Source organism: Komagataeibacter xylinus (assembly GCF_031081985.1).
GTDB lineage: Bacteria > Pseudomonadota > Alphaproteobacteria > Acetobacterales > Acetobacteraceae > Komagataeibacter > Komagataeibacter xylinus_E.
The window spans coordinates 1-57,671 of sequence record NZ_JARWSK010000010.1 but is presented as its reverse complement, the minus strand read 5'-3'; the positions used below and the strand labels follow the sequence as shown (position 1 = coordinate 57,671).

46 protein-coding genes and 3 pseudogenes (1 of these 49 running past the window's edge) are annotated in these 57,671 nt (G+C 59.0%); 12 read left to right on the top strand and 37 right to left on the bottom strand.

Annotated elements, in window-relative coordinates; translation table 11 throughout:
• The 19 genes and pseudogenes from QEG70_RS16030 to QEG70_RS15940 all read right to left on the bottom strand — a co-directional run.
• Positions 1–259: the 5' portion of a hypothetical protein gene (locus tag QEG70_RS16030; protein ID WP_308721588.1), read on the bottom strand. It extends 56 nt beyond the left edge of the window; 259 of the gene's 315 nt are visible here — the first part of the coding sequence; its start codon is at positions 257–259; its stop codon lies off the left edge, out of view.
• Entirely contained in the window at positions 259–891 is a 633-nt protein-coding gene (locus tag QEG70_RS16025) for a cytochrome c oxidase subunit 3 (protein WP_308721534.1), read from the bottom strand. Before QEG70_RS16025 ends, QEG70_RS16030 begins: the two co-directional genes overlap by 1 nt.
• Positions 884–2,533, bottom strand: a complete 1,650-nt coding sequence (locus QEG70_RS16020; protein WP_475704685.1) for a cytochrome c oxidase subunit I — start codon at positions 2,531–2,533, stop codon at positions 884–886. Before QEG70_RS16020 ends, QEG70_RS16025 begins: the two co-directional genes overlap by 8 nt.
• 4 nt (positions 2,534–2,537) lie before the next feature.
• The gene (gene coxB / locus QEG70_RS16015; RefSeq protein WP_308721533.1) at positions 2,538–3,536 is read right to left on the bottom strand and encodes a cytochrome c oxidase subunit II; all 999 of its coding nucleotides are present in this window, start codon (positions 3,534–3,536) and stop codon (positions 2,538–2,540) included.
• Positions 3,533–4,342 carry an SCO family protein gene (locus QEG70_RS16010; protein ID WP_308721532.1) on the bottom strand — a complete coding sequence of 270 codons (810 nt, stop codon included), beginning with the start codon at positions 4,340–4,342 and terminating at the stop codon, positions 3,533–3,535. Before QEG70_RS16010 ends, coxB begins: the two co-directional genes overlap by 4 nt.
• Positions 4,339–4,716, bottom strand: coding sequence for a hypothetical protein (locus QEG70_RS16005; protein WP_308721531.1), 378 nt, complete (start codon positions 4,714–4,716; stop codon positions 4,339–4,341). Before QEG70_RS16005 ends, QEG70_RS16010 begins: the two co-directional genes overlap by 4 nt.
• Complete coding sequence (locus tag QEG70_RS16000) at positions 4,709–5,740, bottom strand: hypothetical protein (protein ID WP_308721530.1); 1,032 nt, start codon at positions 5,738–5,740, stop codon at positions 4,709–4,711. The genes QEG70_RS16005 and QEG70_RS16000 overlap by 8 nt, the downstream gene beginning before the upstream one ends.
• 14 nt (positions 5,741–5,754) lie before the next feature.
• Positions 5,755–6,258, bottom strand: a complete 504-nt coding sequence (locus tag QEG70_RS15995; protein ID WP_308721529.1) for a c-type cytochrome — start codon at positions 6,256–6,258, stop codon at positions 5,755–5,757.
• Positions 6,255–6,743, bottom strand: coding sequence for a DUF3341 domain-containing protein (locus QEG70_RS15990; RefSeq protein WP_308721528.1), 489 nt, complete (start codon positions 6,741–6,743; stop codon positions 6,255–6,257). Before QEG70_RS15990 ends, QEG70_RS15995 begins: the two co-directional genes overlap by 4 nt.
• Positions 6,740–8,110, bottom strand: a complete 1,371-nt coding sequence (gene nrfD / locus QEG70_RS15985; RefSeq protein WP_308721527.1) for an NrfD/PsrC family molybdoenzyme membrane anchor subunit — start codon at positions 8,108–8,110, stop codon at positions 6,740–6,742. The genes QEG70_RS15990 and nrfD overlap by 4 nt, the downstream gene beginning before the upstream one ends.
• Positions 8,107–10,980: a 4Fe-4S dicluster domain-containing protein gene (locus QEG70_RS15980; RefSeq protein WP_308721526.1), complete on the bottom strand. Its 2,874-nt coding sequence runs from the start codon at positions 10,978–10,980 to the stop codon at positions 8,107–8,109. The genes nrfD and QEG70_RS15980 overlap by 4 nt, the downstream gene beginning before the upstream one ends.
• Complete coding sequence (locus tag QEG70_RS15975) at positions 10,968–11,636, bottom strand: cytochrome c3 family protein (protein WP_308721525.1); 669 nt, start codon at positions 11,634–11,636, stop codon at positions 10,968–10,970. Before QEG70_RS15975 ends, QEG70_RS15980 begins: the two co-directional genes overlap by 13 nt.
• 472 nt (positions 11,637–12,108) lie before the next feature.
• Positions 12,109–12,877: pseudogene (locus tag QEG70_RS15970) on the bottom strand (IS5 family transposase).
• A 134-nt stretch (positions 12,878–13,011) separates the two neighbouring features.
• Positions 13,012–13,581, bottom strand: a complete 570-nt coding sequence (locus tag QEG70_RS15965; protein WP_308721524.1) for a gluconokinase — start codon at positions 13,579–13,581, stop codon at positions 13,012–13,014.
• A 373-nt stretch (positions 13,582–13,954) separates the two neighbouring features.
• Positions 13,955–15,448: a carbohydrate porin gene (locus tag QEG70_RS15960; protein ID WP_308721523.1), complete on the bottom strand. Its 1,494-nt coding sequence runs from the start codon at positions 15,446–15,448 to the stop codon at positions 13,955–13,957.
• A 174-nt stretch (positions 15,449–15,622) separates the two neighbouring features.
• On the bottom strand, positions 15,623–16,552 hold the full coding sequence (locus QEG70_RS15955) for a 2-hydroxyacid dehydrogenase (RefSeq protein ID WP_308721522.1): 930 nt from the start codon (positions 16,550–16,552) through the stop codon (positions 15,623–15,625).
• Between the two features lie 107 nt (positions 16,553–16,659).
• Positions 16,660–18,009 carry an MFS transporter gene (locus QEG70_RS15950; protein ID WP_039794864.1) on the bottom strand — a complete coding sequence of 450 codons (1,350 nt, stop codon included), beginning with the start codon at positions 18,007–18,009 and terminating at the stop codon, positions 16,660–16,662.
• 41 nt (positions 18,010–18,050) lie between these two features.
• A complete protein-coding gene (locus QEG70_RS15945; RefSeq protein WP_308721521.1) occupies positions 18,051–19,058 on the bottom strand; it encodes a Gfo/Idh/MocA family protein in 1,008 nt (335 codons plus the stop codon).
• Positions 19,059–19,279: 221 nt separating this feature from the next.
• The gene (locus QEG70_RS15940) at positions 19,280–20,209 is read right to left on the bottom strand and encodes an AMP-binding protein (protein ID WP_308721520.1); all 930 of its coding nucleotides are present in this window, start codon (positions 20,207–20,209) and stop codon (positions 19,280–19,282) included.
• 357 nt (positions 20,210–20,566) lie between these two features.
• Between QEG70_RS15940 and QEG70_RS15935 the strand changes: the two genes are divergently transcribed.
• The gene (locus QEG70_RS15935; RefSeq protein ID WP_308721519.1) at positions 20,567–22,012 is read left to right on the top strand and encodes a short-chain fatty acyl-CoA regulator family protein; all 1,446 of its coding nucleotides are present in this window, start codon (positions 20,567–20,569) and stop codon (positions 22,010–22,012) included.
• A gap of 194 nt (positions 22,013–22,206) precedes the next feature.
• A complete protein-coding gene (locus QEG70_RS15930; RefSeq protein ID WP_308721518.1) occupies positions 22,207–23,268 on the top strand; it encodes an L-idonate 5-dehydrogenase in 1,062 nt (353 codons plus the stop codon).
• A 63-nt stretch (positions 23,269–23,331) separates the two neighbouring features.
• Here the strand turns inward: QEG70_RS15930 and QEG70_RS15925 are convergent, their stop codons facing one another.
• From QEG70_RS15925 to tkt, 13 genes and pseudogenes are all read right to left on the bottom strand, one after another.
• The gene (locus QEG70_RS15925) at positions 23,332–24,138 is read right to left on the bottom strand and encodes an SDR family oxidoreductase (RefSeq protein ID WP_308721517.1); all 807 of its coding nucleotides are present in this window, start codon (positions 24,136–24,138) and stop codon (positions 23,332–23,334) included.
• Positions 24,139–24,339: 201 nt separating this feature from the next.
• Positions 24,340–24,624: a hypothetical protein gene (locus QEG70_RS15920; RefSeq protein WP_308721516.1), complete on the bottom strand. Its 285-nt coding sequence runs from the start codon at positions 24,622–24,624 to the stop codon at positions 24,340–24,342.
• A complete protein-coding gene (locus QEG70_RS15915) occupies positions 24,621–26,072 on the bottom strand; it encodes a PepSY-associated TM helix domain-containing protein (protein ID WP_308721515.1) in 1,452 nt (483 codons plus the stop codon). The genes QEG70_RS15920 and QEG70_RS15915 overlap by 4 nt, the downstream gene beginning before the upstream one ends.
• Positions 26,069–26,371: a hypothetical protein gene (locus tag QEG70_RS15910; RefSeq protein ID WP_308721514.1), complete on the bottom strand. Its 303-nt coding sequence runs from the start codon at positions 26,369–26,371 to the stop codon at positions 26,069–26,071. Before QEG70_RS15910 ends, QEG70_RS15915 begins: the two co-directional genes overlap by 4 nt.
• Positions 26,355–28,553, bottom strand: coding sequence for a TonB-dependent siderophore receptor (locus QEG70_RS15905; protein WP_308721513.1), 2,199 nt, complete (start codon positions 28,551–28,553; stop codon positions 26,355–26,357). Before QEG70_RS15905 ends, QEG70_RS15910 begins: the two co-directional genes overlap by 17 nt.
• A 147-nt stretch (positions 28,554–28,700) precedes the next feature.
• Positions 28,701–29,102, bottom strand: a pseudogene (locus QEG70_RS15900) (FGGY family carbohydrate kinase); the annotation flags it as partial.
• Positions 29,103–29,212: 110 nt separating this feature from the next.
• Complete coding sequence (gene rpiA, locus QEG70_RS15895) at positions 29,213–29,917, bottom strand: ribose-5-phosphate isomerase RpiA (RefSeq protein WP_308721512.1); 705 nt, start codon at positions 29,915–29,917, stop codon at positions 29,213–29,215.
• Positions 29,918–29,943: 26 nt separating this feature from the next.
• Positions 29,944–30,693 (bottom strand): 6-phosphogluconolactonase, encoded by a 750-nt coding sequence (gene pgl / locus QEG70_RS15890; protein ID WP_308721586.1) that lies wholly within the window; start codon positions 30,691–30,693, stop codon positions 29,944–29,946.
• A complete protein-coding gene (locus QEG70_RS15885) occupies positions 30,686–31,495 on the bottom strand; it encodes a Cof-type HAD-IIB family hydrolase (protein WP_308721511.1) in 810 nt (269 codons plus the stop codon). Before QEG70_RS15885 ends, pgl begins: the two co-directional genes overlap by 8 nt.
• Positions 31,496–31,550: 55 nt before the next feature.
• Positions 31,551–33,083, bottom strand: coding sequence for a glucose-6-phosphate dehydrogenase (gene zwf, locus QEG70_RS15880; RefSeq protein WP_308721510.1), 1,533 nt, complete (start codon positions 33,081–33,083; stop codon positions 31,551–31,553).
• Positions 33,084–33,191: 108 nt separating this feature from the next.
• Positions 33,192–34,193: a phosphogluconate dehydrogenase (NAD(+)-dependent, decarboxylating) gene (gnd, locus tag QEG70_RS15875; protein WP_308721509.1), complete on the bottom strand. Its 1,002-nt coding sequence runs from the start codon at positions 34,191–34,193 to the stop codon at positions 33,192–33,194.
• Positions 34,194–34,306: 113 nt separating this feature from the next.
• Positions 34,307–37,171, bottom strand: coding sequence for a bifunctional transaldolase/phosoglucose isomerase (locus tag QEG70_RS15870; protein WP_308721508.1), 2,865 nt, complete (start codon positions 37,169–37,171; stop codon positions 34,307–34,309).
• An 86-nt stretch (positions 37,172–37,257) separates the two neighbouring features.
• Positions 37,258–39,378 (bottom strand): transketolase, encoded by a 2,121-nt coding sequence (gene tkt / locus QEG70_RS15865; RefSeq protein WP_308721507.1) that lies wholly within the window; start codon positions 39,376–39,378, stop codon positions 37,258–37,260.
• Between the two features lie 1,018 nt (positions 39,379–40,396).
• On the opposite strand from tkt, the gene QEG70_RS15860 reads away from it, so the two are divergent.
• Positions 40,397–41,878: a sugar porter family MFS transporter gene (locus QEG70_RS15860; RefSeq protein WP_308721506.1), complete on the top strand. Its 1,482-nt coding sequence runs from the start codon at positions 40,397–40,399 to the stop codon at positions 41,876–41,878.
• Positions 41,879–41,959: 81 nt separating this feature from the next.
• Here the strand turns inward: QEG70_RS15860 and QEG70_RS15855 are convergent, their stop codons facing one another.
• The gene (locus QEG70_RS15855; RefSeq protein WP_308721505.1) at positions 41,960–42,856 is read right to left on the bottom strand and encodes a fructose bisphosphate aldolase; all 897 of its coding nucleotides are present in this window, start codon (positions 42,854–42,856) and stop codon (positions 41,960–41,962) included.
• Positions 42,857–43,147: 291 nt separating this feature from the next.
• On the opposite strand from QEG70_RS15855, the gene QEG70_RS15850 reads away from it, so the two are divergent.
• Positions 43,148–44,125, top strand: a complete 978-nt coding sequence (locus QEG70_RS15850) for an alpha/beta hydrolase (RefSeq protein WP_308721504.1) — start codon at positions 43,148–43,150, stop codon at positions 44,123–44,125.
• A 116-nt stretch (positions 44,126–44,241) separates the two neighbouring features.
• On the opposite strand, the gene QEG70_RS17000 is transcribed toward QEG70_RS15850, so the two are convergent.
• Positions 44,242–44,679, bottom strand: a complete 438-nt coding sequence (locus QEG70_RS17000) for a transposase (RefSeq protein WP_374762622.1) — start codon at positions 44,677–44,679, stop codon at positions 44,242–44,244.
• 439 nt (positions 44,680–45,118) lie between these two features.
• Here QEG70_RS17000 and QEG70_RS15845 point away from each other — a divergent pair, with 439 nt between their 5' ends.
• From QEG70_RS15845 to tnpC, 6 genes and pseudogenes are all read left to right on the top strand, one after another.
• On the top strand, positions 45,119–48,310 hold the full coding sequence (locus QEG70_RS15845) for an efflux RND transporter permease subunit (RefSeq protein WP_308721503.1): 3,192 nt from the start codon (positions 45,119–45,121) through the stop codon (positions 48,308–48,310).
• Positions 48,310–49,497: an efflux RND transporter periplasmic adaptor subunit gene (locus tag QEG70_RS15840; RefSeq protein ID WP_308721502.1), complete on the top strand. Its 1,188-nt coding sequence runs from the start codon at positions 48,310–48,312 to the stop codon at positions 49,495–49,497. Before QEG70_RS15845 ends, QEG70_RS15840 begins: the two co-directional genes overlap by 1 nt.
• The gene (locus QEG70_RS15835) at positions 49,494–51,080 is read left to right on the top strand and encodes an efflux transporter outer membrane subunit (RefSeq protein WP_308721501.1); all 1,587 of its coding nucleotides are present in this window, start codon (positions 49,494–49,496) and stop codon (positions 51,078–51,080) included. The genes QEG70_RS15840 and QEG70_RS15835 overlap by 4 nt, the downstream gene beginning before the upstream one ends.
• A 193-nt stretch (positions 51,081–51,273) precedes the next feature.
• Positions 51,274–51,678 carry an IS66-like element accessory protein TnpA gene (gene tnpA, locus QEG70_RS15830; RefSeq protein WP_308721500.1) on the top strand — a complete coding sequence of 135 codons (405 nt, stop codon included), beginning with the start codon at positions 51,274–51,276 and terminating at the stop codon, positions 51,676–51,678.
• A complete protein-coding gene (tnpB, locus tag QEG70_RS15825) occupies positions 51,675–52,010 on the top strand; it encodes an IS66 family insertion sequence element accessory protein TnpB (protein WP_308721499.1) in 336 nt (111 codons plus the stop codon). Before tnpA ends, tnpB begins: the two co-directional genes overlap by 4 nt.
• Before the next feature lie 68 nt (positions 52,011–52,078).
• Positions 52,079–53,415: pseudogene (tnpC, locus tag QEG70_RS15820) on the top strand (IS66 family transposase).
• On the opposite strand, the gene QEG70_RS15815 reads toward tnpC, so the two are convergent.
• Complete coding sequence (locus QEG70_RS15815) at positions 53,412–53,843, bottom strand: DMT family transporter (protein ID WP_308721498.1); 432 nt, start codon at positions 53,841–53,843, stop codon at positions 53,412–53,414. The pseudogene tnpC and the gene QEG70_RS15815 overlap by 4 nt on opposite strands.
• 224 nt (positions 53,844–54,067) lie before the next feature.
• Here QEG70_RS15815 and QEG70_RS15810 point away from each other — a divergent pair, with 224 nt between their 5' ends.
• A complete protein-coding gene (locus tag QEG70_RS15810; protein ID WP_308721497.1) occupies positions 54,068–54,562 on the top strand; it encodes an Lrp/AsnC family transcriptional regulator in 495 nt (164 codons plus the stop codon).
• Positions 54,563–54,715: 153 nt separating this feature from the next.
• Here the strand turns inward: QEG70_RS15810 and QEG70_RS15805 are convergent, their stop codons facing one another.
• On the bottom strand, positions 54,716–55,732 hold the full coding sequence (locus QEG70_RS15805; protein WP_308721496.1) for a 1-aminocyclopropane-1-carboxylate deaminase: 1,017 nt from the start codon (positions 55,730–55,732) through the stop codon (positions 54,716–54,718).
• 189 nt (positions 55,733–55,921) lie between these two features.
• On the opposite strand from QEG70_RS15805, the gene QEG70_RS15800 reads away from it, so the two are divergent.
• Positions 55,922–56,386 carry an Lrp/AsnC family transcriptional regulator gene (locus QEG70_RS15800; protein ID WP_308721495.1) on the top strand — a complete coding sequence of 155 codons (465 nt, stop codon included), beginning with the start codon at positions 55,922–55,924 and terminating at the stop codon, positions 56,384–56,386.
• Between the two features lie 238 nt (positions 56,387–56,624).
• On the opposite strand, the gene QEG70_RS15795 is transcribed toward QEG70_RS15800, so the two are convergent.
• Positions 56,625–57,388, bottom strand: a protein-coding gene (locus tag QEG70_RS15795) for an IS5 family transposase (protein ID WP_308721494.1) whose coding sequence is annotated in 2 segments (ribosomal slippage) — positions 56,625–57,055 and positions 57,055–57,388 — 765 coding nt in all. Because the reading frame shifts where the segments join, the coding sequence is not laid out codon by codon here.
• Between the last annotated feature and the right edge of the window lie 283 nt (positions 57,389–57,671).

The following is a 57,671-nucleotide window of genomic DNA, read 5'->3' as shown; positions in this document are numbered from 1 at the left end:
CGCCCACGGGGAAATTGGTTCGCGTAAAACTGTCCAGGCTGCCCAGTGCAAGCAGGATGGACAGCCAGAACAGGCCGCCAATGGCAAAGATGAGTGCCAGCGCCGGGGCGCGCGTCATACGCATGAAGCCGTAGGCAACCAGCAGCGCCATCACCCCGGCACACACGCCAATGCCCCAGTTCACCCCTGCTGCACTCAGCAGCAGTTCCACCGCCAGCAACAGCAGCACCACCACCCAGCATGACAGGACGCGAACCATCACACCCGCCCGATCAGGTATAAAACAGGGAAAAGCAGGACCCAGACCAGATCGACAAAGCTCCAGTAAAGGCCGACAACCTCCACCGGTAAGACCCGGAGCGATGCGCCCCTGCCCCGGTAAACCCGCAGGCAGACCCACGCGATCAGCCCGATCCCTACCAGCATATGCAGGCCATGCAGCGCGGTGGACAGGAAATAGAAACTGTAGAATAACTGCGCCCCGCCAGCCTGCAGGCCGCCAAGGGCAAATCCGGGTCCGGGGAACAGGTGTTCGTCCAGTTCCGTATGCCATTCCCATCCTTTCAGGCACAGGAAGGTCACACCCAACCCGGCGGCACCCAGCCCGGCAAGGATGGTGCCACGAGCGTTTTCATTGCGGGCGGCTTCCACCCCAAGGGTGTAGACCATGCTGCTGGTCAGCAGGAGTGCGGTGTTGATGCCGCCAATCGTAAGGCTGGTATGCCTGACCCCCAGCGCCCAGCCTGCGGCACGGGTGTGGGAATAGACCACAAAAATCAGGAACAGGCCGCCAAACAGCAGTATTTCGCTGGCAAGGAACAGCCACATGCCGGCTATTGCCGTTTCATCGCGGTGCTGCGGGCTGTCATAGGGCGCAAGGTGCTCAGACATGCGGGGCCTCCGCACGCGGGGCAGCGTCCGGGTGATCCAGTGCGGCGTAATCATAGGCTTCATGGGTTACGACTGGCGGGGTGATGAAATTTTCCACAGGCGGAGGAGAGGATATCCGCCATTCCAGCCCGGTGGCCTGCCATGGATTGTCGGTTGCACGCGCACCGCGGAACAGCGCCCAGGTGAAGTAGATCAATGGCAGGATATAGGCCAGCGCAAGAATGCTGGCCCCGGCAGACGACAGGACATTCAGCACCTGAAACTGCGCGGGATAGGTCGCGTACCGGCGCGGCATGCCCTCATAGCCCAGAATGAACTGGGGGAAGAATGTCAGGTTGAAGCCAAAGAACAGCAGTGCTGCCGCCGTGCGCCCCCACATTTCGGGGTACATGCGCCCTGTTATCTTGGGCCACCAGTAATGCAGCCCGGCAAAATAGGCTGATACCATGCCGCCGACCATGATGTAGTGGAAATGCGCCACCACGAAATATGTCTGGGTCAGATGCACGTCGCTTGCCAGGGAAGCCAGAAACAGCCCCGTAAGGCCGCCCACCGTAAAAAGCCCGATAAACCCCATGGCATAAAGCATGGGCGCATCAAGCCTTATGGCCCCCCCATGCATGGTGCCCAGCCAGTTGAAAACCTTGATGGCCGATGGCACCGATACCAGAAAACTCAGCATGGAAAACACAACCGCCGCATAGAGCGATGTGCCAGCCACGAACATGTGGTGCCCCCAGACCAGAAAGCCGATAGCCGCAATGGAAATGGATGACCACGCCACGAACCGGTAGCCAAAAACCGGCTTGTGGCAGAACGTACTCACAACTTCGCTGACCACGCCCATGCCCGGCAGGATCATGATGTAGACCGCTGGGTGGGAATAGAACCAGAACAGGTGCTGGAACAGGAGCGGGTCTCCCCCCAGCGCGGGATCAAATACACCGACATGGAAGAAATGCTCGAACGCCAGCAGGAGCAGCGTAATGCTGAGCACCGGTGTTGCCAGCACGAAAATGACGCTGGTGGCATAAAGCGCCCAGAGCATGAGCGGCAGCCGGTACCATGTCAGCCCCGGCGCACGGAGCTGGTGGATGCTGATGATGAAGTTCACCCCCGTGGCAATGGAGGAAAATCCGCTCAGGAATACCCCGGCCACGACCGGCAGCACGCGACCTTGCGTATAATCGGTGGAAAGCGGGGTATAGAAGGTCCATCCCGTTTCCAACCCACCACGGAACAGCCCGTAGACCACCAGTGCGCCAGCCATGATGAACAGATACCAGCTGATCAGGTTCAGGCGTGGAAAAGCCAGGTCCTTTGCCCCCAGCATGAGGGGTACGAGAAAATTGCCCAGCGTGACCGGTATGGAAGGCACAAGGAACAGCCAGACCATGACAATGCCATGCATGGTGAACATGCGGCTGTAGGTCTCATCGGACAGGATGGCCCCGGTGGGGGAAATCAGATGCAGCCGGATCAGGGCCGCACCAAAGCTGCCAAGCACGAAAAACGCGGTGATCGAGGCCATGTATAACAGCGCGATCCGTTTATGGTCGGTTGTCAGCAGCCATGAGCGCACCGTGCCATCCTGCCACAGATAGCTGCGCTGCATGATTTGCAGGCCGGGTGTGGGTGCCATGGTATCAGTTCCCTTTACGTGCACTGACGGCCGATACGCCCATGCCCGACGACCGGGATGGTGAGAGGGTCTGGAGATAGGCAATCAGGGCGGCCAGATCCTCTTCTCCCAGCACACCGCGATAGGATGGCATCCGGGTGGCATAGCCTGCCGCCTGCCCGTGCGCGGGGCCGATATGAAGGATGGCATCGTGCAGGAATGCGTTATCCACCCGTATGTGCTGCCCATCCGCCCCAGTGATCTCGCTGCCATACAGTCCCACCATGGAAGGCGCGCGGCTGGTATCGTCCGCATCGGGGGCATAAGGCTGCGATACATGGCAGCCGCTGCATCCGTTATGGATGAACAGGGCTTCCCCCTTTGTCGCAAGGCTGCCGCTGGCCGGGGTCCGGCCCAGCCAGTTGGCATAATCGGTCGGGGTCAGAACAATCAGGGTGCCGGTCATGCGCGAGTGCCCGATGCCACAGAACTGCGTGCAGTAAAAACGAAATGCCCCTGCCTGTGTCGCAATGAACCACAGGCTCTGGTACCGGCCGGGCAGCACGTCGTGCTTGATGCGCAGCACCGGGATCGAGAAATCATGAATGACATCTTCCGACGTGAGCAGAAGTTGCACCGGCCGCCCCAGAGGCACATGCAGCGCATTGATCTCGCGCTGGCCACCGGGATACTGGACCTTCCACATCCACTGCTTGCCCGTGACATAAATCTGGATTGCACCGGGCGGCGGCTGGAACCCCAGTACGTAAAGCCGTGCCGCCCACACAAACAGCGCGAAGAAAACAGCCAGCGTGGTCGCGGTCCAGCCAATCTCGAAACGCCAGCTTTTATGGGCCACCGTCTCCGCCGATACGGGCACCCTGCTGCCTACACGGAAGCGGATGATGTTGAGCATCATCAGCCCGAATACCAGCCCGAGCACCGCCAGGCTGATGAGCAGCAACCCCGCCAGCAGGATATCGACCCGGCTGGCATGGGCCGAGGCTTCGGGCAGCCAGTTCATCGCTGCCCTCGCCAGTGGGCCATGCCCAGCAGGGTGCCCAGCATCAGCACGGTCAGCACACCGCCGAGTTTCAGCAGTTTTTCTACTGCCAGCGTATAACGGCCGGTCGTTTCATCATAATGAAAGCATAAAAGCAGGATGGGCGCGGCGCGGGCCTGCTCACCACGCGCGGCATGGGCCAGGGCCTGCCGTACATCACCCGGCTGGTAGCCGACACCCAGCACATACCCCGATACAGTACCTGCCGGGGTTATGAATACCAGCCCCATGGGGTGCAGGTACTGGTGCAGTTTTTCGTCATAGCGCGCGTGGAACCCCACCGCGCGCGACAGGCGCCGGATGCTTGCGGGCGTACCGGTTACGAAATGCCATCCCTGCCCTGCTCCGGCGTCGGGAAACCGCGCCAGATCTTCCGCCAGTGCCTGCTGCGCCGTGAAGCGTGTTTCCGCAGGATCAATACTGACAACCAGCAGCGTATAATCACCCGGTGTTTTCAGGCCACCCCGCGCCAGCGCGTCCAGCAGGTCGGTCCGTTCGAGTTCACACATATTGGGACAGGCATAATATCCCATTGCAATAATCGTGGCCCCATGGCCCAGAAAGGCCCCGAGTGGCCGGGTCTGGCCTGATGTATCGGTAAAGGGTGCATCAAGCGGCAGTACCGTGCCCTGCCGTGGGGTAAAAGCCAGCGCCTGGAATGCATCTTCCGCCGCAGCGGGCTGTATCCACCATGCCGGTGCGGCACAGGCCAGTACGATAACCAGCACCCTGTAATGGCGCAACAGGGCCGCATGGTGCGCCATCATGGTGCGGCCCTTTCATCTGCCGGCCAGCCGGGAATGCCTTCGCGGGCGATTTCCTGCATGGCCTGATCAATCGGAATATGGCCGATACCCCTGCTTTTGTCGGTCCAGCCAAAACTGTTCAGGACATGTTCCTCATGTGCCGCGAATGCCGCCATGTCCGCTACCGGATCGGATTGCAGCCGGGGTTCGGCAACGACCGGAAAAGGCGGCTTGAGCAGGCGATCAAGCGATTTTTGCGGAAACAGCATATCCGCCGCCACCACAAGCCCACCCACCGCCAGACCGATGGCCACCCCCCCGATCATGACTGCGCGAAAGGAAACATCACGGGTTTCATGCCCCGGTGGCTGTCCGCTTTGATGCTGCTCAGACATGGACATCCCTCTGCTCGGGTTTCGATGCCACGAAGGGCTCCTGTATGCCGGGACGGAAAGCCAGAAAAACACTGCCACTGCCGAAGAAGGCAAGCGACAGCAGCACCGGCAGCGCCACCTGTGCGGGGAGGCAGGCTGGCAGCACCAGCCAGAAATTGCGCACCGCCTCCATGCCTACCAGTAACCCTGCCACCGCCACGATGACGGGCCGCAGCCCCTGCAGCCGCGGCAGGGCCAGCAGCACGAACGGCAGGATAAAGTGCAGCCCCACAATACAGAGTGCCACCACCCCCCACCCGCCGCGCAGGCGCGGGCCGTACCATGCGGCCTCCACCGGCAGGTTGGACTGCCACACGATCAGGAACTGCATGAAATCCAGATAGGCCCACAGCACAGTAAGCCCCAGCAGCAGGCGCGCCAGATCCCGTAATTCCGCCGTACTGGCCCGGGCCGCCTCCAGCATGATCCCGATTGCGAATGCCAGCAGCACGGCCCCGGCAGAAGCCACAAGACCGTAAGCGCTGGAACTGAAATGCGGATCAAACGATTCCGTAAGGTCAATTGCCGCAAAGCCGGATGTAAAACCCAGTACGATCAGACCGGCAGGCGCTACCCGCTCCAGACCCCGGCCGCGCAGGCAGATCAGCCCCAGTGCGCCCCACGCAACCACATAGATCCCAGCCCGCGTCAGGGCTGCAGGCATGTTGAGGTAGAAGCTGTTTGCCAGCGGCATTGCCCTGTCCGGGTGCAGCCACGGGTACAGGTAGCGTGCACCCAGCATGATACCCCCCAGCGCAGGCAGCCCCAGCGGGAGCGTTGCAATCCCCGCTCGCAGGGCGGGATGCAGGATTTCCCCCCAGCGCCCGCCCGTAAGGGCATGCACCAGCATGAGAGCCATGCTGCCAAGCGGCCAGCCAAGCCATGCCGCCCCGACCGCAAGCCATGCCGGGAATGTGGCGACAGGCATCCAGATGGCATCAGCCATCACACCCGCCAGCGCAATGGGTGCAACCACAAGTGCCATACACCGGACACGGTTCATGGCTGGATGGCCCGCTGGGCGGGGGTCATGTCTGCCAGCGTGGCCTGTTGACTCCGGCGCAGCGCGTACAGATAGGCCACTATGGCCCAGCGGTCATCGGGCATGATCCGTTGGGCAAAGCCATACATCACGCCCTGCCCCGATGTGATGATGGCATAAAGCTGCTCCGGCGTGGCGCTGCGTGTCGGGGCGGTGGCAAGGGGCAGCGGGGCGGGAAAGCCCCGTTGCACCACCATGCCGTCGCCCTGCCCCGTCCGGGCATGGCAGGGCGCGCAGAATGCCTGGTATTCACTGCGCCCGCGCTGCAGCAGGGCTGGCGTCAGGCCGGGCGCAGGATGGAAGGTATCATGATATTCCACGCTGCCCTGCGCCACGTCCGCCGGCGCGCTGCGGGGGCTGGCATAAGGGTTCTCCTTGTGCTGCTTCGACATATCATCGCACCCGGCGGCCAGAAGCAGCAGTGCGCCGGGCAGGACATGCAGCGGCCACGCACACCTCATGGCTCGATTTCCTCAATCCTCAGCGCGCCGTGACGGGCAAGCGTATCCAGCACCGCCGCGTTATCGGTCCCTTGCACCACAGCCACATGGCCGCCTGTCATAACACCCTGCATGCTCTCGGCCTCATCCACAGGGTCGTAAAGACGTGGCAGGCGCACGGTCATGAAGTAACCGATAATGCCCGCCAGGATGGCCCCCATGACCGCCAGTTCAAAACTGGCCGGAATGTAGGAAGGCCATGAAAGATCAGGCCTGCCGCCAATATTCTGCGGATAGGCCAGTGTCGTGGCGTAGACCTGCATGCCAAAGCCACCCATGGCGCCCACCATGCCCCCACCCAGCATGAGCAATGGCACGATGGAGGATGTGACCATTCCCGGTGGCGGGGCCGCGCCGTAGGTTTCTACCCTGCAGGCCCGGTCACGCCGTAGTTCGGCCACGGCTTCATGCAGTGCGCTTTCGGTAGCAAAGGCCGCGACGATCATGGCCGGTTACCAAGCATGCTGCGCATCTCGGCTATGGCAAGCATGGGCATGAAACGCAGGAGCAGGAGGAAGGTGGTCAGGAACAGCCCGATACTGCCGCACAGCAGGCTCCATTCCCACACTGTGGGCGTGTACTGCCCCCAGGCGGATGGGAGCTGTGTGCGTGCCAGACTGGTCACGATGATCTGGAAGCGTTCCAGCCACATGCCGATGAGCACACCCAGGCAGATCAGCCATACCACCGGCTGTTTCAGCCGGATCGCCCGCCACCATAACAGTTGCGGGAACACGATATTGAGCATGATGGTGCCCCAGTAGATGGGCGCATACAGACCATGCAGCCGGAAGGCGAACATGACCCTGTCCGCCGGGTCGGGGCCGTAATAGGTTGAAAATACATCCATGACATAGGCATAGGCCACGCACAGGCTGCTGGTGAGCAGCAGGCACCCCAGTATGTTGATGTGCCGCGGCGTGATGTAGGGCTGCAGCCCCATGGCCGGGCGGAGCGGTATGACCGCCAGCAGCACGATGGCAAAACCCGACAGGGCAGCCCCGAATACAAAGAACGGCGGGAACTGGGTTGAATGCCAGCCGGGCGTTGCACCCCCTGCAAAGTCCATGCCGACAATACTGTGAACCGAAACCACCAGCGGTGCCATAAGGGCTGCCATGACCCCATATACGGGCTGGTAATGCCGCCACTGCCGCCCCGAGCCACGAAACCCCAGCGCCAGCACGCCATAGAATACCTGCTGCCAGCGCCGTTGCGCCCGGTCGCGCAGGATAGCCAGATCGGGCAGCACCCCGAAATACCAGAACACGATCGAACACAGCACATAGGCCAGGATTGCAAAAAAATCCCACACCAGCGGACTGCGGAACTGCGCCCACAGCCCCATGGTATTGGGATAGGGAAACAGCCAGTAGAAAAACCGTGGCCGCCCCAGATGCAGGATGGGAAATATGGCCGCACATAGGGCGGCACACAGGGTCAGGCTTTCGGCCAGCCGGTTGAGCGAGGTACGCCACGGCGCGCGCAGCACGAAGAACAGGGCCGAAATAAACGTCCCGCCCGAGGCAATGGCGATCCACCAGACGTAATTGAGGATGTCAAACCCCCACGCCACGGGCCAGTCGATGCCCCATATGCCCAGGCCCGCATAAAACAGCCAGGCAACGGAGATGACCCCCATGCCCAGCAGCGACAGGGCAAAGCCAAGGCCCAGCCACCACCATAGCGGTGTCCAGCCGTCCTCTCCCTCATGCAGGGTGGTGGCGCAGATATGTTCCGTCAGGGAGTGTGGTGTCTCGGTGGGAAAGATGAGAGGGCCATCTTCCACCTTGGCACCTGTTTCCGCCGTCATGACGGGATGGCCGGATTGCGGTTGAGGATGCGCCCCTCATAGGTCACGCGCGGATGCGTGCCCTGTTCGGGCAGGGCGGCATAGGTGAGCGGACTGGCCTTGCGGCGCGTCACTTCAGCGTTGGGGTCATTTATATCTCCGAAGCTTATGGCCCGCGTAGGACATGCAGCCTGACAGGCGGTGACCACGTGCTCGCCTGTTCCATCGCGATCGGCGGCAATGCGGGCCTGGGCAATGCGCTGCACGCAGAACGTGCATTTTTCCATAACGCCCCGCGCCCTGACCGATACATCAGGGTTGCGACTGATGGCGGGCCTGCTTTCGGTTGCGGCAAAGGCGAAGTAATTGAACCGCCTGACCTTGTAGGGACAGTTGTTGGAGCAGAATTTCGTGCCGATACACCGATTATAGACCATGACATTCAGGCCTTCAGAATCATGCGTCGTGGCCCCGACCGGACAGACGGTCTCGCACGGGGCCTGTTCGCAATGCATGCAGAGCATTGGCTGGAAGAACGTGTCAGGCGCGTGCTCCGTTCCTTCGTAGAAACGGTCAATCCGCAACCAGTGCATCTCGCGCTGGCGCAACACCTCGTCACGCCCGACCACGGGTATGTTATTCTCCACCTGGCAGGCGGTCACGCATGCGTTGCAGCCAATACAGGCATTGAGGTCAATGCTCATGCCCCATGCCACCGGGGCATCGGGTTCGCGGCGATACAGCGTGTCCTGTGGCGTGGGAGCTTCGACAAGGAAGTCCGGGCGATCATGGAACTGCGCCAGCGTGCCGCGCCGCGCCACATCAGATGGGGTGGCATCAATAAGTGTTGCGTGATGCTCCGTGCTGGGAACAGATATGCTGTCCCCACGTGCCGCCTCGATCCGCACGAAGCCCTCTGCTTCACGGAACGGGTAAAGATCGCAGCCTACGTTGCTGCCGGTCTCGCCTGCATGGCGGCGGCCCCAGCCCAGCAACCCGACCACGCAGCCCGTTGCCTGCCCCGGCTGTATCCATACAGGCAACTGCGTGCGGGTCGTGCCGCAGGTCAGGATAACCCTGTCGCCATTGCGCAGGTTCATGGCCTGCGCCATATCCGGCGGGATCAGCAGCGGGTTGTCCCACACCACCTTGCTTAGCGGACGGGGGAGTTCCTGCAGCCACGGATTGTTGGCCCCGCGCCCATCCCACAGATACGGGTCGGGCCGCAGCAGCAGCACAGGCCCGGGCGGTGTACGGGGAGACGGAGCCGGAGACGCCACCCGCATCGCCACCTGTCGCAGCGGCACATCCACCAACCGTGACGCCGTTCCCGTAATGACACCGGTCGCCAGCGCATCGTGCCAGTCACGCGGGGATGGCAGTTGGTCACGCCATGTTTCGCGCAGCAGGTCCATGGCCGGGCGCAATGACTGGCCCAGACAGGCATGGAGCGCGCTGAGGGCGTTCATTCCGCCATAAAGCGGCATGGCCTGCGGCTGGATAAGGGCAACGGTACCATCATGCCCGCGTGCGTCCCCCCATTCCTCCATCGCATGCGCAAGGGGCACATGCCACTGTGCGGCCAGTGCCGTCTCGTGCGGGCGGTCTGACAGGGCAATGCTGGTGGAGACGTGCTTCAGTGCCGCGGCAAAGCGGGGCGACTGGCTGGCCGGGTTTACGTCCAGTATCAGCACTGCCTGAACCGCACCGCGTTCCATGTCATCCATCAATGCCTTCAGGGTGCTGGTGGGAACGGCTGGCTGGTACAGGGGAGATTCAGCAATACTGAACACCTTCCCCCGCCCACCGAGTGCTTCATTCATGGCCAGTACGGCGGCCTGTGCCTCGGGCGGGTAATCGGGGCCAAGATGCACGAAGGCCCGGCCATGGTGGGCACGCAGGTCGGCTGCCACGGGCGCAAGCCAGTCAGGCCCGCCCGATGGCGCTTCATTCTGCAAAAGCCGCGCCGACAGCCGTCCGATCACCTCATTCATCATGCCGGGCGTCGCAATGAAGCGATGGTCCGCCGCAACGCCTGTAAGTGACGGCGTGGGTTCCACCGCATAAAGCCGGTTCATGGTGCTGTTGACCGGATTGCGGCGTGCGGCAAAGGCGCGGGCATGGCTCAGATGCCCTGGCGCGCTGTCCAGTAGGTCACTATCCAGCGCGAGCAGCACATCCGCCTGCCCCGGATCGGCAATAACCGAGACAGGTATGCCATAGGCCAGACCAAGGCCCCGTGTTACGTTCTCACGCCCGATTGCATCCCATCCATGCCATACTGCACCGGGGAAAGCGGCCAGGACCTGCTCGATCGCCCGGCCCAGCGTAGGAGACGTGATCGTACCGGTCAGGATACGCAGTCCCTCGCCTGCATGGGTACCATCGGCGCGCGGGGTCATGGCGGTTGCGCGCATCTTCTGCATGGCGGCGGCCAGATCCGGCCATGAAGTCGGCATGCCCTTATGGAGCGGGCCTGTGGCGCGATCAGGATCATAAAAATCGTAAACAAGCGCCTGGGCCATCACATCTGTCGCGCCCAGACTGCTGGGATGCTCAGGATTGCCCTCTATCTTGATCGGACGGCCCATCTGGTGCGCGACCAGAATGCCCTCCGCATAACCATCGCGCACATGGGCGGTGGCGTAGATGTTGGGAAGGCCGGGTACCACACCTTCCGCCGCGCGCACGGCCGAGACGAAACCCCGGTCAGGCGTACCGGGATCACAGCCTGCCACCCCTCCACTGGCCAGTGCAAGCCCCAGCAGTTTGAGCATACGCCGCCGGTCCAGCGTATGGGACAGCACGGTTTCAAGCTGGGGAAAATGCCGGACGAGCGCCCTGTCCGACAGTTCGATGGCGGTGCGTGGCGCTTCCCCTACCGGTGGCATATCGAGCATTCCGTAAGGTTTCGCCTGCCAAGATGATATAATGCCATCAGGGCGGCCGGACCCGGTGTATCGGGGCCGCGATGCCAGTCCGTGTCGAATATGTTTTCCGCCGGACGCAGGTTGGGGCCGGGATCGCGATGGCAGTTCACACAGAACTGCATCGTCAGTGTTTTGGCCTTGTAGGTCAGTGGCATGGCAGCAATATTGCCGTGACAGCTTTCGCAGCCTACCCCTTTGACGACATGGATGCTGTGGTTGAAATAGACATAGTCCGGCACATTGGTCACGCGTTGCCAGGTCATGGGAGTGTTCCTTAGCAAACTGTCGCGAACGGCCGCGAGTACTGCGGCATTCGTCCAGATCTGTGAATGGCATGTCATGCAGGTGAAGGTCGGCGGCAGGCTGGCCTGCGCGCTGCGCTCCACACTGCTGTGGCAGAAGCGACAATCAAGCCCCAGGCCAGCCACATGGTGCTGGTGGCTGAAGGGAACCGGCTGTTCGACAGTCCAGCCCACATGCCGCTCGTAATCCGAATACGGCCATGCAAACCACAACAGGCAGCCACTGGTGACCACACAGGCGATGGTGCCCAGGCATATTGTCATGATGATATTGGCGCGGGGGGTGAACGGCACTCCCATCAGTTTGCGTTCCATCTGTGAGGGCGGCCTTCGGAACCTGTCTTTATCTGGCCACTGGCAGGCGCGCGGTGCGCTTGGGGTATCCCCCCGGGCAGAACGTCACTGACAAAAAAAACGATCCCATCACAAGGCAGTGAATACTGCGCATGTGCTGCAATGGATAAAACACCCCCCTGAACATACAGTATTCATGAAAATGACACCCTGGCATGGGGCAGGATCATAAGTTATCGCGCTATGGAACTTGCGGGCAGCGCCCCCCGTGCACAGCCATGATTCCGATACAGGAGCATGTCGTGAGCAGTAATGACAGGTTTCGGGGCGAACCACCGCCCCTGACTGACAGAAGCCTTACCCCCCATTCGCCCCCCTACTGAGCGGCAACATGGGCTGGTGACAACGCTTATGGTGATTATTTTTCTAGCACTACAGTTACAGTTTGTTTTGTTCGTTAATTATTCATGGCTCCTATACTTTCTAGGGCCTGTTAGGTCTTGATGTAGTCTGCTGTAGCAGCGAGGAGGATGACGGAGAGGAAGGATGTGGCGGTTTTCTCGTATCGGGTCGCGACAGCCCGCCATTCCTTGAGCCTTGCCCACAGGTTTTCGATTAGGTGCTGGTGTCTGTAAGCCCATTTGGGCCAAGTGACTTCTGGATCATTCTTCCTTGGTGGGATGACGGGACGAGATTCCCGGTTCCAAAGATCTTCACGAAATTTATGTGAGGCATACCCACGATCGCAGACGACATAGATCGGTGGGTGTGGCAGATCATCGAACAGGGCATAGGCACACGGCAGTTCGTGCGCCTGTCCGGGAGAAAGCGTGAAGGAAAGAGTCCTGCCATGGCCATCTGCGGCTACGCAGACCTTGGTGCCAAAGCCCCCACGTGAGCGGCCAAGCGCCTCACGATCCCTGTGGCGTCCATTGTATCCCCCTTTTTGGCGGCTCCAGCCGCCTTATGATGTGCACGGATCGTCGTGCCATCGAGAAAGACCATACCAAGGGCCTGGTCCCTGTCTTTGACCTTTTCAAAGAGGCGCTGCCATACTCCGAGCTTCGACCAGCGAATGAACAACTGTGCAGCAATCCACCAGGGACCAAACTCAGATGGCAGGGCACGCCACTTCGCGCCATTCTGATGGCGCCAGAAAATCGCGGATATCGTCCGTCGAAGGTTTTTCGATGCTTCGGACGGACTTCCTCGATCAAAGACTCCCACGCAGACCATGCGGTATCGGAAAAGACAGACTGCATCATACTCATCATAAATAGCCATGCAATCCGTTCTGTCATTCAAGGCCTAACGGGCCTTAGAAGCAGCATGTGGGCGCCGTAATAATCGCTTATCTGGCTTTCCGTCAGAAGCATGGAAACGGCGCGCCTTATTTTCAAAGAGAAAGCTGGGCCAGATGTGCACAGGCCAGTTCAGCAAGTTGCGCCTGCGGGGCGTTGACATCCAGCACCATGACCACTTCTTCATGCATGTCGGGTTCCTCCAGCGTGGCGAACTGGCTGTCGAGCATGGCAACCGGCATGAAATGGCCGGTTCGCTGGGCAAGGCGGGGCATGATGTCCTCCCTGCTGCCTTTAAGGTAGACAAAGCAGACATCCGCGCTATCGCCGCCAATCTGCCTGCGGTAACTGCGCTTGAGCGACGAGCACGTCACGATGCCACACTGGCCTGCATCGCGCCATGACTGTATCCGGCCAGCAATCAGATCAAGCCATGGTGCGCGATCCATATCGGTCAACGGAATGCCATTGCTCATGCGGGTAATATTGGCAGGAGGATGCAGGTCGTCACCTTCGATAAGGGACCAGCCCATTCGTTCGGCTATCAGTTGGGCAAGTGTACTCTTGCCACAACCTGATACCCCCATAACAATCAGCACGCACGGTCGTCCTGCCTCACCAAACCTATGCGAGAATGAAACCATATCCTGCCCCATGTCATACATTGTCTATCTTACCGAATATTATCATGAGAAAATGATCGACCCAGGCCTGTCTCGACCGGCAAAAAAGCGACAGATAACCGTTACTGACCCGATCAGCATTCAAGACATCAACATCCTGACAGAAACAGGATAAATAAATCCAGTAAAATGGATGGCATAATTTTATTCCTGCTTGATACATTCGATCACGTTAACAATCGTGGAATTTTATATTCCTTGCCCTAAAACCAGCCAGAATAAAATTACAAAAAAAGGATGTTGCTCACTTTAAAAATCAGCAAGTTCCAACAGCCAGCTCTTTTCAGATCACGGGTGTCCAGGTTTTTGCAACATCGCGGAATTCCATACAGAACAGATACGATCCGCAGTCTGGTTATAAAATCTGTATCTGCGACTTGAACCCAATGAACTCCACGTTCTTCAGGTTTTTCTGTGCATTGGGATGGAAATAGATCTGGAAATCTGGCGCAAACACCACGCCGCGCATGACATGAATCTGGTAGTTTGTCTCAAATACCGTTACGTGTCCCTGGACACCCGTGGCATGGTTTGGCGCCGTTTTAGCGGGGATCATGCTGAGGTCCAGCATATCCGTATCTGACACACCAGGCGCAATTTTTACATAGGTCATGACGACACCAAACGAATCATAGGGGCGACTTCTGATAAAACCACGGTCCACAAATGCCACATATGTTTCGTAATTACGCAATGAGGTGCGCGGATCATTGTAGATTATCCCGGTCATTGCCGTCAGCCCGCCTTCGGCATTGGAATAGGAATGGTGGAGGAGCTTCTGGTCAATTTCAAACCATGTGCTCCATGTCTGCTGATGAGTGCGGGCCGCTCTGCCAGAAAGGGCATAAGGCTGACCCTGAGCATCATAGTAATTGTCAGGGTTGGGAGCGGAGATCACCTGGCCGCCAATCTTGTAATGTCCCGGCAGTTTATGCTGATGGCCCAGCAGGGGCTCCCAGCCCAGCTCAATCGGCGCAAGCTGCCCTACAATATTGGATGAATTAAAATGAAACCCGGTCCTGTGCTGGCTGTTGGCGTAAATTCCACGTTCGGCAAAATAGACACCAGCCTGTATATAAATGTAACGTGATGGACGACCACGCACACGAAAACCCCACTCTCCGGCCGGATAGGATGTAATATACTGATTATCAATCGCTGCCTTGGGGCGCCCGCAAAAACCGTTATTCTGAAAATTGCAGAAAAGCGAACTGGCGCTGAATTCACTCATTTCAGTCAACCTCCCCCCGGCAATACTGACGCGGCCACCGAGCAGGTTTTCTTCTCCATAAGCCGTAACCAGATGTACGACAACATTGCCCCCTCCCCCGTATATTTCCGATGAGTGTGCAAGCCAGTCTCCCATCATGCGGTTGGCGGTCGTGCCATAGCGACTGGTAAAAAGCGTATGGGTGGCAAAGCCTTTCAGGCCAATAACCTTTTCCCAGTTGATGTGAAGAGCGGTATTCATCTGCCCTGCGTTACTTGACCCCTGCTTGTAATCCGGGTGACCGGGCGTTGGACTTGAAATGGCGGCCGTAAATTCATTTGTGTTATCCATAGTCAAGGCAATGCCACGCGTGCGTAGCCATGATGTCATGCCGAATGGGTCCATAAACAGGGCTTCCGGCCGGGAAAATGGCGGAACCACAGGCCCGTTTGACGGATGGGCCATGAGTGGTGTCGCGACACGGAGCCTGGCGTCACTGTTGGAGTTATCCTGAAAAGTCTGCGCTGTTGCTTGACTGCATAGAAACATACCCGCGATGATAATGACGACCCGGGCTTTTGTTCTATAAATATGTTTTCGACAATACAATGCCATAATAACCGTCAATACCGCACGCATCCATCATGTTCCCGCCGCACTTATTGTTTATAAATAAAGTATTTATTTCATGAATATTTAGTAACGACATTTCAGAAAAATAGACACCTAAAGCCGCCCTGCCCGCAGGGATGTCTTCAATATGTGTAAGATACGCCTGACTGCGGACGTATCCCACACAAGCAGTACTCCAGTTCAGATCACGGCAGTCAGCAATGACTGATCCGCAAAATGGGCAGCAAGATTTTTTATGACCAGTTCTCCCATGCTCAGCCGCGTTTCCACGGTTGCGCTGGCACGATGAGGCTGCAGTACCGCACGGGCAGAATGGCGGAGCAGCGCAGGTACGTCGGGTTCATGCTCGAACACGTCCAACGCCGCTCCACCGAGTTTTTCCGCATCAAGCACCTGTATCAGCGCCTGTTCATCCACGACCGAACCGCGGGCGACATTGACCAGAAAACCATCGGCCCCCAGCGCTTCCATAATCTCCCGGTTGACCAGATGCCGCGATCCCGCACCACCCGATGCCGCGATGACCAGAATGTCGCTACCCCGCGCCAATGTCAGCAGATCAGGCACAAAAGCATAACCCTCCAGTTCAAAATCTCGCAGGTCGGTATAGGATACAGGCATGGCAAAACCCTGGGCGCGATGCGCAATCGCGCGCCCCACCCGGCCCATGCCTATGATCCCGAGCTTCCTGCCGGTTACCTTGCGCCCGAGCGGCAGAGCGGGTTTATGCCCCCAGGCCCCGTCACGAACATACCGATCCCCTGAGGGCAGCCCGCGCAGAAGCGACAGGACAAGCCCCATGGCCATATCCGCCACATCATCGGTCAGGACACCCGGCGTGGTGGTGACATGGATATTGCGCTGCCTGGCTTTTTTCAGGTCCACAGCGTCCGTGCCGATCCCGTTTATGGCAATGATCTCGAGGGCAGGCAGGCTATCCATGACGGCTTCAGGCACGCCGGTCGCGCCTCCTGTCGCAATACCGCGTATCCTGCCCGCACTCTCTTTCAATTGTGCAACCGAGGTAAAACGATGCACGGTATAGGCAGCATCAAGCTGCTTCTCGATTTCGGGCATCATGGGTTCAATCAGCAGGATTTCAGGTTTCATGATTTCAGGTTTCCAGTTCAAGCAAAATGGGCACTTACACTGCCAATAGCGGGAAATCGGGCCATAATTTCGGTATCATGCCCGACAAAAAATGAAACAAAAAACAACTATAGAATGTCGTTCTGTGCAACGAGGTCACGGTTGCGGCATTCCGGAATGAAATAAGTTGTGCCAATGGTGATGCCGGCCAGGAAAACGACATAACCTGCAATTGGCAGCCACGACATCTGGCCGGGATGCGCCGCGGATGGCGAAAAGCTTGCCACCCACCTGATGATGCATGATCCGATAAGGGGCGTTATGCCACCTGCAATCACGGCCGAGACTTCACGCGCCAGCGATACGGCCATGTACCGGTGCCGGGCGCCAAACATTTCCGGCAGCATGGCGGCCTGCGTGCCGAACATGCCCCAGGTGGTTACCCCAAGGGCGATGGACAGCGCGATAATGGCAGGTAGCGGACGGCCGGTGCTGAAAGCATACCATACCGGCAACGCCGTGATGGCCTGCAGGATGGCAAAGGTGCGATATACCCTGATCCGCCCGAAACGGTCACTCAGCCGCCCGGCAATCGGCACGGTAAAGCCGCCGATTACCGCAGCCGTTATCAGGGATGTCGTGCCCAGCAGTCCGCCCAGGCCCATGGTGTTGACAAGATAGCTGATCGCCAGAACCTGATAGATGGAGGAACCGCCATTTTCGGCCATTCTCATGCCAATCCCGGCCAAAATCGTGCGCCAGGAGCCCTGGATGAGGGAGAAAAGCGATTCACGTTCTTCCGCCACCTTGCGCTGGATTACTTCGAAAGTAGGGGATTCCCGGAGCTTGAGGCGCATATAAAGCGCAACCACAAGAATTACGGCACTGACCAGAAACGGCAGCCGCCATATCCATGAATGCGTGATGTCCGTCACCCCGAACAGAAGGCTGCAATAGACCACGGCTGCGATGATTGTACCGATCTGGATGCCGAGGAATGGCAGCGAGGCATAGAACCCGCGCTGGCCCACAGGGGCATATTCCGTCATCATCACGGCGGCGCCGGCCTGTTCCGCCCCTGCCCCAAGCCCCTGGAGCATCCGGGCCGTAATGAGCAGGATGGGAGCCCATATCCCTATTGTCTGGTAGGTCGGGATCAGGCCGATACCCGTGCTGGCCAGACCCATAAGGGTTATGGTCATCAGCAGGACCTTCTTGCGGCCGATATGGTCGCCTAGCCGACCGAACACGATCCCGCCAATCGGGCGTACGGCAAAGCCTACAAAATAGGTTGCGAAACTGGCGATAAGACTTGTGACCGGCGTGGCCGAAGGAAAAAAGAGCGGCCCGAAAACCAGTGCCGATGCCAGGCTGTAGAGTGCGAAGTCATAATATTCAAGCGCGCTTCCCAACGAGCATGTCCATGCCGCGCGACGCAGTTCGCTTACCGTCAGGGCAAGGCGAACCGGGGGAGACATTATCCGGCCATCTGCGCCGATGCCCCCGAATGCTGCTTGTGTCATGGGATTTCCACTTCGACCTGACGGCCCGTAAGGGCCGATTCACGAATGGCCAGCGCTATGGCCAGTGCAGCAAGGCCATCTTCGCCGGTCGCGGCGGGTTGCCCCGTGCCACGCACCGCATTGCTGAATGCGGCAAGGGCGTAGTGATAGAGATTGTGATGGTGAACCGGTATTTCCTTTTCACCATCAGCATTGCGCATGAACAGCCGCCCCGCGGCCCGCTGGCTCATGCAGTCCCGACCGATCAGGACACCATTGCTGCCATAGAACTCTACCCCACCTTCAGAGAAGGGAACGGTATAGGAACCATGGATCTGGACCAGGACATCGCCTGGAAAGCGCATGATCACCATGATGCCGTCCTCCACGCCATCATGGGCAAGGCGACCGCCCTGGGTCATGGCCATGACATGTGTCGGGTTGCTACCGATCAGGAAACGCAGCGTGTCGATGTCATGAATCGTGCTATCGAGTATCAGCCCGCCCCCGTTGGGGTCGTTGATACGCCACCCCTGCAGGGCCTGAGGCAGGAAATTGGCATGAAAGACCCGCACGGCATTGAGCCGGCCGATCTCCCCCGCTTGCAGAAGCTGCCACAGTTTCTGGTGCATGGCATTGCAGCGCAAGTGATGATTGACCGCCAGGACCACGCCCGCATCATGGCAGGCAGCGATCATTTTCCGGGCATCATCAATGCCAAGGGCAACCGGTTTTTCGCACAGGATGTTTTTTCCGGCACTGGCTGCCGCGCATGTCTGGCTACAATGGAACTGGTTGGCGGTGCTGATATAGACGGCATCCACGTTCCCGTCTGTCAGGATCGCGTCGATATCCGTCGTGTAGGCAGGGATGCCGTTTTCCGTGGCAAACCGGGCGCCGCGCTCTTCGCTCGAACTCAGCACGTTCAGGATCTGGCTGTCTGGCTGCGCACGAATGGCATCGACAATCCATTGCCGGGCAACATTGCTTGCGCCAATCAGGCCCCAACCGATAGGATTGTTCATTGGATGATCAGGGACAATTGCAGGCCCTCTCCATAATGGGCACGCTTCCCCCACAGGGGGCGTGTCTTGTGGCATCAGGTATGGGAAACGACCAAATGTTGAATTTTTATTTATTGTTTATTTCAACGCACCAGTAACCGGTGACGCTTGACTGAAAACGCTGCCCTACCGAACCAGTTTTGTCAGGTTGAAAACAAAATCGTGAACGGAGCCCGTCCAGGTCAGCCATTTTGGGGCTGAAGGCCATCGCCGGGGGCCGCAATGGTGCTCCCTTTTGCCAGAACGCTGACCACAAGCGCAGTCTGGCCCGCATTCCACGCCATGTTAAGGAGACTGTAAGGAATTTCTTCGTTGCCCTGTGGGGCCAGCATTTCCATGGCGTAGCTGGTCAGGCGGCTGTACTGCCCGACCGTATAGGACACACCCCGCTCCCGACCTGACCGGTGCGATGGATAGAGAAGAAACAGCGGCTCATCCGCAAACATGACCGCAGGCGGAAAATCAGGCTCGTACCAGTCCACCACGGCATCATAACAATGGTCGCGGCCCGGCTTCATCGGCACATCCGCCGCGGCGGGGGCCACGACCAGGACCATCTGCACCCGGCAGCGGGCACCGGCAATGGCCAGGGCGCTGTCCAGTCTGGCCTTTGACGATACGGAACCCTCGATGCCGCCTGTTCCAATATCTGTCAGAACGACAACAGCGCCACATTGCACCAGCCGTTCGGCAAGAGTAGGAACATCCGACACGCCAGCCAGCACGACATGCACCGCACCGATACGGATACAGGCCAGTACAGCAACGATACTTTCCATCACCAACGGCATATGGATCGCAACCCTGTCACCGCGCTGCACGCCCTGGTCCAGCAGGGCATTTGCAAGACGGCAGACATGCTCATGCAGCGCCTGACAAGAAACCCGTTCATCAGGCCGCGCGCCTGATCCCGGCCAGATTATCGCGGCCCTGTCCGCATGATCGCCGAGATGACGGTCAATGCACAAAGCGGAGATATTCAGCATGGGCGAGGCATATTGCCGCAGCGGGTCGACAGGCAGCGAGACTGCATGAGCGGCCGGTTGAATAGGGTGCTGCCGCGCATGGATGGCAGGCAGAACGAACACGTTGTCATAAGTCCTGCTGATCATGGACCTGTTCCCCATTGCTCAACTGCTCCGGCACGGGTCACGCGCGATGCAGTCATAAATTAAAAGAGAGGCGACGTGTGCTTTACGCGAAAAAACGCGATGACGGATGTATGCCGACCTGGCGGATACGCGCGCCGTGCCACAACCGGGAACCGAAGCGGATGGCCGTCACCCGCACGGTCCGGTTCCACAAAAAGTTATTGTCGGTATGGGGCTGTGTTCCGTCATGGCATTTCATAGGGTGTGCTCTTGTTTGCTTTTGTTACCACGGACTGTGACAAATCCCGGTTGCGGGCGGAAGATGTTTTGCCGTTTAAAGGGGCGAACGCCGCGCCGCGAATTGCAAAGGTTGCGAAGATGAGAAAAGCCGCCACCAAAACCTTCACCGGGTCACGCATCCGCCATCAACGCAACCGTGTGAGCATGACACAGAGCGCGCTGGCGCTGCGGCTGGGCATATCAGCCAGTTACCTTAACCAGATCGAACATGACATACGCCCCCTTCCCCTGCCTTTGCTTGGTGCCCTGTGCGACATCTTTTCGGTAGGGGCGGATTATTTCAGTGATACTGAAGAAACACGGGGCATACAGGCACTACGTGAAATACTGACCGACCCCGTATTCGATACGGACGGCATCAGGCTCGACAGTATCCAGGCCGCCATGCGCGCGGCACCTGATCTATGCGCCCAGTTTGTGCGGCTCTATCGTGCCTATCTGCTACGGCAGGAACACACGGCGGCCCCACTGGTCGGCGCGGCCGCGCCATCGCCCGCCAGACAGGATGATGCCCCCGATCGGGTGGAACCTTATGAGGCCGTCAATGACTGGGTGCAGCTCCAGCGCAACTATTTTGATGAAGTCGACCGCACGGCGGAACGCCAGTTCGAGATGATACGGCTCGATGAAGGAAGCCCCCGCGAACAGCTTACCCGCTATCTTCTGGACCATCATGGCATACGCACGGAAACCGATCTCAGCCTCGGCCAGCGGGGCCTGATGTGGCGGATGGACCGGCGGGCACGCACCATCTTCCTTTCGCGCATCCTCCCGGCGGAGAGCAGTACGTTCTGGATGGCGCAGGCGCTTGGGCAGATCGAGCATCAGGCCGTGTTTGCACGCACCATCCGCCGCTCCCGCCTGCGCGAAAGTGAGGCACGGGGACTGGCGCGTGTTTATCTGACCAATTATTTTGCCGGGGCATTGCTCCTTCCTTATGAGCGTTTTCGGATAACCGCACGTGAGGTCCGCCATGACCTGGAACGGCTACAGCGCCATTTCGGGGTCAGTTTCGAGCAGGCGTGCCATCGGCTCAGTACCATGCAACGCCCGGGAAGCGAGGGCATACCCTTTTACTTTCTCAAGACGGATATCGCCGGCAATATCCTCAAAAGTTTCAGTGCGAACCGCTTTACCCAGTCCCGCTTCGGCGGTCCGTGCCCCTTATGGAACATTTTCCGTGCATTCAGCACGCCCCAGCAGGTGCAGGTCCAGCTATCACAGACCACCGACGGCGCGCTTTATCTCAACATAGCCCGCACGGTCGGGCGCAGCAGCATATCCTACCTTGACCGTCCACGCCTGACTGCCGTGGTTCTGGGCTGCTCCATTGCCGATGCCGAGCACCTTGTCTATTCCGCAGGGCTGGACCTGAATGACCCGCGGATGATCATTCCCATCGGGCCGGGATGCCGTGCGTGCACCCGCGAGAACTGTCATCACCGCGCGCTGCCCATGGTTGGCCACCGGGTTGATGTCAACAATGAGGGACGCGGCATCGCGCCCTATCGCACGGCATTATAAAACCTGCCCCAGATCAGCCACGGATACGAAGGCGGCGCACATCATTCTTTTTATGGCGGAAACCAGACTGTCTGCTGTCTCGTTAGAGCGGGCAGAACCCTTACCATTTGCCATGCCCTGTCAAGGCCGTCATGCCGGCTCAACCTGTCCCGACAAAGCGACAGCCCTGTTTACAGGCGGGGAGCATTCTGAACGTGTATACTGAAGCAAGTCATAACAACGTCGGTTCCTGCCTGACTGAGGCACTGGTGATCCATGCGCCGCATGACCTGCGGCTGGACCCAGCTCCCCTGCTACCACCCGGTCCTGATAAAGTGCAGGTGAATATGGCCTGGGGCGGCATATGCGGCTCGGATCTGCATTATTTTGCGCATGGGGGCGTTGGCGCATCCATTCTGCATGCCCCCATGGTTCTGGGGCATGAAGTCTCGGGCACGATTGGCGCGCTGGGCCGCGATGTGACAGGCTTTTCCGTAGGCGAGGCCGTCGCCATTCACCCGGCCCAGCCGTGTGGTCACTGCCCCGAATGCGCGCGGAAACAGCGCAACCTGTGTCGTAACATGCAGTTCCTGGGAAGTGCTGCACGTGATCCCCATACCGATGGCGGCTTCCGGCGGGCGATGACTGTCAAGGCGACACAGCTCCATACCCTTCCCCCCGGCCTGACTCTCCGCCAGGCCTGCCTTGCCGAACCATTATCCGTCGCCCTGCATGCCATTGCGCGCGCAGGCGATGTGCGCGACCGCAGCGTGATGGTACAGGGGGCCGGACCAATTGGGCTGTTAATCGTGGCGGGGCTGGTCCATCACGGGGCAGGACGGATTGTGGTAACCGACCTGGAGGATTTTTCACTCCAGTGCGCAACCCGGCTGGGTGCCAGCAGGTGCTACAACACCCGCCATGCCGCAGTGGAAGAAGAATTCGATATCCTGGTCGAAGCCACGGGCGTGCCAGCCGCCCTGCCTGCGGCCATAGCCCGCACACGGCGGGGCGGCATACTGGTACAGGTTGGCATGTTTCCACCAGGTGACATCCCCGTGCCGATTGCCCGGATCATCAACCGTGAACTCGATTTCAGGGGTACTTTCCGTTTTGACACGGAATTTGATGCAGCACTGGCCTTGCTGGCTGAACGGCCTGAAATTGCCGATATTCTGGTCACCCGGCAATTTCCCCTGGGCGATTTTGCCGCAGCCTTTGCCCTTGCGCCAGACCGCAGGCAGGCCGCCAAGATCCTGCTCTCCCTGAGCACCTGACAGAACGCTACCCATTTCCACTGGAACATACTGGCGGAAATGGGTAAAGAATTTAGCTTCCATTTACACGGAAGCGGTTATGCCCCCGTCAACCATGAGCACATGCCCGTTGACGAAGCTTGAGGCATCGGAAGACAGGAAAACAGCCGCCCCGACAAGTTCCTCCACATTGCCCCACCGGCCAGCAGGCGTGCGCTGGCACAGCCACTGGGTGAAGGCTTGGTCGGCTACCAGCTTTTCATTCATTTCCGTTTTGAAATAACCCGGTGCAAGCCCGTTGACCTGCAGGCCGTGACGCGCCCAGTCCGTTGCCATGCCCTTGGTCAGGTTTTTGACCGCCCCCTTGGTTGCGGTATAGGGCGCGATGCCCGGGCGTGCCAGTTCGCTCTGCACCGAACAGATATTGACGATTTTCCCCCGGCCACGCGGCAGCATATGCTTTGCTACGGCCTGCCCGACAAAGAAAACCGCGTTAAGGTTCGTAGCGATCAGGGCATCCCAGTCCGCCCGGCTGAACTGGTCCAGCGGCGCACGGCGCTGGATGCCCGCGTTGTTGATCAGGATATCAATCGGTCCGCATTCGGCCTCTATCTTTTCAACCCCCGCAATGACGGCATCCTGATCCGTCACGTCAAAGGGGGCAATCGCGGCCTCCACCCCTTCGCGTTCCAGCATGGCGCGGGCGGCCTCCAGTGGTTCGGGATGGCGGCCATTCAGCACAATTTTTGCCCCATAGCGGCCAAGGCCACGGGCCAGGGTCATGCCAATGCCACGGGAGGCTCCGGTAACAAGTGCGCGTCTTCCGGCAAGTGAAAAAAGGGTATCGTCCTGCATGACAATGTCCGTCCGTGTTATCAGGGCGCTGATCATAGCAAGAGAACACGCCAATGCCCTCACACGTCTGCGCGTGTGACTGGGTCATCATGCCGCAGATCCGTTCCCTCGCTGTCTGTCATGACGGCTGGCGTTCTTACCCCTGCTGCGGGCCAGGACCGGCCGAAGATCATGCACTATGCGGTTGCGCCCCTGAAGTTCATCAGATTAATGATGTCTGGTCCTGAATTAAATATTTCAGCCATTTTCCCGTATGTTTTTTATTACCGCACAGGTTAGTGCTGTCATGACAATTTCAATACTGATCACTCCAATCCAGTTGATCGCCGCAATAACCAGCGTTTCCATTACCTGCATCTGCAGAAAAAAGCTCATGCCAAGCAGCACGATCCCTGCCGCCCGGACGCATCGACATGCCAGCGGCGTGACGGTTTTGCGTAAAAGGATGCCACTGCCCCGCACAGAGACCATGGCCAGTAACAGCATGGCACATTGCCCGCACACAATAGCCGCGACCATCATGCCCGGCGCGCCGTGCGCAAAGTGGCATACCCAAACGCCCCGGCCAGGCCGAGCGCGATGCTGCCCGCCCCGAGTGTCGCGGCACTCCCCCACGGCATGCTGAGCAGTGCTATGGCCAGACAGGCCAGCATATTGCCACCCAGCAGTTCCGGCCACGCACGGCCTGGCCGCCGGAAAAGGGCAAAGACAAGCGCAAGCGCCCACATCACGAAAACGGATCGCACCTCATATCCCGACCGGCCCGCGAGTGCGGGAGGAAGAAGCCGGTTGGCCAGAAAATAGGTGGCAAAGGCCAGCGGCGTTCCGGCCAGAATGCCCGTATTCAGGCGGTTGACGATCAGATGGCCAATATGAGGCCGCTGGCGCAGGCGCTTGATGGCCCACAGATGCATCCCGCTACCGATAACCACGGCCAAAGCCAGACCGGACACGAAATAGAGCCCGCGCGTGAGTGCCGGTGCAAAGCGCGCGACATGCAGGCCATAGAGAAATGTATAAAGCCTGATGACGGGGCGCGTTTCAGTATGCGCGTTCAGCAGTTGTCCCGTTACCCCATCGAATGTCATGATCCGGGCGGATGTGCTGACCGTCTGGCTGTTGCCGGAAATGAAGGTAACAAGAGAGGCACGATCAGACGGGTTGAAGACATAGATCTGTGCAATGCCTGCGCCCCTGAAATGCCTGTCCGCCATCTGGATCAGGGGAAGGATGGGCACAAGATGCCCCGGCTGGCCGCTGGCGGGGCGGGCGTACAGGGCCGGGTTCAGTTCCGTGTAGGATGCCCGCTCATCATGATGATAGACGGCCTGCGTGCTCCACGGCAGCAGCAGGGAGGCGAGCGTTACCGCCCCCGTCAACGAAATCATGAGATGGAAAGGGAGCGCTGCAACACCAAGCAGGTTATGGGCGTCAAGCCAGCTTCTCTGCCCCTTGTTCGGCCGGAACGTGAAAAAATCCGCAAAAATGCGCCGGTGGATGATGATGCCCGTTACAAGGGCCACGACAAGTGCCAGGGCCGCGATGGCCGCGATCAGCCTGCCCCAGGGATAGGGAAGCTGGAGTTCGAAGTGAAAACGGTAAAAGAACTCGCCTCCAAGCGTATCACGCAGGCCGTCCGGGCTGCCGCTTTGCGGATCAAGAACCCGTTGACTGTATGCCCCCTGCGCGTTGGGCCATATGCCGGTTGCAAAGGGTGCCTGAGGCGTGGGGCAGGCCACGTACCATGCCGCCGCCGTGCCTGCATGCTGGCCCAGCCAGTCAATCGCCCGGCTGCAGGCCTGAATGGGGTCAACCCGCTGGCTGGCCAGTTCAGGGTGCATCCAGAGGGTGATTTCCTGGCGATAGACACTCAGCGAACCCGACAGCGCAATGGCAAACAGCACCCAGCCGGTGATAAGCCCCAGCGTGGTATGCAGCCATGCCATGGAGGCGCGGAATGACCCCTTCATGGCCGCCACCCGGCCACAAACACCATAAGGGCGAAGACCCCCATACAGGCGCCAGCACCCAGTACAAGCCGCCGGAGACTGGAGACACCAAAGGCCGCAATGAACACGACAGGCCACAGCAGCAGGCCGCAAAGTGTTCCGGCCATGGCCCCATCCGCCCGCGACAGGGGAAGCCACAGGCCCAGCGCCATGCCACCAAGCGATGCAAGACCATACCCTCCCGGCCCGGCCACCAGCATACGTAAGGCAATATTCAGTCGGGCCTGAACAGCAGGCGAGAGGTTACCAGCTAAAGCCAATGCTCGCCTGTGCATTCCGCCGTTCGCCATAATAGCACCATTCCTGATTATAGGATGCGTAGCTCAGGCAGTTGGAGACATACTTCTTGTCAAACAGGTTGCGTACGCTCGCAGCAAGCGTCCATCCGCGCAGGTTGGGCGAAAGGTGCGAAAGATCATAGCGTAGCGACGCATCGAACACGGCGTATTGCGGCACCCAGACGCTGCCATAACTGGCCTCGCCACCATAGGATTTGGCGGAGTAGCGCAGGCCGCCACCAAAGCCCAGGCCTTTTACCGGCCCCGACGGCATGGTGTAGAATGCAAACAGCGACGCATTGCCCTTGCCAGACTGGATCAGGGGCTTGCCTGTCGAATCATCATGCACTTTCTGCACGCTCACCGCTGCCGTAATCATCAGGTTCTTGTAGGGCTCGGCATGCGCTTCAAATTCAAAGCCATCCGAATGGACCCTCCCACTCTGCGTGCTGTAGCCCAGATTGCCCACGGCAACGAGCACATTGGTCTGTTCGATGTGGTAGCCCGCAGCCGTAAACAGCAGCGACGTGCCCGGAATCTGGTATTTCAGGCCACCTTCAAGCTGCTTGCCCAGCGATGGATCGGCCTGGCGCTGCGTTTTGCCGCCATCATTGGAGGCAATGCCCGACTGCGGCTGGAAGGAGGTCGAATAGCTGATATAGGGCGAAAGACCGAAGTTGAAATGATACAGGGCCGACGCGCGCCAGGTGATCTGTCGGGGACTTTCATGCGTGGATGTCTGGCTGACATATTCATTCTGTTGTGACCTGTACCAGTCATTGCGCAGGCTGCCAGTTACGACCAGCCCTTTCCAGCGCATTTCATCCTGCGCGTACATACCGATCTGGTGCGAATTGGTCCGGTAATTCACATAAGGGCTGCCCATGGAGGGAATGGCCATGTGATAATCCGGATGCAGGACATCGAGGTCGGGCGCCGAGCCGTAAAATCCCTGCTCCGCCGCGCTCTGCTGCATGTAGTCAAAGCCAAACATCATCGTATGCCGCAGGGTGCCGGTGCGAACATGGCCCTTGAACTGACTGTCAAAAGTCAGGTTGTGCGTGTGCTCGTTCGTACCGAACGCGGAGCGGCTGAGCATGTCATCGCTAGTATAATACCCGTTGTTATACACGCTGCGATAGATGGTCTTGATGTCATCATACCGACCGCGGCTGGTGAAGCTCCAGTCATTGTTGAAACGGTGATTGAAGATATAGGTAATCCCGCCCTGCCGGCGGTTGAACTTCTCGAACGGCACGTCGCCATCATAAAAATTCCGTGGCAGGTAACCATAAGATGCGGGCTTGAGTGAGCCCACCAGCGGCTCGCCGCCATAAGTGCCGTTTTCGGGGTCATACTGGTAATTGCCCAGAAGCGTCAGCGTGGTTGGCCCATCGCCGCCAAACGTAAAGGACGGGCTGATGGAAAAGCGTCGGCTGCCTGTCTTGCTCAACTGGGTATGCTGGCCGTTAACCGTGCCATACAGCCGATAGCGGACCATGCCGTCCTTCGTTGCATAGCCGCCAACATCGGCATCCACGCGGTAAAGGTCGAACATGCCGCCGGTTGTGGTCACGCCACCATAGAATTTCTGGTCAGTCGGCAGCTTGCTGGACAGGGCGACAAGGCCACCCGGGCTGGACTGACCATACAGCGCGGATGATGGCCCCTTGAGGATCTCGACGCGTTCCAGCCGGAACGTATCGGTCTGTGCCGTGGCATAGCCTGTCGGGCTATCCTGCAGTTTCAGGCCATCAAGAAAGGTCGGAACCTGAAAGCCACGCAGGAAGAACTGGTCATAACGCGTGCCCTCCCCGCCGCGCAGGTCAGGGGTAATGCCTGCCGTATAGCGCACGGCCTGATTAAGGCTGAGCACGCCGCGCACATCCATTTCATTGCGGCTGACAACCGTGACCGACTGGGCGGTTTCGATCAGTGGGGTATCGGATTTTGTGGCCGAAGACGCAGATGTGGCTGGCCGGCGGGCATGGACTTCAAGCTTTTCCGCCTGCACGGCGTTCGCTTCAGGTTGGGCATTCGCCTTTTTTGCGTGCGACGTGCCGACAGGCTGGTGGGCTGATTGATCGACCAGATTCGCCGCAAGGGCATTTCCCGTCACCAGAAGTGAAAGTGGAAAGACATAAAAAACCCTGCTGCGCTGCATGCCCGACCCCGTTTCTGGCGTTTTTCATCATGTGGATGGGGACCATTAACGTAAATGAGAATCACTTGCAATACATGTCAAAATATATCTGCAAATGATTGCCGGGCGGCCTTGCTTTTGGATTTATAACGCTCTTGTGCCTGTCATCTAAGCGATCAGGCCTGTGATGAGGAGACAGAACAATAGCGGGATAGCCGGTTCAGGATTTTGAGAATATATTATTTTTATGTGCGTGAGGAAAAAACCGGGTATGGCCGCAGGCATGAGGTCCATTGCCGCAAGAACTGCGTCCGACCATTTCCGCTGCCCCATATCCAGCCATAACGTGCCGGATGCAGCGGGCATGTCTTCGCTTATCTCTCTGCAGGGCTGGTAATGTATCCATGCCTTGGGCAACTGCACGGGATGGGTTGCATGGAAAATGTCCGGCTCATGTCGCGCCGCTCCTGTCAGCCTGGCCGCGGCACAGCCGGGCATCACAATGGTGCTGCATACCTGTTGGCTACAGGGAAACCTGCGTTCGAATTCCACGCATGCCAATGCGGCTGGTTCATCATTCCATCATATGCTGGGCCGGAAAGAAATGTGGGCAGCACCTGCTGCCCAGATCAATCCCGGCAAACATGATCGTTTTCCGCCACCACGCGTAAAAGCCGTAGTTATCCGGCCATCAGGTGCTTCAGGCCATCCCGGCCTGCCACAATGACCTCGGATGTGCGGCCAATGAACAGGCCGCTTTCGATCACGCCCACAATGCCGCGGATTTTCCGTGCCAGCGCTACGGAATCCTCAATTTCCCCGAAATTGCAGTCCAGGATCAGATTGCCGCCATCGGTGTTGAAGGGCGTACCCTGCGGGTCCAGCCGCAGGGTGGGGCGTGCGCCCAGATCCTGTAGCCGGGAAGCCGTCAGTTCCCAGCCGAATGTCGTGACTTCCACTGGCACGGGCATGTGGTGACCCAACCGTGGCACCAGCTTGCTTTCATCCACCACCACCACGAAGCGGCGTGAGGCGGCGGCCACGATCTTTTCACGAAACAGCGCTCCGCCCCGTCCTTTTATCAGGTTGAGCGTGCCCATCTCCACTTCATCCGCCCCATCAATATCAAGATCAATCTGCGGATGGGTGGCGAATGTCACCAGATTTATTCCGTGCGAACGCGCCTGCTCGGCCGAATGCTCGGATGTGGGAATGGCGGCAAAACGCAGCCCTTCCGCCCAGCGGCGACCGAGTTCATCAATCATGTAGGCTGATGTGGTGCCCGAGCCGAGGCCGACCACCATCCCTTCCCTGACCATGGATGCGGCTTCGATCGCGGCAAGGCGTTTCTGTTTCTCACGCGGGTCGCATGTCTGGGCTGTCATGTCCGGGCTCCTGCTATCCACTGCGCTCATTGCCCCGCCGCCGCCTTGTCCATAAGCCAGATGAGTTCACCCTCGCTGGTAATATGGCTGGCAGGCTCTGCCGGGTCGCCCGCGCGCACCTTTGCAAAGGCTTCGCGCTTGCCCGCACCCGCCAGCATGAACACCACATGGCGGCTGGAATGGATGGCGGGATAGGTGAGCGTGAGGCGCGTATGCGGCGCATCATCAGGCACGCAGGTCGAGACCCAGAGCTTTTTCTCCTCCAGCACGGGCTGGCGCGGAAAGAGGGAGGCGGTATGCCCGTTATCGCCCAGGCCCAGCATCACCACATCGAATAGCGGGCGGCCGGGTTCCAGCGTTTTGCCGCCATAAACCGCCTCGAGTTCCGCCTGATACTTCGCCGCCGCCTGCGCCGGGTCGCCCGAGGTGGGCATGGGGTGAACGTTGGCGGCCGGCACCTTTACATGCGCCAGCATCTCGGTCTCGACCATGTTGTAATTGCTGGCCGCATCGCTCTCGGGCACGAAACGCTCATCGCCAAAGAAGAACTGCGTATTCGCCCACGGAAAGCGGTCGCGGTATTCGGCAGAGGCCAGGATCTGGTACAGCCGCCTGGGCGTGGACCCGCCCGACAGCGCGATTACGAACGGGCCGTCCTTCCTGGCCAGCGCCTGTCCGGTCAGCCACTTCGCCATGTACTGTGCAATGGCCTCGGCATCGGGCAGCACCACCATCGCGCCCGTTTTTACATCATGTCCACCGGTCATCTCACGCATCCCCCAGCACGAATTTCTCGATTCCATTGGCGAATCCTTCCTCCTCGCATGAGGTGGAAACATAGGTCGCCTGCTTCTGCACCTCGGGGCTGGCCTGCCCCATGGCGATCGACATGCCGCTCTTGCGGAACATCAGCACATCGTTGGGCTGGTCGCCCAAAGTCACCATCTGGCTGGCGGGAATGCCCAGCAGGCGCTCGAGCGTCATCACCACGCCGCCCTTGTTGGCGTCTTTATTGGTCACGTCCACGTAATATGGCTGCGACAGGGCGGCAGATGCCGTATCACCCAGCGCCTGCTGCAGGTCGTGCTCGAGGCGCTTCATCAGCTCAAGGTCGTCGCTCACCCCGGTGATCTTGACCACCTGGTCCAGCTTCGTCTCGACATCACCCACCACGGGCGGGAACTTGACCGTCCACTGCTCGCGCGCCACGTGCGGGGCATCAAGTTTCGAGACGATCCAGTCATTGCCGTTATACACCCACGGATCGGCCTTGTGGTCGCGGATGATGCCGATCACCTTGCGCGCGGTGTCAGTTGGCAGGGTGCGGGCCTCGATCACGGTAAAATCGGGCCTGACCATCATACCGCCATTGAAGCCTGCAATCGGCTCGGAAATTTTCAGCGGGTCGATCACCATCTTCATGCCCTTGGGCGGGCGGCCGCTGGTAATGGTGAAAAGGATGCCCCGCTCGCGCAGGCGCTCGACCGCGCGGATGGCGCGTGGGGTCAGGATCTTGTCCTTCGTGACCAGTGTGCCATCCACATCGGCCAGTACAAGGCGTATTTCGGGATCAGACACGGAAGTGTCCTCCTGTCAGTATCATGTCAGTCAGGCTGCGGCGCGTCAGGTTCCGTCAGGACCCAATTTTCAGCCAATGCCGGTGGTCGCGGACCAGCAGGTCATCGGCGGCCTTTGGCCCCTCGCTGCCAGCAGCGTAGAAATCCAGTCCCGCGGGGGCGTGCATCCAGTCCAGAACGGGCTGGACCACGCGCCATCCGGCCTCGATATTGTCCGCGCGCTGGAACAGGGTCGCATCCCCTATCATACAGTCATACAGCAGCGTCTCGTAGCCGGTGCTTGGCCCTTCGTGGAACCATTCGGAATAGTCGAACTTCATACGCACCCCACCCAGATGCACCATGGGACCGGGGATCTTGGCGGAAAACTGCAGCGTCACCCCTTCGGTCGGCTGGATATGCAGCAACATGATATTGGGGGTCAGCTTGTCCACTGGCGTGTCGCGAAACAGGGCGTAGGGCGCTGACTTGAAATGCACCGCAATTTCCGTCTTGCGCGCGGCCAGGCGCTTGCCGGTGCGCACATAGAACGGCACCCCCGCCCAGCGCCAGTTATCGATCATGAGCTTCATCGCCACATAGGTTTCGGTATGGGAATGCGGGTCCACGCAGGGTTCATCACGATAGCCCGCGACGGGTTGCCCCTTGATGGTGCCCGCCGCGTACTGGCCGCGCACCACGTCATGATGCTGCACGGTATGGATGGCCTTGAGCACCTTGGTCTTTTCATCACGCACCGCATCGGCATCAAATGAAATGGGTGCTTCCATCGCCGTCATGGCCAGCAACTGCATGACATGGTTGGGCACCATGTCGCGCACGGCGCCCGTGCTTTCATAAAACCGGGCGCGCTGCTCTACGCCCACCGTCTCGGCAGCCGTGATCTGTACATGGTCGATATTGTCGCGATTCCACAAAGGTTCGAAAAAACCGTTAGAGAAGCGCAGGGCAAGGATGTTCTGCACCGTTTCCTTGCCCAGATAATGATCAATCCGGTAAATCTGGCTTTCATCAAGTGTGCGTAGCAGCCGCCCGTTCAGCGCAATGGCGGAAGCAAGATCGCTGCCGAAGGGCTTTTCGATAATGACCCGGCGGAAGGTCTTCCCGCTTTCCTTCGCAAGGCCCGATACGCCGAGCTGGTCCACGATCGTGCCAAAGAAGCGAGCCGCCACCGCAAGATAGAAAATACAGTTCTGGTTGCCGGTCTTCCGGGCAAGGGCATCGTAGGTCGCGGGCTCTTCGAACGAACCGCGCACATAGTCGATGCTGGAGGACAGGCGCTTCCACACATCATCATGCAGGCTGACGGCTTCCGTGCCGCGGCTGGTTACGAAATTTTCCAGCGAGGCATGAAAGCTCTGCCGCAGGTCGGCTGCCGAGACATCGGCCCGGTCCACCACAATGATGGAGAAGTGGCTATCCAGCAGCCCCGCGCTGGCCAGGTTGTAGAGTGCCGGGACAAGAAGGCGGTGCGTCAGGTCCCCGCCCCCGCCAAATATGACAAATACGCCCGGTGGCCCGCGACGTGGCACGTTTTCATGCTGCGTGTCGTCAATCTGCGAGGATGCGGATGCGACAATGCTCTCCATCTTGCTTCTCCCTGAACTTTTTTAGCGTTAAAACCCGACCAGGCCGCCCGTGGTCGTTATGGCGCCACCGTGGTCTGGCCTGCCGGGTGGGTTATCAGGCGCGCACCATCAGTTGTTCGTGCCTTCGATATGGCCACCAAAGCCGAAACGCATGGCCGACAGCATCTTCTCGGCAAAGTTGTTGCCCGTGCGCGAACGGAAACGCGTGAACAGGGCTTCCGTCATCACCGGAACGGGCACGGCTTCTTCAATTGCGGCCTCGATGGTCCAGCGGCCTTCGCCGGAATCCGCTACGTCGCCCTTGTAATTGGACAGGTCCGGATTGCCCGCCAGCGCGCGCGCCGAAAGGTCGAGAAGCCAGGACGAAACCACGCTGCCACGCCGCCATACTTCGGCAATATCGGCCATGTTCAGCTCGAAGCGCTGGTTTTCAGGCAGATCTGTGGAATTCTTGGACTTCATGACATGGAAGCCCTCGGCAAAGGCCTGCATGATGCCGTATTCAATGCCGTTATGGACCATTTTAACAAAATGGCCCGAACCCGCAGGCCCGCAATGCAGGTAGCCCTGTTCGGCGCGCGGGTCGAAACCGGGTTTGTCACGGTTCGGCGTGCGGGGGATATCGCCAAGCCCGGGTGCAAGGGCCGACAGGATGGGGTCGATATGATTGGTGGCGTCCTTCGTGCCGCCGTACATCATGCAGTAGCCACGTTCCAGCCCCCACACGCCGCCCGAGGTGCCGACATCAACGTAGTGAATGCCCTTTTGCGTCAGTTCAGCAGCCCGGCGGATATCGTCCTTGTAGAAGGAGTTGCCGCCGTCGATCAGGATATCACCCTTGCCCAGCAGGCCGCCCAGTTCCTTGACGGCCGCTTCGGTGACCTCACCTGCGGGCAGCATGAGCCAGATGATCCGCCGCTCGGCGGTCAGCTTCGTCACCATGTCCTTCAACCCGGATGACGCGATGGTCTTTCCGCCCTCGGCCCGTTCCGCCACCTTGGACATTACGGCGGCCGTGCGGTCATAAAGCACCACATCGTGCCCGTGACGTGTCAGGCGGATGGCGATGTTGCCGCCCATCTTGCCCAGACCCACTATACCAATCTGCATGATTTTTACCGCTCCCATGGCAGGGACGTGCCCTGCGCTTCAGCCCAGATTCGGACTGGTGAAAAAGAGGCCCCGCCATTTACCGGTCATGGCGGGGCTGTTCCGCTACGCGATCAGACGGCGGCCCTGATGGCCTGCGCCAGTTTTTCGAGGCCAGCTTTCAGGTCGCCGTGGATATGCACGCGCAGGGCGCGACGGCCGCGTTCGCCCAGTACTTCCAGGTCCCCACGGGCCTGGGCTTCCTTAACGATGCTGAAGGTATATTTCTCACCCGGCACCGGCAGGTTGACATCGTCATCACACGTGATCTGCACGAACACGCCCGTGTTGGGGCCGCCCTTGTAGGCCTGCCCGGTGGAATGCTGGAAACGCGGCCCGAATTCGGCAGCCGTGGCCAGTTTCAACCCATCACGCACCGACAGCCTTACCTGCTGCAACCATTCACGCGTGGCGGTATCACGGTCGATATAGGCCAGCAGGGCAACATAATCGCCCGCCCTGCCCCGGGCGAAATGGGCCTTCAGGATCGCTTCCGCCGTGTCGCCCTTCAGGGCGGCTGCATTTTTGGGGTCGGCGTAGAAGGCGAACGCGCCATCCTTGGCAAACGGCTCGTAGGGCGGCAGCCTGCCGGTTTCGTTATAGGCGGTCGTGATCTTTTTGGTCTCGATCTTCGAGGCCTCGACATCGGGCTGGTTAAAGGCGTTGATGCCGATGATCGAACCGGCGACGGCGGTGGCGAATTCCCAGCGGAAGAATTCTTGGGCAATCTGGTAGCGGTCATGCAGTTCGATGGTGACGACCGGCTCACCCGCCGCGATCAGTGTCTTGAACGCCGCATCCTGTTTCTCACACGGTTTTTCGCCCAGGCGCAGGTAGATGAACACGCGGTCCTTGCCATAGACGGATGCAGGTCCGGCGGTTTCACCATCAATGGGGATCAGGCCACGGCCGTCCTTGCCCGTTGATTCCGCCAGCAGCTGTTCCAGCCAGGCACCCATGTCGTATATGGCAGGCGATGCCAGCAGCGTGACCTTGTCCCGGCCGAACGAGCGGGCTGCCACGCCGAGCACGCTGCCCAGTACCACGCCGGGATTCTGCGCGGGCGGGACAGAAGCCGCACAGGATTTTTCCCCCCGTAGGGCGGAGTCCAGCAGCCGCTTCAGCGGCAGGCCCGCGATGGCTGCGGGCACCATGCCGAAATCGGACAGCACGGAATAGCGGCCACCGATCTGCCTGTTGCCGTAAAAGATTTTCCAGAAGCCGTCCTTCTTCGCCACGTCTTCCATGTGCGAACCGGGATCGGTCACGGTGATGAAGTGCGACCCGGCCTTGTCGCCCAGTACCTTTTTCGCCTGATCGAAGAAATAGGCCTTGAGGATATTGGGCTCCAGCGTGCCGCCGGATTTGGACGAGACGATGAACAGGGTCCTGCTGATGTCGATCCTATCCTGAAAATCCCGGATCTGCTGCGGGTCGGTGCTGTCGAGCACATACAGGTGCGGGAAACCTTCATGTCTGCCGAACGTCACCGACAGGGCTTCCGGACCAAGGCTTGATCCCCCCATGCCCAGCAGCAGCGCGTCACGGAAGCCGCGCGCCTTCACTTCGGCCTGGAATTCCTCGAACTTCGCCAGATCCAGCAACTGGTCATCGACAATGCTGAGCCATTTCAGCCAGCCTGCCTCGTCATGACCTGTCCAAAGCGTGGCGTCCTTCGACCACAGGCGGCGGACGTTACCCTGCGTGCGCCATGTTTCCAGTTCAGCCTTGACCGCCGTATCAAGATCGGCAGGCAGGTTGAGCGTGGTCGTGGTCAGCTTATGGTCCAGAAACGCCGCCTGCTTGGCGGCAATCGCGCCAAGCAGGGCGTCGAAGGCCTCCTCGAAGCCACGCACCCCTTCATCCACAAGCGTCCGGGTCACGCCATCCAGATCAAGGCCAAGGCGCCGGGCTTCGCCGATCACCGCATGCGCACCCGCCACATCCTGTGTCAGGGTCGGGGCGACCCTGCCATGATCGCGGAAATCATCAAAGGTGGCAGGCGGGATGGTGTTGACGGTTTCCGGGCCGATCAGGCCGTCCACATACAGCACGTCGCTGAACGTTTTGTCCTTCGTGCTGGTGCTGGCCCACAGCAGACGCTGGGGCATGGCGCCCGCCTGCGCCAGTTTCTGCCAGCGCGGACTTTTCACTACGGTCTGCCAGTATTCATAGGCCAGCTTGGCGTTGGCGATGGCCACCTTGCCGCGCAGGGCCTTGAGGGCAGTGGCGTCCCTGTCACCTGCCGCAATGCGATCATCGATCTCCTTATCGATTTTGACGTCAATGCGGCTGACGAAGAAGGAAGCAACGCTTGCGATCCCCGCAACACTTTCGCCACGGCTCAGGCGGTCCTCCAGCCCGGCGATATGGGCTTCCACCACCTTCTTGTAGGCATTGAGCGAGAACAGCAGCGTGACGTTGACATTGATCCCTGCGGCGATGGCAGCCCGGACTGCGGGCGCACCTTCATCCGTGCCGGGTATCTTGATCATGAGGTTGGGTGCCCCCACCGCAAGCCACAACCGCCGTGCTTCGGCAAGCGTGGCATCGGTATCACGCGCCAGATAGGGCGAGACCTCAAGGCTGACATAACCATCCACCTTCCCGGTCTGTTCATAGACCGGGTGCAGCACCTTTGCCGCCGCACGGATGTCCTGGATCGCCAGTGTTTCATATAGCGTCCCGGCATCCACGATCTGATGTTCGAGGATCTGGCGGATCTGCGGATCGTAATCGGTGCCGTGGCCCATGGCTTTCTGGAAAATGGACGGGTTGGAGGTGACCCCTTTCAGCCCGTCTTCTTCCACCAGCCTTTTCAGCTTGCCGCTTTCGGTATAGGAGCGCTGGATGAAGTCCAGCCACGGGGACTGACCAAAGCGGGCCATCTGCTTCAGCGGATTGGCAGCGTCACTGGTGCCGGCGTCATACGCGGTCATGGTGTGGTTCCTTCATGTGTTGCTGACAGCCATCCGGCGCATGGCGCGTGGTGGCTGTCCTGTCGCAATTATGGTTGGGCAGGCGGTCAGCGCCGGGCGGCAAGCTGTTTGCGGGCTTCGGTCAGGACGGCGTCCACCGTGAAGCCGAATTTGACCTCGAGTTCACCCGCCGGGGCAGACGCGCCGAAGCCATGCATGACGATGGTCGCCCCCTGCAGGCCGACATAGCGTTCCCACCCTAGGCGGGCAGCCTGTTCCACCGCCACGCGAGCAGTCACATCGGGCGGCAGCACGCTGTCGCGGTAGGACCGGGGCTGGGCCTCGAACAGATCCCATGACGGCATGGAGACGATGCGGACCTTGACCCCTGCGGCCTTGAGCTGTTCGAAAGCCTTCACGATCAGCCCGACCTCGCTACCCGTTGCCATAAGGATGACATCAGGCGTGCCGGGGCTGCTGTCAGCCAGCACATAGGCCCCCTTGGCCAGACCGGTGGCCGGGGCATAGGTCTTGCGGCAGAGTGTGGGCAGGTTCTGGCGGGTCAGCACCAGAACGGTGGGCCGGTCGCGCAGCGGGACAAGGGTGCGCCAGGCCTCGGCCACCTCATTGGCGTCCGCCGGGCGGATCAGGGTGACACCCGGCGTGGCGCGAAGCTGCGCCAGTTGTTCGACCGGCTGATGGGTCGGACCATCTTCCCCCACCCCGATGGAATCATGGGTGAAAATATACAGCACCGGCAGCTTCATGAGTGCGGCAAGGCGGATGGGCGGCTTCATGTAATCGGAAAAGATGAAGAAGCCGGAGCAGTAGGGCCGCAGATAGGACAGCGCCAGCCCGTTGCAGATCGACCCCATGGCATGTTCCCGCACGCCAAAGTGCAGGTTGCGCCCGCCATAGGTTCCACCCCATTGCGGGGGCTGGAAATCACCGGCCCCATCGAATGTCAGGTGCGTCTTGGTGGAGGGCGACAGATCGGCTGACCCGCCAATCATCCACGGGTAGCTGACGGCGACCTGATTGAGCACGGTTGCGGAGCTGGCGCGGGAGGCAAGACCCTTCGCATCCGCAGGGAAATCGCTGATCTGGCGGTCCCAGCCTTCGGGCAGCTTTCCGGCCAAGATCAGGTCAAGTTCAGCCGCAAGGTCGGGGTGCGCCGTGCGGTAACGGGCCAGCAGATCATACCATGCCTTGCTGGCGGTGGCTCCGCGCGTGGCGATGCCGTGCTGAAAGTGTTCGGGCACGCCTTGGGGAACATAGAAGCTTTTATCTTCCGGCCAGCCATAGAATTTCTTGGTTTCGCGTATTTCTTCCACCCCCAGGGGCGCGCCATGCGCCGCAGCCGTGCCTGCCTTGTGCGGCGAGCCCCAACCGATGATGGAATGCACGATGATCAGCGTCGGCCGGGATGTTTCCGCCTTGGCTTCAGCCAGCAGGCGGCGGAAATCAGCCGTATCGTTCGCATCCTTGAGTTCCAGCACATGCCAGCCATAAGCCTCGAAGCGTTTATGCACGCTTTCGGTAAAGGCGATGCGGGTATTGCCCTCGATGGAAATATGGTTGCTGTCATAGATCCATGTCAGGTTCCCCAGCTTCAGGTGGCCCGCGATGGATGCGGCCTCGCTGGACACGCCTTCCATGTTGTCGCCATCACCGCAGAATGTGTAGGTGTGATAGCTGAACAGGTCGAAGCCGGGTCTGTTGAAATGCGCGGCCAGCCATTTCTGGGCGATGGCCATGCCGACGGAATTGCCACACCCCTGCCCCAGCGGGCCGGTCGTGGTCTCGACGCCTGCGGTATGGCCGTATTCCGGGTGACCCGGCGTGCGGGAATTGAGCTGGCGGAACTGCTCGATATCCGCCAGGGTCAGCGAAGGCTGGTTGGCCAGAACGCGCCCGTCTTTCACATCACGGATACCGGCAAGGTAGATCAGCGAATACAGCAACATGGAGGCATGGCCGATCGACAGCACGAAGCGGTCGCGGTTGGGCCACAGGGGATTGGCGGGATCGTAGTTCAGAACCTCGCGCCACAACGCATAGGCTGGCGGGGCCAGCGCCATGGGCGTGCCCGGGTGGCCGGAATTGGCTTTCTGCACCGCATCCATAGCCAGTGTACGGATTGTATTGATGCACAGGGTATCAATATCCACCCGTGCAGTGCCGGCACCATCGGGTGCCCATACGGGACAGGGAAATAATGAACGCATGAAAACCGTCCTCCATTGTCACGGCCAGCCCTGTGATTTCCGGGCGTTACATGAAACTGCATGAAGGGACGGCTTTCATCCTGTCATGCCCGCATGTCACGTACGTCACATATCTGTGCCGAGATCCATTACCCTGCTGCCATCCGTGACAGTACAGGGACTGATGCGCTGACATCTTTCCAATATAACCCGAGGGCTGGATGTAATTGATTCAGTCCTGCGGTTCATTCACATGGAACAGGCCGTCATGTCCGGCGCGGCAGTTCCTGCATTGAAGTCCCAATTCTGCCCTAAGGCCAGCCTCGCTCATTCACGAGTTCTTGATACGCATTTATTCTTTCTACGCATAGGCATACATTTTTTATATGCTGCTATGGGAATGTGACAAGATATTTCATATCCTGAAAATTTGCCGTTAACCGCCGTTTTTTACAGAATTCAGGGGACTGAAACGCATGGGCGCATGGACCGTGCCAGACACCCCGAAACTGGCTTGGATATTGCTCTGGCACACAAAAATATGTGCAGGGTCGCATATTGAAGAAATAACAGAGAGCCTGAATCGAATGTTTTTTAAGTTTATGGATATAACATATGTAGAAACACAATATGTTCACGGAGTCGATTCAATCCGTCGCGCAGTTCTTATGACAGGATCGATTCTGTTACTTATATCTGCAATACGGTTTGCACATATAACGTTCAAGATATCTTTCCATGAAGCATTTTTCCGTCCAGAACATTGAAAGTGACGGATATTGGGCCTGACGAATGGCCCTTTGTCGCCGTTATCAGGATTTTCTTCGATTTATATAAAAATTCTAGATATCCGGGTCACAGAAAAATGTTGGCGACCGGGTTCATATCTGTTGTTCAGCAGGGGGCAATCCATGCATTGATGCATGCATGTCAGCGTCTGTAATGACCCGACCGTTCATGCTGGTCGGGCCGGACCTTTCCCATTCATCATGTAGCGGAACAGCCGCATCCCAATAAATAACAAGAAAAGGTGTCACGCATGCCCGAAGACGATCTGGTTTCCCGCGCCATGACACATGCCGGTCCACAGGGGCAGGCCACCTCTCCTGCCACGCCAACGACGGGACATGCCATTGTGGTGGGGGTTCTGGCAGCCCTTGCCGGTCTCATGTTCGGGCTGGATACCGGGGTGATTGCGGGCGCGCTGCGCTTTATTGGCACGGATTTTGATGCATCGCCACGCATGCAGGAATGGATTGTCTCCTCCATGATGGCGGCGGCGGCTGTGGGCTCGCTGATCGCCGGGACAATCTCGTTCCGCTTTGGGCGCAGGCGTGCATTGCTGGGATCGTCCATTCTTTTTCTGCTCGGCTCCCTGGTCAGCGCGTTGGCCCCATCCGTCGCCGTTCTCATCATCGGCCGGATTTTCCTGGGATTCGCGGTGGGGATCGCGGCCTTTACGGCGCCGCTCTACATATCCGAAGTCTCGGCGGTAGCGCAGCGCGGGTCGATGATCGCGTGTTACCAGTTGATGATGACGGGCGGCATCTTCCTGTCCTACGTGACCGATGGGGTGCTGGCGAATGGCGCGCACTGGCGGTGGATGCTGGGACTCATGACAGTGCCCGCGACCGTCTTCCTCATCGGCTGCCTGTTCCTGCCGGACAGCCCGCGCTGGCTCATGATGCGGGGAGAAAAGCTGCGTGCCCGCACGGTGATGCGTTACCTGCGGCCAAGCCCGCAGCAGGCGGACCAGGAAATATCCGATATTGCCACGGAACTGACCCGGGGCCGGTCGGAAGGGTTTTCGTTTTTCCGCAACAACGCCAACTTCCGCCGCTCGGTCGGGTTGGGTATCGTGTTGCAGATCATGCAGCAACTGACCGGCATCAATGTGCTGATGTATTACGCGCCCAAAGTCTTTCAGGCCGCCGATTTTGGCGCATCCGCCGCAGGCTGGGCCACGGCGCTGATCGGCCTGATCAACCTTGTTGCCACATGCGTCGCGATCGTGACGGTTGACCGCTGGGGTCGCCGGCCGCTGCTGCTGCTCAGCTGCGCCATCATGACAGGCAGCATGCTGCTGGCTGGTGGCCTGGTTGAATATGGTGGCCATGATACCACAGCCCAGATCGCCATGGTCGGTTCGCTGCTGGTGTTCGTGCTGGGGTTTGCCATTGGGGCCGGACCACTGGTCTGGACACTGTGCGCCGAAATCCAGCCCTTGCGCGGGCGTGACTTTGGCATTGTCTGCTCTACCTTTACCAACTGGGCAACCAACTGGGCGGTCAGCAATACATTCCTCAGCGTGCTCGACACATTGGGGGAAGCCCATACCTTCTGGCTGTTTGCTGGCATGAATGCCCTGTTTATCGCCATCACGCTGTTTTACGTGCCGGAAACAAAAGGGGTTTCGCTGGAAAATATTGAATCGCACCTGCTTGCCGGCTGGCCCTTGCGCGACCTTGGCGCGCGTTCCATGCCGCAGGACGCAAAAGCATCCACACGTCCATCTACCTGAAACGGGATGGCAGGAGAACCAAAAACGGCTTCCGGTTCATTCCGGAAGCCGTTTTCTGTCTGAGATAAAAAAGGACGGGTATCAGACCTTCTGCGTCGAAGCCTTGAAGATCTGGTCGATGGATTTTGCAAGGGCTGCATCAAAATCCGCATCTGTCATGGTGTAGCGCAGGTCTTCAAGCAGCGCGCGCGAGAAGCTGGCGATCATGCCGTGGTTGGCCGCCAGTCGCTGGCAGGCTTCATCACGCGGGTACCCACCGGACAGCGCCACCACGCGCTGCACGCGCGGGTGCTTGATCAGGTCAAGATACAGATCAGCCTTTTCAGGGATCGAGACCTTGATCATCACCTGATAGTCACCCGGCAGCGCATCCAGCCCACGGTGCAGTTCATCATGCAGCAGGGCTTCCGCACCTGCTTTGTCCGGACTTTTGATCAAGACCTCAGGCTCCATGATGGGCACAAGACCGCGCGCTGCAATCTGTTCGGCCAGGGTGAACTGCTGCTTTACGATGGCAGCGACGCCCTCGCGTTCGGCCAGGCGGATGACCGAGCGCGCCTTCGTGCCGTAAATGCCCTTGCTGACCGCCTGATCCAGCATGACTTCAAGGGTGGGAATGGGCTTCATCATCTGCACGCCACCTGCTTCAGCCTCCAGCCCCTTGTCCACCTTAAGGAACGGGACAACCCCCTTTTCCTGCCACAGATAGGTGGGGACCGGCGTATCGTTGACCAGTCCGTTCATGGTCTGCTCGAACAGGATGGCAGCAAGGATCTTCCTGCCCGTAAAGGCCGGGGCGGTAATGACCCGGACCCGCATTTCATGCATCAGGGCAAACATCTGGGCATCGGTGCTGTAGGCGCTATCGGGTATGCCGTAATGCCGCAGCGCGCCCGGCGTGGACCCTCCACTCTGGTCAAGGGCCGCGATGAAGCCCGCATTTTCCGACATGTTCTTACGCATCTGATCAATAGGCATTTTATTTGTCCTATGCTTGGTATTTACATGTGATTGTGACGATGGGTGCTTAGCATATATGATTTCAGACACCTTAATTGATTAATGAGATAAAATATAGGTGAATAAAAATAAATACAAAAAACGCATACAAGCATATTGTAGCATGAAACAATGCGCCTGCATGCACTACCCCCGGATTCATAAGCCTGAATACCCTGAATAACACTTTTTGTTCAATCAGTTGGACGTGATGATGCTGCTGATCCGATGCCTTCTATCGTAAGGAAAAGATAATGCGGAGAACCTGTCATGCCTCACAATCCCGTCGCACCGGAATTTCGAGCGACCCTGAAAGTCCTGCCCTCCTTTGATGGTCTTGCAGATGAGACCCTGGACGAGACCCGCAGGGCATTCATTTCAGCCATCCGCAGCGTCAAGGTTACCGAATATCCTGACGTCAGGGTTGAGGAAGGCCACGTGCCCGGGCCGGTGGGCGCACCGGCCGTTCCGGTTGTAACCTACAGACCCATGGCCCCTCACCCGAATGCCCCTGCTCTGGTCTATATCCATAGTGGCGGGATCGTAAGCGGCACACCGGAAGTCGATGATGCACGCTGCCGGCAGATGGCCAGCGAACTGGGGCTGGTCATTTTCTCGGTTGATTACCGTCTGGCGCCAGAAGCCCCCTACCCTGCGGCAATCGAGGATTGTTATGCCGCCCTGAAATGGGCACATGATCATGCGACCGACCTTGGAATTGACCGGAACCGCCTGATTATTGGCGGAGATAGCGCGGGCGGCGGCCTGACAGCCTGCCTTGCCCTGCTGGCACGCGATCGGGCGGAAATCAAAGTCCTTTTCCAACTGCTGATTTATCCCATGCTCGATGACCGGACCGGAACAACACTCATGCCATCGCCTGCCTTGGGCGAATATATCTGGACGCGTTCCGCCAATCATTACGCATGGAACGCCTATCTTGGTAAAACGCCCGGAAGCGCAGGCATTTCAGAATATGCCGCGGCCTTTCGTGCAACGGACCTGACAGGCCTGCCGCCTGCCTATATCGGCGTAGGGTCCCTGGACCTGTTTTTGGACGAGGATCTGGAATATGCCCGGCGCCTGATGGCCGCTGGCGTGCCGACGGAGATCTGTGTCGTTCCCGGTGCCTATCACGTCTTTGACGTGTTCATTCCCGACGCCCCCATGAGCAGACAATTCAGAGACTCTTATTTTACCGCCCTGAAACGCGCCATTTCCCCAGATTTTTTTCAAAATCCGGTCTGACGCGCTTTTATGGTGACGGGAGTTTATTTTACTGAACACCAACCCGTGCTTCCACACTCCCCCGGCAGTATTGCCGGGGGTTTGAAGCGTGACCCGCATGGAGCTTCTAGGGCCTTTTAGGCCTTGATATAGTCTGCTGTAGCCGCGATGAGGATGACGGAGAAAAAGGACGCAGCTGTCTTTTCGTATCGGGTCGCGACAGCCCGCCACTCCTTGAGCCTTACCCACAGGTTTTCGACCAGATGCCGATGTCTGTAAGCCCATCCGGGACAGGCGACTTCTGGATCATTCCTCCTTGGAGGGATGACAGGACGAGATCTGCGGCTCCAAAGATCTTCACGAAATTCATGTGAGGCATACCCACGATCGCAGACGACATGGATTGGTGGATGTGGCAGGGCGTAGGCGCACGGCAGTTCGTGCGCTTGTCCAGGTGACAGCGTGAAGGACAGTGCCCTGCCATGACTGCCCGCGGCTACGCAGACCCTGGTGCCAAAGCCCCCACGTGAGCGGCCAGGAGCCTCACGATCCTTTCGGCGTTCTCTGTGCCGCATTTTTTTCAAGCGGCGTTTTCATGACAGCATGCTCTTTCGCATCAATACAATAAAAGTTTCATAATAAAATTAATTTCATTGAAATATAAATATCAGTTCATTAAATACTTAAAATAAAAAATATACTGATTTGTAATGAAAATTATTTTAAATCTTATCTGTTCATACTTTGTAAAAAAACGCTGTATCTGTCGTTCAGGCACAGCCCGCAGATTCATGCGGGTCCGTCCATCACCCATCCTGCTGGAGTGTCCCTGTCATGCCCCCTGTGCTGCCTGAATATTCCTGACCTGCGCCTGCCCGCAGGAGCAATCCGGCCTGCATGAAGCCATCATGCGCCGTTTTCGGGCACATATGGCAGTCAGGAATGCCATCAACGCAATAAAACCGCATGCTTACACTTATGCGGTTCTTCGTGATACAGGGAATTATACATCCCATGAATGCCATCGTAGTCACTGCACTACGTCGGCCCTATACCTTTGTGGTGCTTTCGATCCTGATCGTGGTCTTTGGCATCATGTCGGTATGGCGTACGCCGACGGATGTGTTCCCCAATATCCGCATTCCGGTCGTGTCCGTCGTCTGGACCTATGGCGGCATGTTGCCTGAGGAATTCGCGGGCCGGATCATCTATAATTACGAATTGATGGTGACCTCGACTGTCGAGGGCATTGAGCATATGGAAAGCAGTTCGTATTACGGGCGCGGCATCGTCAACATATACTTCCAGCCCGGCACCGATATTGGCAAGGCCGAGGCCGAAGTCACCGCCATTTCCCAGACGGTGATCAAGCAGCTGCCCGAGAACATCCCCTCGCCCATGGTCATGAGCCTTGATGCCTCATCCGTGCCGGTGCTCACGCTTCAGGTCACATCAGATAAACAGACTCCGTCCGACCTGTTCAAGCTGGCCATGATCCGCGTGCGGCCGCTGCTCGTGACCGTACCGGGTGCGGTAGTGCCACAGGCCTATGGCGGCATGGACAGTTTTGTCATGGTGGCGCTGAACCAGCAGCAGCTTCAGGCGCATCACCTCTCGGCCATGGATGTGCAGAACGCCCTGCGCGGGCAGAATATCGTGCTGCCCGCGGGCGACCAGAAAATCGCGGCCACCGACTGGATGGTGCAGACCAACGCCACTCCGCGCTCCATGAAGGAACTGGGCGATATTCCGGTCAAGCGCGTGGGCAATGCCGTGATCTATGTGCACGACGTGGCCGAGGTCTATCGTGGCGGCCACCCGCAGACCAACCTTGTGCTGGTCAAGGGCAAGCAGGGGGTCGAGATCGTGGTCATGAAAAGTGGCGACGCCTCGACGCTCGATGTGGTGGCAGGCGCCAAGGCGCTCCTGCCACGCATCCAGAAACTGCTACCGCCCGATGTCAAAGTGAGCATTCTGGGCGATGCCTCGGTGTTCGTGAAGGATTCCATTTTTGATGTGGTGCGCGAGATGCTCACCGCAGCCTTCCTGACCGGCATGGTGGTGCTGCTGTTCCTGGGCTCATGGCGGCCCACGGTCATCATCGCCACCTCCATTCCGCTGGCCATATTGTGCGCCATCATCGGGCTGCACTGGGCGGGGCAGACCATCAATGTCATGACGCTGGGCGGGCTTGCACTGGCGGTCGGCATTCTGGTCGATGACGCCACGGTGATGATCGAGAACATCGACGCGCATCTTGAAATGGGCAAGACGCTGGAACCCGCCATCATTGATGCGGCCAACCAGATCGTCATCCCCACCTTTGTCGCCACCACGTGCATCTGCATCGTCTGGCTGCCGCTGTTCGGCCTGAGCGGGGTCGCGGGCTGGCTGTTCATGCCCATGGCGGAGGCCATCATCTTCGCCATGATCGCGTCGTTCATCCTCTCGCGCACGCTGGTGCCCACCATGGCCAAATACCTGCTGGCCGGCCACAGCGTGGCGGGGCATGGGGATTCCCACCACTGCCAGCCGCAGGTACATAACCTGCAATACCCCAAACGCCTGCCCGAGCGCTTCCAGCAGGCTTTCGAGCGCGGGTTCAACACCTTTCGTGAACGCTACGGCACCCTGCTCGAGCGCGCCATCGCGCGGCGGGGGCGGTTCGTGGCCATATTCCTTGGCGTATCGGTTGGCTCGCTGGGGCTGTACCTGATCGCGGGGCGCGACTTCTTTCCTGAAACAAAGTCCGGCACGCTGCAGATGCACATGCGTGCCCCCCTTGGCACCCGCATCGAGGTGGCGGGCCGCGAGGCCTCGCTGGTGGAGGACCGGGTCAACGCGCTGTTCCCCGGCAAGGTGGAAAGCATGATCGAAAACTGCGGCCTGCCCGAAGGCGCGCATAACCAGGCCTTCATCCCCACGCCCACCATCGGCACGCAGGACTGCGACATCACCATAGCGCTCAAGGATGAGGAAACCCCGGTGTGGGATGACCGCGCCATCCTGCGCCGTGACCTTTCGGTGCGTTTTCCCGGCACGGTGTTCACCTTCCAGCCTGCCGACCTCACGGCCAAGATCCTGAACTTTGGCTCCCCTGCCCCCATCGACGTGCAGATTTCCGGCCCCGACCTGCGCGATAATTACGACTACGCCCGCCTGCTCGTAAACCGCCTGCGCGGGGTGCCGGGTGCTGCTGATGTCGTGATCCAGCAGACCATGAAGACACCGACCCTGTTCGTGCAGGGCAACCGCACCTTCGGCCAGGCCACCGGCATGACTGAAGCGGACCTTGCCAATAACGAACTCATGACCCTTTCAGGCAGCCAGACGGTGGACCCGCAATACTGGCTCGACCCGGCCACAGGCATCACCTTCCCGCTCAATGTCTATGTCTCGCAGGACCAGCTAACGCATTTCAACAACCTCATGACCATTCCGGTCGACAAGGGCGATGGCGACCCGCAGGGGCGGCACATGCAGTTGCTCGGCGGCATCAGCGATGTCAGCGCCACCGGCACGCCGGGGCAGGTCTCGCACTTCAATTCCATGCCTGAGGTCGACATCTATGTCTCCGCCGAGGGGGCGGATCTGGGGCAGGTCACCACCGGCGTGCAGCATGTGCTGGACCAGACGCGCGACAAGGTGCCTTCCACCGCCGCCGTGGTGGTGCGCGGCCAGACCGAGACCATGCGCCATGCCTATATCGAGCTTGTGTTCGGGCTGGTGGTGTCGGTGCTGCTGATCTACCTGCTCATCGTGGTCAACTTCCAGTCCTGGCTGGACCCGTTCATCATCATCTCAGCCCTGCCCGCGGCCCTTGCAGGCATCGCCTGGGCGCTGTTCCTGACCCATACGCGCCTGTCTGTCCCGGCATTGACGGGGGCAATCATGTGCATGGGCACGGCCACTGCCAATTCCATCCTTGTGGTGTCCTTCGCGCGGGAGCGGATCGAGGAGCATGGCGACGCGCTGCGCGCAGCACTCGAGGCGGGCTATGGCCGCATCCGCCCCGTGCTGATGACGGCACTCGCCATGGTGATCGGCATGGTGCCCATGGCCACGAGCAATTCGCAGAACGCGCCGCTGGGCCGCGCCGTGATTGGCGGGCTGCTGGTGGCCACCGTGTCCACGCTTCTGTTCGTGCCCTGTGTTTACGCAATCCTGCATAACCGCGCCCCCCGCAACCGCGAGGAACTGAACTGATGTCCACCCGGGAATCCCGTAAGATGCTGATGCTGGCCGGCGCCACGATCCTTGTGGGCTGGTGCGGTTACCTGCTGGCCGGGCGCATCCACCATGCCACCATCCTGCGCCATGATGCGGAACAGGCCGCCGTGCCCGATGTCATGGTCATAGCGCCACGCAGGGAGGCCCGCCATGTCAGCCTCGACCTGCCCGGCACGATCGAGGCATGGTACCAGGCCCCCATCTACCCGCAGGCCTCGGGCTACGTGCATATGTGGTACAAGGACTATGGCGCCCGCGTGGCGGCGGGCGACGTCCTGGCCGAGATCAATACCCCCGGCCTTGATGCCCAGTTTGCGCAGGCGCAGGCCGACCTTCAGTCCGCGCAGGCCAAATACGACCTTGCGGTGGTCACAGCCCAGCGCTGGCGGCTGATGGGCAAATCACAGGCGGTATCGGGCCAGTCGGTCTCGGTGCAGGACGCCAACGAGAAATCGGCCTCGGCTGACCTTGAGGCCGCGCGCCACAACCTTGACCGCTACGCCGCCCTTGAGCGCTTCAAGGTCATTGTCGCCCCGTTTGATGGCGTGGTGACGGAGCGTGACATCAATGTAGGCGACTACGTGCATGAAGGCGGCGGCAACCTGAACGCCACGGGGGCGGCCAGCGAACTGTTCAGCGTGGCCGATACGCACCAGATGCGGCTGTTTGTGTCGATACCGGAGAACATGTCCTACATCCTCCAGCCCGGCCTGCATGCAAGCGTGCGGGTGCCGCAGTTCCCCGATCGCACGTTCGAGGCAAAGTTCCTGACCGTCTCGGGCGGCTATGACCCCGATACCCGCACCAGCGTGAGTGAATTCGTGATCGACAACACCGACCACGCCCTGTGGCCCGGCACCTTTGCCGCCGTGACCCTGAGCGCACCCGAGCAGGCCGCCCACCAGAGCATTCCCACCGGCGCGCTGGTGTTTCAGGAGCACGGCATGCAGGTGGCGGTTGTGGATGGGCAGGGCCGCGCGCATTTCCATGACATAACGGTAGGCCGCATGGGTGATGGGGCAACGCAGGTCCTCTCGGGCATAAACCCCGATGACCGGATCATCGACAACCCGCCTGCCGACCTGCTGGAAGGCGAGCGCGTGCATGTGGTCCAGCCCGCTGCCGGATACAGCAACGACACCGATGAAAAGGACGATGAATGATGGCCCCTACCATTCACCGCGCCACGTTCATGGGCGCTGCCTGCGCCATATCGCTGCTGTCACTGGCCGGGTGCGACCTTGCGCCCGCCTATCATGCGCCGCATTACGTCATTCCCGCCACATGGCAGGGCCAGGCCCCGTTTGGCGTAGCCCACCCGATGGATGACGCCATTCCCGCGCAGTGGTGGCAGAGTTTTGCCGACCCGGAACTGGATACGCTGGAAGAGGCGGCCATGGCCCATAACGGCGACCTGCAGGCCGCCAGCGAGCGCTTTTTGCAGGCGCGCGCCATTGTAAGCGAGGCCCGGGCCGACCTGCTGCCGCATTTTGGCGTGGCCTTTGGCGGCAGCAACAACAAAAGCTCGGCCGAGCGGCTGTTCCGCTACAAGGGGCCGATTACGGATTCCGATGAGTTCTATGGCGGCATGGCCTCGTGGGAGCCGGATTTCTGGTCCTCCATCCGCAACCGCGTGCGCCTGCAGAAGGATTATGCCCAGGAACAGGCCGCGCAATACGCCGCAGCACGACTAAGCCTGCAGGCCGAACTGGCCAGTGATTACTTTACCCTGCGCGGGCTGGATGCGCAGGCGGCGATCTATACCCAGTCGATCCGCTATTATGAGGAATCCCTGCGCGTGACCCAGACCCGGCTGATGGATCAGGCGGCCTCCCGGCTGGATGTGGCGCGCGCACAGAACCAGCTTTACACCACGCAGGCCCGCCTGCTCGACATTCAGGCCCAGCGCGAGGTGATGGAGCATGCGGTTGCGGTTCTGGTCAATGTCGCCCCCTCATCCTTCCATATTGCGCCCGATGCCCGCCTCAATACCACCCGCTTCGCACTGTCCGCCCCCCTGCCATCGGACCTGTTGCAGCGCAGGCCCGACATTGCCATGAGCGAGCGCCAGATGGCGCAGGCTAACCGGGCCATCGGCATTGCGCGCGCGGCGTTCTACCCGCATGTATCCTTCCAGATGAACGGGGGGTTTGATGATAACGGCTTCAACCTCGCCAACCTGGCCAACAGCATGTGGTCATATGGCGCCACCGTGACCATGCCGGTGTTTGAGGGCGGGCTGCGGCGCGCGCAGTTGCAGCAGAGCTGGTCCGCCTACCGCGAAACGCGCGACCATTACCGCGTGACCATCCTCAACGCCTTTCGCGATGTGGAGGATGGCCTGTCGCGCACAAACCGGCTTGATGGTGAAAACGGCCGCCTGCGTGCCGCGGTGGGGGCTGCCAGCCAGACGCAGGACATCACCATGAACCTGTATAAAGGCGGCCTTGCCACCTATCTCGATGTGCTGATCGCGCAGGTCAGCACGCTTGATGCCCGCATCCAGCAGGCCGAGATCCAGACCCGTTACCTGCAGGCGCAGGTCGGCCTGATCCGGGCCTGCGGCGGAGGATGGAACGCCGCCAGCCTGCCCGCGCCCGACACGCTGTTCTCGGTCGACCCGCTACAGTATTCCGGCCTGCATAACGCACGCTCCACAGGCGACGTGCCACCGCCCCACAGCCACGGCCCCGACCCGGATGACAACCTGACCGGGCCAGTCCTCTCGCCGCATACTAGCCCATGAGAACAAGGCATGCACGGGATCGACTGCATCGTCAAAAAGCCCTTAATTAAAGGGAATGCCAAACTTGCCGCAATTTTCTCCGGTTCAGGTTCTCCTTAGGTTCTGTCGACAAAAGATGGTAGCCACAGCTTGATGGTACGCATCCGGTAGAAGCCGCCTTGTAGACTGATTGGACCGGATATCTCTTCTATGCATGGACGATTTTATCGAGAATGAACACGAGACGGTCGCAGCGACTGCCCGGAGAAACCATGCAGCAATCGAGATTGTGGGGGAACGCCGCCGGGCCTATACGCCCGCTTTTCGCTTCCGGGTTGTAAAAGCCTCTTTTGAAAGCGGCTTTCCCGTTCGTGAAGTGGCACGCCAGCATGGGATCCATGTCAGTCTTCTCTATCGCTGGCGGCAGGACTGCCGTCGGCGCAGCAGACGGCCTGAAGAGGGACCCCTTGTGCCTGTCAGACTGGCAGAACCGGTTGCGCAGGAAGGTCAGGCGCCAGGCCAGATGGAAATTACATTCCACGATGGCAGCATCCTGCGTTTTGGTCACGATGTTCCACCCGAGAGGGTTGAACGCCTGATTATGCTGCTGCGGCCATGATCCCGGTTCATTCCGGGGTCCAAATCTGGCTGGCAACGGGTACGACCGACATGCCAGGTCTGGCCCTGAAGGTTCAGGAGGCCCTGGGGCACAATCCCCATGCGGGGGACCTGTTTGCCTTCCGGGGGCGGCGCGGAGTTCTGCTGAAAGTGCTTTGGCACGATGGACTGGGCATGTCGCTCTATGCCAAACAGCTGGAGAAAGGCCGCTTCATCTGGCCATCGCCCGCAGAGGGCGTTGTTGCGCTATCACCTGCGCAACTGGGTTACCTGCTTGAAGGCATCGACTGGCGGCATCCGCAACGGACATGGCGGCCTGATGTCGCGGGCTAGCGCAGAATTGAGGGATGGGCAGGTGAATTCCAGTACCCCACCACCAGATAATATGGCTCTCTTGGGGCATGGAGGATGTGCGCGGAAAAATCGGTGATCTGCAGGCCGCTCTCGCGGCATCTGAGGCTGGCCGTCCGGCAGCCGAAGCCATGGTGACCCATCTGAGGCTGATCATCGCGAAGATGCGGCACGACCGTTATGGCGCCTCGTCGGAACGTGGGAAACAGCTGCTTGACCAGCTTGAACTCGAGCTGGAGGACCTGGAAACGGGCATGGCTGAGGATGACCCAACTAATGGCCCCGGCACAGCGATCCCGGTCACTGATCTTGGTCCACAACGCCATGCCGGACGCAGACCCCTTCCGTCAGACCTGCCGCGCGCGCGTTGTCATTCCCGCCCCAACGCAGTGTCCCTGCTGTGGCTTGGCAAGACTGACGAAACTGGGTGAGAGCATCACGGAAACCCTTGAGGTCATTCCGCGCCGGTTCAGGGTTATCCAGACAATACGCGAGAAGTGCAGCTGTCGGGACTGCGAGACCATTACCCAGCTGCCAGCCCCATTCCATCCCCTTGTCCGCGGACGGGCGGGACCGCACCTTCTGGCCTCTGTCCTGGTCGGGAAGTTTGCGGACCAGCAGCCCCTGAACCGGCAGGCGGCAGCCTTTGCCCGTGAAGGAATTGCGTTGGATACGTCCACCCTGGCTGGCTGGGTGGGGGCCTGCACCGCAACACTGGCACCGCTGACGGCACTGATCAAAGATCATGTCCTTGCTGGAAAACGGGTACATGCCGATGATACCACCGTACCGGTTCTGGCCAGCAGTCGTACCGTGATCGGGCGGTTATGGACCTATGTGCGCGATGACCGCCCCTTTGGCGGCCTGGCGCCTCCTGCTGCCTGGTTCGGCTACTCCCGCGATCGCAGGGGCGAGCATCCTGCCACTCACCTTGATGGCTGGAGTGGCATCGTGCAGGCCGATGCCTACGCCAGCTACAATGCCCTGGCAAAGCCGAGACGGCAGCCTGCGCCCGTAACGCTGGCGGGCTGCTGGGCGCATGCCCGACGCGCAGGCCATGGCCTACATCCTCAGACGACCGGATACCTTCACGGCGTTCCTCCATGATGGCCGGATCTGCCTGACCAATAATGCGGCAGAACGGAGCCTGCGTGGCATCGCCGTAGGACGCAAGGCCTAGCTGTTCGCGGGTTCGGACCGCAGCGGCAGGAGAGCAGCTGCCATGTATTCCCTGATCGTCACTGCAAAACTCAATGATGTCGATTCCCACGCCAGGTTGGCTGATGTCATCGGACGGATCAACGATATTCCCGTCTCCCGGCTCCCCAACCTGCGTCCCTGGAACTGGAAAAACACCCGTCACGCCACTCATACACAGGCGGCCTAACGCATGCCTGCGATCCTCGTCGGATACTTACAGTCCATCTCCAGAGGGGAGCAGATCAGTGCTGTTCCCGACAAACCTACCAACAGTGCCAGAAACTGCATACGTGTCGGCGTCTGTCGAAATGCAAGCCAAGATACCAGAATGCCCCAAAAAGGTGTCGTATAGGCCAGCAGGACCGCGTGACTGGTATCAGTCCTGGTCATTGCAATCATACCCAACCCCGTAAAGGTCATCATTTGCAGCATGCCCATAGAGGCCACAATCGGCCAGTCGCCTACAGGTGGACGGGCAAGCAGGCCTTTCCACCAGACGAAAGCAAACAGACATATGGCAGCGCTTCCAAAGCGGATTGCGGCAAGCCATAGGGGCGATACCGTTGCAAGCGCCAGTTTTGTCACGGGCCAGCTCGCGCCCCATAGCAGAACCATAACGCCCAACCAGACAAACGTCGCTACCCCACGGTGGCAGGCTGAGGGGCTATTGATGTCTGGGCTGACTTTGAATTCATGGCGCTATCTCAGGATGGAAATGGTAAAGCGCATTGTATTTATTTCAGCGGAAAAATCCTTTCCAATTTACCCAATGTTTGCTCTTATTGGGTATAAAATACTCGTTTTCATCATTTTCAAGAAAAATATTTCCCATACAATCCGTGAGTTTCGATACCGCGATCCTCAAGATTCTTGAGGCCCTTCAGGACAATGCAAAGATCAGTAATGCCGACCTCGCTGAAAGCGTTGGCCTGTCTCCCTCGCCATGCTGGCGTCGGGTTGCGGACATGAAGGCGCAAGGCGTGTTCAAGAGAACAGTAATGCTTGTCGATCCGCTCAGACTCGGTCTCGCAGTGAATGTTTTTGTCCATGTCTCTCTCCAGCAGCAGGACAAGCAGTCACTGGAGGTATTTATTTCGGCGGTACAGGCTCGGCCGGAAGTGATGGAATGCTATCTCATGACGGGAGAAGCAGATTTTCTTCTTCGCGTCGTCATTGAGGATATTCCTCGCTATCAGGAATTCATGTTGGAGGTTCTTACGCAGATCCCCGGCGTATCAAGCATCAGATCAAGTTTCGCGTTGAATCAGGTTAAATATACAACAGCGCTGCCAGTGAAACATCTGGAACGAAAAAACCAAATAAAATACAAGTAAATTATCCCCTGATAATGTCTTATCAGGGGAAGATCGAGGCAAGTCTGATATATGACGATCAGTACGAGCCTGCAGATAGTCTTCTTGTCTCCAACGAGATGGTAGAAAGCGCGCCATGCGAATATGCACAGGCGCGCTTTGACGCGTTTGTTCTCAGCCGTTGCGGAAGGTGTAGCTGTATCCGTTGATGGCTGGTGTACCGCCAAGATGGGCGTAAAGAACATTTGAGCCCTTGGGGAAGAACCCCTTTTTCACGAGGTCAATCAGACCCTGAATGGATTTGCCCTCGTAAACGGGATCGGTAATCATCGCTTCGGTTCGTGCGGCAATGCGCATGGCCTCGACGGTCTCTTTCGAAGGCACACCGTAGGCAGGGTAAGCGTAATCCTCCATCAGAATGATATCGTCACCCGCAATGGCAGGGCCGTTGACCAGAGCCGAGGTCTTCTGCGCAATGTCGAGCACCTGGGCCTTGACCGGCTTGGGCGTGAAGGAGGCGTCGATGCCGATGACCTGCCGCGCACGACCATCGTCGGCAAAACCGACGACCATGCCTGCATGTGTCGAGCCCGTAACCGTGCAGACGACGATGAAGTCGAACTTCACGCCCATTTCCGCTTCCTGGGCGCGCACTTCTTCGGCAAACCCGACATATCCGAGACCGCCGTATTTATGGACAGACGCGCCGGCCGGAATCGCGTAAGGCTTGCCACCCTTCGCCTTGACCTCTTCCATCGCGTTCAGCCAGCTATCGCGGATACCTACGTCGAATCCCTCATCGACAAGCTGGGAATTCGCGCCCATCAGCCGTGTCATGAGGATGTTGCCGACGCGGTCATAGACGGCGTCATCATGCGGCACCCAGCTTTCCTGGATCACATGACATTTCATGCCGATCTTTGCCGCGACGGCCGCTACCAGCCGGGTATGGTTGGACTGCACGCCACCAATGGACACAAGCGTATCGGCACCTGATGCGAGAGCGTCGGGCACGATATATTCGAGTTTGCGAAGCTTGTTGCCACCCATTGCCAGACCCGAATTACAGTCTTCGCGTTTGGCGTAGATATTCACATCGCCGCCAAGAAAATCCGAAAGGCGCGTAAGGTGCTCAATCGGTGTCGGGCCAAAAGTCAGGGGATAGCGTTCGTAACGGTCGAGGTTGAGCATGGGCGGACTCCGTAATGACGAGGGCGTCATGATGGCTGGACGGTCCTCAGTGATTGCGTCCGCACTATCTCACATTCCTTATGAATGGTGCTTCCTTATTGGTCCAACATAATACAAACTTCTTCCTGTATGATCGATAATTACATAGAAATAGATCATAAAATATCACTCAAATCGGAAGATCCTTTCATGCTGGAAAATGTGGACCGAATCGACATATCCTTGCTGCGCCTGCTCCAAAAGAATGGCCGGATGCCCAATGCGGAACTGGCACAAGAGGCTAATATCAGCGCGGCGACATGTCATCGCCGCGTACAGCGACTCATGGCAGATGGTTACGTGCGCGATGTCCGCGCACAGCTCGAACCGGCGCTGCTCGGTTTTGGTACACTCGCTCTCGTCGGGGTCGTTCTTGACCGCTCGACGCCCGACAGCTTCGGTCTGTTCGAACAGGCCGTACACAATATCAAGACGATTCTGGACTGTTATCTTGTAGCGGGAGATTTTGATTATTTTCTCAAAATCAGGGTAAAGGATATGGCTGATTTCAACAGATTTCACGCCAGCCGCCTTATCGCCCTGCCAGGCGTACGTCAGACACGAACATTCTTTGTCATGAAGGAGGTCGTGGATGGACGGCCTCTAACTCTCTGAAAGCGTACGTGCAGGTCAGCACCTTCCTCGGTTCAGTCTGCTGCGCCGTCACCCACAGGGGGGCGCCCGGCGACCGATGCTGACTGAGACGCACACCATACATACAGACGTTATCAACTCCGATATGCAGGCGTTGATCATCGGATGAAGATCCGTGCCTTAGCGATCTGGCATTTGCGACGTGGCAGGTGAAGTTTTTTCGCTTTATCCTTCTAGTCGTTAGGCTTAGGCTCAGGACTCATTCTTTGAGATAGAAGATAAAGCTTGCTGCGATGTGGATTGCAGACATGACTGTATGAGCGCAGCGGTCGTATCTGGTCGCTACACGTCCCCAGTCTTTCAACTTTGCGAACATGTTTTCGATAAGGTGGCGCTTTTTATACAGGTGCCAGTTGTAAGATGGCTTTGATTTCCGGTTCTTCCTCGGTGGAATGCAGGCGGTAATGTTCCGTTCGACAGGATATCGTCTGATCCGGTTGCTGTAATAACCCCGATCCCCGATGACCTCTTCTGTTTCTTCCGGCAGGTGCGCCAGCAGAACATCTGCCCCTTTGAAGTCACTGATCTGTCCCGTAGTCAGATGAAGACGGACAGGCCGACCCAGACCATCGCACACGGTATGGAGTTTTGAATTCAGGCCGCCTTTCGTGCGTCCGATATGGCGGGGAAAACCCCCTTTTTAAGCAGGGAGGCTGATGTCCGGTGCGCCTTGAGATGTGTCGCATCGATCATCAGACGCTTCGAACGGCCTGCCTGTTCTGTCAGGGCGACAAAGATCCTGTCAAAGACGCCCAGGCGGCTCCACCGGATGAAGCGATTATACAAAGTCTTGTACGGACCATACGCTTTCAGAGCGTCTTTCCACTGAAGACCGTTGCGGATCACATAAACGATCCCACTCAGAACACGACGGTCATCCACACGCGAAACCCCATGAGCCAGAGGGAAAAACGGCCTGATCCGTTCCATCTGGCTCTCAGACAGCAAAAACACGTCACTCACTGCCTAACCTCCATCGGTAAGCCTGTGAATTACAATACCCCACTCAGTTCAATAAATTAATAGGTCCTGAGCCTCAAAACATCTGCCTGAATTCTCATTCAACGCCCCACTAAAAATCGGGGGATTACCGCAGGATCATACCCTGAAACAGGCAACGGAATACCCTCCCCGCTTTCACGCCATTGCAAAATCGGACAAAAATGCGCCCGGCTTACCTTTCCGTCTGTTTCCTATATGTTTCCTACGGTAGATTTCGGGCACAAAAAAAGCCACCCTTATGGGG

Excerpts from the sequence above, each read along its gene's own strand:
- QEG70_RS16000 (WP_308721530.1), bottom strand. The coding sequence starts at position 5,740 with ATGGCACTTGTGGTTGCACCCATTGCGCTGGCGGGTGTGATGGCTGAT.
- QEG70_RS15805 (WP_308721496.1), bottom strand. The coding sequence starts at position 55,732 with ATGCTCAACCTCGACCGTTACGAACGCTATCCCCTGACTTTTGGCCCG.
- QEG70_RS15800 (WP_308721495.1), top strand. The coding sequence starts at position 55,922 with ATGCTGGAAAATGTGGACCGAATCGACATATCCTTGCTGCGCCTGCTC.
- QEG70_RS16025 (WP_308721534.1), bottom strand. The coding sequence starts at position 891 with ATGTCTGAGCACCTTGCGCCCTATGACAGCCCGCAGCACCGCGATGAA.
- QEG70_RS15915 (WP_308721515.1), bottom strand. The coding sequence starts at position 26,072 with ATGAAGGGGTCATTCCGCGCCTCCATGGCATGGCTGCATACCACGCTG.
- tnpA (WP_308721500.1), top strand. The coding sequence starts at position 51,274 with ATGGACGATTTTATCGAGAATGAACACGAGACGGTCGCAGCGACTGCC.
- rpiA (WP_308721512.1), bottom strand. The coding sequence starts at position 29,917 with ATGACAGCCCAGACATGCGACCCGCGTGAGAAACAGAAACGCCTTGCC.
- pgl (WP_308721586.1), bottom strand. The coding sequence starts at position 30,693 with ATGCGTGAGATGACCGGTGGACATGATGTAAAAACGGGCGCGATGGTG.
- QEG70_RS15855 (WP_308721505.1), bottom strand. The coding sequence starts at position 42,856 with ATGCCTATTGATCAGATGCGTAAGAACATGTCGGAAAATGCGGGCTTC.
- QEG70_RS15960 (WP_308721523.1), bottom strand. The coding sequence starts at position 15,448 with ATGCGTGCGGTATTGACGGTTATTATGGCATTGTATTGTCGAAAACAT.
- QEG70_RS15965 (WP_308721524.1), bottom strand. The coding sequence starts at position 13,581 with ATGTATGACATGGGGCAGGATATGGTTTCATTCTCGCATAGGTTTGGT.
- QEG70_RS15995 (WP_308721529.1), bottom strand. The coding sequence starts at position 6,258 with ATGAGGTGTGCGTGGCCGCTGCATGTCCTGCCCGGCGCACTGCTGCTT.
- QEG70_RS15950 (WP_039794864.1), bottom strand. The coding sequence starts at position 18,009 with ATGTCTCCCCCGGTTCGCCTTGCCCTGACGGTAAGCGAACTGCGTCGC.
- QEG70_RS16020 (WP_475704685.1), bottom strand. The coding sequence starts at position 2,533 with ATGGCACCCACACCCGGCCTGCAAATCATGCAGCGCAGCTATCTGTGG.
- nrfD (WP_308721527.1), bottom strand. The coding sequence starts at position 8,110 with ATGACGGCGGAAACAGGTGCCAAGGTGGAAGATGGCCCTCTCATCTTT.
- QEG70_RS15990 (WP_308721528.1), bottom strand. The coding sequence starts at position 6,743 with ATGATCGTCGCGGCCTTTGCTACCGAAAGCGCACTGCATGAAGCCGTG.
- QEG70_RS15920 (WP_308721516.1), bottom strand. The coding sequence starts at position 24,624 with ATGATGGTCGCGGCTATTGTGTGCGGGCAATGTGCCATGCTGTTACTG.
- QEG70_RS15835 (WP_308721501.1), top strand. The coding sequence starts at position 49,494 with ATGATGGCCCCTACCATTCACCGCGCCACGTTCATGGGCGCTGCCTGC.
- QEG70_RS16005 (WP_308721531.1), bottom strand. The coding sequence starts at position 4,716 with ATGTCTGAGCAGCATCAAAGCGGACAGCCACCGGGGCATGAAACCCGT.
- tnpB (WP_308721499.1), top strand. The coding sequence starts at position 51,675 with ATGATCCCGGTTCATTCCGGGGTCCAAATCTGGCTGGCAACGGGTACG.
- QEG70_RS15980 (WP_308721526.1), bottom strand. The coding sequence starts at position 10,980 with ATGCCACCGGTAGGGGAAGCGCCACGCACCGCCATCGAACTGTCGGAC.
- QEG70_RS17000 (WP_374762622.1), bottom strand. The coding sequence starts at position 44,679 with ATGCGGCACAGAGAACGCCGAAAGGATCGTGAGGCTCCTGGCCGCTCA.
- QEG70_RS15975 (WP_308721525.1), bottom strand. The coding sequence starts at position 11,636 with ATGGAACGCAAACTGATGGGAGTGCCGTTCACCCCCCGCGCCAATATC.
- QEG70_RS15850 (WP_308721504.1), top strand. The coding sequence starts at position 43,148 with ATGCCTCACAATCCCGTCGCACCGGAATTTCGAGCGACCCTGAAAGTC.
- QEG70_RS15860 (WP_308721506.1), top strand. The coding sequence starts at position 40,397 with ATGCCCGAAGACGATCTGGTTTCCCGCGCCATGACACATGCCGGTCCA.
- QEG70_RS15905 (WP_308721513.1), bottom strand. The coding sequence starts at position 28,553 with ATGCAGCGCAGCAGGGTTTTTTATGTCTTTCCACTTTCACTTCTGGTG.
- QEG70_RS15955 (WP_308721522.1), bottom strand. The coding sequence starts at position 16,552 with ATGAAACCTGAAATCCTGCTGATTGAACCCATGATGCCCGAAATCGAG.
- QEG70_RS15940 (WP_308721520.1), bottom strand. The coding sequence starts at position 20,209 with ATGATCAGCAGGACTTATGACAACGTGTTCGTTCTGCCTGCCATCCAT.
- QEG70_RS15840 (WP_308721502.1), top strand. The coding sequence starts at position 48,310 with ATGTCCACCCGGGAATCCCGTAAGATGCTGATGCTGGCCGGCGCCACG.
- QEG70_RS15935 (WP_308721519.1), top strand. The coding sequence starts at position 20,567 with ATGAGAAAAGCCGCCACCAAAACCTTCACCGGGTCACGCATCCGCCAT.
- QEG70_RS15870 (WP_308721508.1), bottom strand. The coding sequence starts at position 37,171 with ATGACCGCGTATGACGCCGGCACCAGTGACGCTGCCAATCCGCTGAAG.
- QEG70_RS15815 (WP_308721498.1), bottom strand. The coding sequence starts at position 53,843 with ATGGTTCTGCTATGGGGCGCGAGCTGGCCCGTGACAAAACTGGCGCTT.
- QEG70_RS15925 (WP_308721517.1), bottom strand. The coding sequence starts at position 24,138 with ATGATCAGCGCCCTGATAACACGGACGGACATTGTCATGCAGGACGAT.
- zwf (WP_308721510.1), bottom strand. The coding sequence starts at position 33,083 with ATGGAGAGCATTGTCGCATCCGCATCCTCGCAGATTGACGACACGCAG.
- QEG70_RS15845 (WP_308721503.1), top strand. The coding sequence starts at position 45,119 with ATGAATGCCATCGTAGTCACTGCACTACGTCGGCCCTATACCTTTGTG.
- tkt (WP_308721507.1), bottom strand. The coding sequence starts at position 39,378 with ATGCGTTCATTATTTCCCTGTCCCGTATGGGCACCCGATGGTGCCGGC.
- QEG70_RS16010 (WP_308721532.1), bottom strand. The coding sequence starts at position 4,342 with ATGATGGCGCACCATGCGGCCCTGTTGCGCCATTACAGGGTGCTGGTT.
- coxB (WP_308721533.1), bottom strand. The coding sequence starts at position 3,536 with ATGAACTGGCTGCCCGAAGCCTCGGCCCATGCCAGCCGGGTCGATATC.
- QEG70_RS15945 (WP_308721521.1), bottom strand. The coding sequence starts at position 19,058 with ATGAACAATCCTATCGGTTGGGGCCTGATTGGCGCAAGCAATGTTGCC.
- gnd (WP_308721509.1), bottom strand. The coding sequence starts at position 34,193 with ATGCAGATTGGTATAGTGGGTCTGGGCAAGATGGGCGGCAACATCGCC.